Origin of the sequence: Algibacter sp. TI.3.09, assembly GCF_038154905.1 — a bacterium.
Taxonomy (GTDB): Bacteria; Bacteroidota; Bacteroidia; order Flavobacteriales; family Flavobacteriaceae; genus Algibacter.
Genome location: NZ_JBAKAN010000003.1, coordinates 295,858 through 350,000, shown reverse-complemented (window position 1 = coordinate 350,000; position 54,143 = coordinate 295,858). Strand labels below are relative to the sequence as shown.

Sequence of the window (54,143 nt, the reverse complement as noted above, 5' to 3'; positions counted from 1 at the left end):
TTTTAATTATTACTCTTATATATATTGTGTGGGTTTGTTTATACTATTATCTTTGCATACGGATTTTAATTTATTTTATGATACATATTACATTACCTGATGGCAGCGTGAAAACGTTTGATGAGAACGTGACACCTATGGATGTTGCGAAAAGTATTAGCGAAGGATTTGCTAGAAACGTGATTTCGGCAAACTTTAATGGTACAACTATTGAAACCGTTACGCCGTTGACCACGGATGGTTCGTTAGTTTTATATACTTGGAAGGATGATGAGGGGAAAACTGCTTTTTGGCATAGTTCTGCTCACGTTTTGGCTCAGGCTATTGAAGAGCTATATAGTGACGCTAAACTAACCATTGGACCTGCTATTGATAATGGTTTTTATTATGATGTAGATTTTGGTGAGCAAACTGTTTCGGAAAAGGACTTTAAAGCCATTGAAAACAAGATGTTAGAAATTGCTCGTGGTAAACATGAGTTTAAAATGAGATCGGCTAGTAAAGCGGAAGCTTTAGAACTATATAAAGGTAACGAGTTTAAAACTGAACTTATTGAAAACTTAGAGGATGGTACTATTACTTTTTGTGACCACGCTACGTTTACAGATTTATGTCGTGGCGGACATATACCAAACACTGGTATAATAAAAGCTGTTAAAATTTTAAGTGTTGCTGGTGCTTACTGGAGAGGTAATGAAAACAACCCACAATTAACACGTGTTTACGCTACATCGTTCCCTAAGCAAAAGGAACTTACTGAATATTTAGCTTTACTTGAAGAGGCTAAAAAACGTGACCATAGAAAACTTGGTAAAGAATTAGAGTTATTTACGTTTTCTCAAAAAGTTGGACAGGGTTTACCGCTTTGGTTACCTAAAGGAGCTGCTTTACGTGAGCGCTTAGAGAACTTTTTGAAGGCTGCACAAAAGAAAGCTGGTTACGAAATGGTAATTACTCCGCATATTGGACAAAAGGAACTTTATGTTACTTCTGGACATTATGCTAAGTATGGTGCTGATAGTTTTCAGCCTATTACAACACCTAAAGCTGATGAAGAGTTTTTATTAAAACCTATGAATTGCCCACACCATTGTGAAATTTACAACAGTGCGCAATGGAGTTATAAAGATTTACCTAAGCGTTATGCTGAATTTGGTACCGTTTACAGATATGAGCAAAGTGGTGAACTACACGGTTTAACACGTGTTAGAGGTTTTACTCAAGATGATGCGCATTTATTTTGTATGCCAGAACAATTAGATAAAGAGTTTAAGGATGTTATTGATTTGGTTCTTTACGTATTTGGTTCTTTAGGTTTTGAAAACTTTACAGCACAAGTATCTGTAAGAGATCCAAAAAATCCCGACAAATATATTGGAGATGTGGAAAATTGGGAAAAAGCAGAACAAGCAATTATTAATGCTGCTACCGATAAAGGTTTAGATTTTATTATAGAAGAAGGTGAGGCTGCTTTTTACGGTCCGAAACTAGATTTTATGGTGAAAGATGCCTTAGGAAGAAAGTGGCAATTGGGTACTATCCAGGTAGATTATAACTTACCAGAACGTTTTGATTTAACCTACAAAGGCAGTGATAACGAGCTTCACCGCCCTGTTATGATACACCGTGCTCCTTTTGGAAGTATGGAACGTTTTGTGGCATTATTATTGGAACATACAGGTGGTAACTTCCCGCTTTGGCTTATGCCAGTGCAGGTAATTATTTTATCTATTAGCGAGAAATATGAAAAATACTCGGAAAAAGTTTTAAATTTGCTAGAAAATGACGAAATTCGCGCCCTTGTAGACCATAGAAATGAAACTATTGGGAAGAAGATTAGAGAATCTGAAATGCAAAAACACCCGTATATGATTATTATAGGGGAACAAGAAGAGCAAGAAGGCAAAATATCTGTACGCCAACACGGTGGAGAAGATTTAGGAATGATATCCGTTGACGACTTCTCTGAAATAATAAAGAATGAGATTAAAAAAACGTTAAAATCGTTTTAACAACAAAATACAATTAAGTTTAATTTAAAATTTTAAGGCCATAGCAATTAGAAGAAGACATCAACCGAGAAGGGTTTCACAAGAGGATAAACACAAGATAAACTCGAAAATTACAGCACAAAAACTGCGTCTTGTAGGAGACAATGTTGAAATTGGTATTTATACCAAAGGTGACGCTATGCGAATAGCTGACACACAAGGATTAGATCTTGTAGAAATATCACCAAACGCTGAGCCCCCTGTTTGTAAGGTTATGGACTATAAAAAGTTTCTTTACGAACAAAAGAAGCGTGATAAGGCTTTAAAATCTAAAGCTACAAAAGTGACTATCAAAGAGATTCGTTTTGGACCTCAAACTGATGATCATGATTACGCATTTAAAAGGAAGCATGCCGAAAAATTCCTAAAAGAAGGTGCAAAGCTAAAAGCATTTGTGTTTTTTAAAGGACGTTCTATTATATTTAAAGAACAAGGCCAAATCCTGTTACTACGTCTAGCTCAAGATCTAGAAGAACTTGGAAAAGTAGAACAAATGCCAAGATTGGAAGGTAAACGTATGACTATGTTTATTGCTCCTAAAAAGTAAATTACCCTAATTTATTAGGATAAAGATAAGTTGCCAAATACATTTGGCAGGAAAATAATTAAGCGAAATAATTAAAATCTAGGAGAAAAAAATGCCTAAAATGAAAACAAAATCTAGTGCTAAAAAGCGTTTCAAGCTTACTGGTACTGGTAAATTAAAAAGAAAGCACGCTTTTAAAAGTCACATCTTAACAAAGAAGTCTAAAAAGCGTAAGCTAGCACTGCGTCATGATACATTAGTACATAAAGCAGACGAAAATAACATTAAAACAATGTTGCGTTTAAAATAAACACAACCTGTTTTAACGTTGGTTAAATAAATTATAAACCCTGGAGTTAGGCTTAATTATAAAAAGTGTCTATTTATAGACCGCCTACTACAAAAAAACAATTAAAATTATGCCAAGATCAGTAAATTCTGTAGCAAAAAGAGCCCGTAGAAAAAAGGTTCTAAAACAAGCAAAAGGTTACTTTGGACGTCGTAAAAACGTTTGGACAGTAGCAAAAAATGCGGTTGATAAAGCGATGCAATACTCGTACAGAGACCGTAGAAATAAAAAGAGAACATTCCGTGCATTATGGATCACGCGTATTAACGCTGGAGCCCGTTTACATGGTTTATCTTATTCTCAATTTATGGGGAAATTAAAAGCTAATGATATCGAATTAAACCGTAAGGTTTTAGCCGATTTAGCTATGAATAACCCAGAGGCTTTTAAAGCCGTAATCGAGAAAGTAAAATAAGGCGTTCCGCCTATTGTAAAACATATTATTCGCTTAATAAAAAAAAAATCCGATTCTTAATTGAATCGGATTTTTTATGTCTTTTATTCAAAAGGACTAAGAATAGTAGATAGTTTAAAGGTAAATTAACTTCGTGATCTGAAATACCGAAACACAAAGCAACAACACACCAATAACCCTATTTACCCGTGTAGTTACATTGGAGACCTTAACCTTTAATACATCGCTAAATTTACTGTATGCGTATAACACTAACAATTTACCAAAGTACGCTCCAATTAGAAACCACACCAATAGCTTATAATCTACAGGGAGATTTAAATCTATTATATTCCTGTTTAAATAAGTGGTTATAAATATCCAATAGATAAGAACTGTTGGGTTAACTAGACCCAAAAAGAAACCCAACATTTGTTTTGAAATTGGTCTTCTTCTCTTCTTAATTATTATACACTCATCATTTTCATCTTTAACGCACTCTGTTCTACCTGAAAGAAGAATGGCACCAACTACAATAAAAATAGCAACAATAGTATACTGTAACCAAATATTCATGTTAATAAACATTTCTATTTGGCTGTTAAAACTGATAGCAAATACTATTAAAATAAGTTCTGCAAAAGCAGCAGGAAATATTATTTTTAGAGCACTATTTACGTTTTCTTTAATGGTTGTGTTTATCACAGCTATATTTGTAGTCCCCAAAGGAAGTGCACCAAGTACCGCTGCAGAAAAACCAATGAGTAAATAAAGAATTAAATCCATCTCTTCTAACTGCGATTTATTTGTTTCCATTTTACATCTGCCTTTTCCTTTAAGTTATCTGGCGATTCGTCTAACCAAGATTGAAGCGTATTAATTCCCCATGAATTATAGAACAAGTATAATTTATTATCTCGAATTTCGTAGGTTTCTGGATCTATAGAAACCTTTTCTCCTTTTACCGCAACCGCATAAGCACAATATCCGCCATATGCCGGAACGTACTTTTCAGGATTTTCATTAAAAGTGTCTAGATTATCTTGTGATGAAAATTTAAACTTCCCTCCTTTGTAGTTTGCTACATAAGAATCATTTCCTTTTTTAGGTGCATTCTTAAAATATGAAACGACATCAAAACCTTCTATTACAAAACCTTTTTTAGTATTGAAATCGATGTTTTGAGCGAACATAGTTTGACTAAATACGAAAAGAACTAGAGCTATTAAATTTTTCATTTGTTAGGTATTAATATTATTTATTGTGATTAATTTATTTTCCAAGAGCACTTTAAATTCTAATAATATCTCAAGGTTATGCTAAAGTAAGTCGCAATGACGCGTGCGTCCTTTCAAATAAAGAAATTCAAAAGGTTTATCTTTAGTCAAAACAACATCGTAGTTATAGTTTATTCTAAAAATTTTGGCAAAAAAAAGAGCGTCTATCTATTTTAGATAAGCGCTCTTTTTTATTTTATTCAGAATCTATTGCTGCAATTTAGTAATTCGTTCACATACCAAAAGCACTGATAACTATTTGTCTTGCTCCTCCATAATCCCGATGTTCGCATAAATAAATACCTTGCCAAATACCTAAATTTAATTTACCATTAGTAATTGGTATTTGAACTGATGATCCTAATAGGGATGCTTTAATATGAGCAGGCATATCATCAGGTCCCTCATAAGTATGCTTATAATATGGTGCGTTTTCTGGAATCATTTTATTAAAATGACTTTCAAAATCCATTCTCACGGTATCATCTGCATTTTCGTTAATGGTTAAACTTGCTGATGTATGCTTAATAAAAACCTGTAATTGACCCATTTGAATCTCTACAATTTCGGGAATTGCATCCAGAATAGTATCCGTTATTAAATGAAAGCCTCTTTTCTCCGGTTTTAATTTAATTTCCTTTTGAAAAATTTTCATCTAAACAAAAATTTTATCATTATTTGACATCTTTAGCTATTTCAGAAATAGCCTTTTTAAACTCTTTCCAATCAATTTTATCATCACCATCCTTATCATAACCATCAATCAATTTTGATGACACTAATCCTCGAATAAAACCATTAATCTCAGCTTCCTTAAGTAAAGCTACTATTTCACTTTTAGATAATTTACCGTCTCCACTTTTATCAAAAAAGTTAAATGCGTCTTCTGGAGTTTCAAAATGATTGGTAAGAACTATTTGTATTTTGTTGAGTATTGCTTTTTTTGATGCCATGTTTTTAAGTTTTTATTGTTATAAATTAAAAATAAGAGCTACTATGTTTTCTGTTTCTTCTTTTTTGCAGCAGGAAATAACACATTATTAAGAATTAATCTGTAACCCGGTGATGTTGGATGTAAATCCAATTCCGTTTTAGGATCTCCAACACGATGTTGATAATCTTCAGGATCGTGTCCGCCGTAGAACGTAAAGAAGCCTTTTCCCTTTATGCCATGGATATATTTTGCTTCGCCATTGGTTTTATTTTCACCCATAACCAAAACATTCGATTTTATTTCATCTCGAGTAAAAGATGTTGTTTGCCCCATAAAACCTTTAACTAAAGCGGTATGATTTTGACACAACATAGATGGAATAGGATCCCATTTTGCTGAGAATTCCATAAGAGAAAAATAATCGGTTGTTTTACTTACCTTGCGTTTCTGCGTCATATCAATAGAAGAAAACTCGTAAACCGTAGGACTTCTTTCTAATTGATAATTAGTAAATGCAAATGTTTTATTGAAATCTATTTTATTTTGATATCCTGCTTCGCTCCCATCGCCATCAAACATAGGTTCGCAAATATCTACACCTTCTGCCGATAGAGCAATATCAAAACTATCTGTAGCACTACACATAGCAAACATAAAACCGCCACCAACAACATAGTCTCTAATTTTATGAGCTACTGCAGATTTTTCTTCAGATACTTTGTTGTAGCCTAATTTCTGAGCTAAACCTTCGGCTGCTTTTTTCTCGTTTATATACCATGATGCCGCGCGATAAGCTCCATAGAATTTACCGAATTGTCCAGTAAAATCTTCATGATGCAGGTGCAACCAATCGAATAATAATAAACCATCGTTTAAAACTTCTTCATCGTAAACGGTTTCATAAGGAATTTCGGCATAGTTTAGCACCATAGTTACAGCATCATCCCAAGGTAATTTTCCTTCAGGCGTATAAACGGCAATTTTTGGGGCTTTTTCTAATACAACAGCTTCCATATTTTGGCTAGGGCTACTTATATCTTCCAAAATAGCTTCTGCTTTAGCATTAGAAATAACATCGAAAGATACGCCTCGTATTTGGCATTCTCTCTGAATAGCTTCCGTATCGGGAAGTAAAAACGAACCACCTTGATAATTAAGAAGCCATTTTACTTTAAGATCTTTATTAAGAACCCAATAGGTAATTCCGTATGCTTTTAAGTGATTTTTTTGATTATCTACACCCATAGGAATAAAAACATAGGATGCGTAGGTTTTACATGCTAAGCATATAAATAATAATGTGAAGATTATCTTTTTCAATTTGAGATTGCCTAAAAATAATTTCTCAGTTAATTAATAAAAACCAACTGAGAAATTGAATTATATAAGCGAAAGATACTTAATTTTTGTGGGGATAAAAAACAGTATTTATGATTCTATTTGATAAAATCGATACTAATTTTGCACTATTTCTAGGAATAATTTTCCTTTTTTGAGATTGAAAATCTCTATATAAATTCTATAATAAACTAATTAACATTAAAATGGTACTTCGTTATCATCATCATTAAAGGAACTTCCAAAAGCTTGATCTGGACTAGCCTTAAAATTATCAGCTTGGAAGGTATCATCATTTGCAGCCGCATTCATTTTAGAATGGAATTCAAACGGAGAATCAAAATCATCTAAATTATCGAACTTACCTAAGTTACCGATAAATTTCAGTCTAATATTTTCTAAACCACCATTACGATGTTTGGCAATAATAAATTCGGCTTGACCTTCTGTTGGAGAGCGTTCATCATCATCCCATTCATCAATTTTATAGTATTCAGGACGATAAATAAAACTTACAATATCAGCATCCTGCTCAATCGCACCAGATTCACGTAAATCCGATAGTAACGGACGCTTACTTCCTCCACGTGTTTCCACCGCACGAGATAACTGAGATAGTGCAATTACTGGCACCATTAATTCTTTGGCTAATGCTTTTAAGTTTCGAGAAATCATCGAAATCTCCTGTTCACGGTTTCCTCCATGACTCGATCCACCCGTCATTAACTGTAAGTAATCAATCATGATTAATTTTATACCATGCTGAGAAGATAAACGACGGGCTTTTGCACGTAAATCGAAAATAGAAAGAGACGGCGTATCATCAATAAATAAAGGCGCTTTCTCTAAACTTTTTACTTTTACGTTAAGTTGTTCCCATTCGTGCTTTTCAAGCTTTCCTGTTCTTAATTTTTCTGAAGATAAGCCCGTTTCACTAGAAATTAAACGCATAATTAACTGTACAGATGCCATCTCTAATGAGAAAAAGGCAACGGGTACATTTTGATCTACAGCAATATTTCGTGCCATCGATAAAGTTAATGCCGTTTTACCCATACCAGGACGTGCTGCAACAATAATTAAATCGGAAGGTTGCCACCCTGAAGTTAATTTATCTAGTTTGGTAAATCCTGTAGGAATACCACTTAAACCTTCTTTATTAGAAATTTCTTCAATCTTCTTTTTGGCCTGAATTACTAAATCTTGAGCGGTTTCACTAGATTTTTTAATATTTCCCTGTGTAACTTCATATAATTTAGACTCGGCTGTATCTAATAAATCGAATACATCTTTAGTTTCATCGTAAGCATCTTCAATAATTTCATTTGAAATTTTTATTAAACTACGCTGAATAAATTTTTGCAGAATAATACGTGCGTGAAACTCAATATGCGCAGAAGATGATACTTTTTGCGTTAAAGAAATCAGGTAAAAATCACCACCTGCTTGCTCTAACTTTGCATTTTTCTTTAACTGTGTTGAAACGGTTAATAAATCGACTGGTTCACTATTTTCAAATAAAGTAAAAATAGCTTCAAATATATGTTGATGTGCTTCTTTATAAAATGCATCGGGTGCTAAAATATCGATAACTTCATCGACACCTTTTTTATCAATCATCATCGCCCCTAAAACAACTTCCTCTAAATCAATAGCTTGAGGAGGTATTTTACCTTTCTCAAGGCTTATTAGTGTGCTTTTATCGACTTTATATCCCTGAACGGGGTTTGGTTGTTTCATAACTACGAAAGTAATTAAAATTGAAGTAGGTTTATAGATTTTTACGGCTATGAATGTTAACCATTAGTTAACAATCTAACTGTTAATAACTTGTAAATATTGTGAATAAGCATAAAAAAAATCTGAAGTTATACCCTTCAGATTTTTTTCTTAAGTATGTTTTCTATGGTTTAGTCTTTGTAAACCCCCATTTGTAGATATTTATCCATACGTCGGGCAACTAAATCTTTTTCTGATAACTTTTTTAATACCTCGTAATGTTTTGTAATGGCATTACTAACCGATGTAAAAGTTTTTGTTCTATCGCGATGTGCGCCTCCAAGAGGTTCTTTTATAATCTCATCAACAATTTTTAGCTTTTTCATATCAGGAGCCGTTAACTTTAAAGCTGATGCAGCTAATTCTTTATACTCCCAACTACGCCATAAAATAGACGAACATGACTCTGGAGAAATAACAGAATACCATGTGTTTTCTAACATCATAACAACATCTCCAACACCTATACCTAATGCTCCACCAGATGCACCTTCACCAACTACTATAGTTATAATTGGCACTTTAAGGCGTGTCATTTCTAAAATATTTCTAGCAATAGCTTCACCTTGCCCACGCTCTTCAGCTTCTAAACCAGGGTAAGCTCCAGGAGTGTCTAAAAGTGTTACCACAGGAATTCCGAATTTTTCAGCAGATTTCATTAAACGTAACGCTTTTCGGTATCCTTCTGGATTAGCCATACCAAAATTTCTGTATTGTCTTGTTTTAGTATTGTATCCTTTTTGTTGACCAATGAACATAAAACTTTGATCACCAATTTTCCCCAATCCACCAATCATTGCTTTATCATCTTTAAAGCTTCTATCTCCATGTAATTCTAAGAAAGAATTACCGCAAATAGCTTTAATGTAATCTAAAGTATAAGGACGTTCTGGATGACGAGACATTTGTACACGTTGCCAAGCCGTTAGGTTTTTGTAAATATCTTTTTGAGCTTCTTTAAGCTTTTTTTCTATCTGCGTACATGTTTCTGTAACATCCACTTCGCTTTCTTCACCAATAATTTTACATTTCTGTAATTGATCTTCAAGCTCTTTTATTGGGAGTTCAAATTCTAAATATTCCATAGGAAATTTGTTTTGACTTATTATTAGAGTTAGTCTGCAAATATAAAAACTTTAATTTTGTTAATACATTATGAGCGACTTCTTTTTATCTTTCTACGGTTTTTAACTAACACATTTAACATAACAACGGTAATAATAACAAGGGCTCCGTAATAAAATGACGGACTCATTTTTTCTTTCTCCGGAAATAGAATTAATGCTAAAATAATGCCATAAACGGGTTCTAAATTGTAGGTAAGTACTACGGTATAAGGGCTTATGGTTTTCATAATATAAACCGATGCTATAAAAGCATATGTAGTACAAACGGATGCTAAGATGAAAAGGTACCAAAAATCGGAAGTGCTTAAACTGAAAAACTCTACAGAAAACCCCTCTCCAAAGCATAAAATGTAAATAGTAATGAATAACACCCCACTTATAAACTCGTAAAACGAAATAACAGTTGCCGAATGTTGTTTAAGAAAACTACCATTGAGCACTGCAAATAATGCTGAAAAGAAAGCAGCTAAAACACCTAGTATAACTCCTGAGAGATATTCTATTTCACTTTGTGTAATAATACAAACCCCAACTATGGCAAGTAATCCAAACAAAATCTCATACCATAAAACTTTACGTTTATAAACAATGGGTTCGATTATAGATGCAAAAAATGTACCTGTTGAAACGACAGCCAAAGTTGTAGAAACATTAGAGGCGTCGATAGCTCCAAAAAAGGTAATCCAATGTAATGCGATAATAACTCCCGCAAACGATAGCTTTAAAAGCGCCTTAGGGCTCACCTTTAACCTTACTTTAGAAAACAGCACGTAAAACACTAGTAAAATAGATGCCATTAACATACGGAACCAAACTAAAGAAATAGCCTCTATGGTAATTAACTCGCCTAAAATTGCTGTAAATCCAGCAATAAAAATGAGTATATGTAAATGGAAATAATCTTTAAAATTAGCGCTTTGCATTGTACAAGAGATAAGCAGCTAATACTCCAAAAATTATATTTGGAAACCATACAGCTATAAGTGGATTAAAATCTGACTGCTCGGCCATAACTCCAAATATTTTGTCGAAAAACACAAATATCATCGCTATACAAATACCTACAGCAAGGTTAACCCCCATACCACCACGGCGTTTTTTAGAAGAAACTGCCACAGCAATAATAGTTAATATAAATACAGAAACAGGTAAACTCCATTTTCTGTATAGTACCAATTTAAATCGGCCAACATTAGAAGATCCTCTCGATTCTTCTTTAGCTATAAATTGCTTTAAATCACCATACATTTTAGTTTCTGCCGCGTAGATTTCTGGAATTAAATCACCTACGTCAAAGGCAAAAAGTGTGTCTTTTTTCTTTAAGATACCTAATTCATCTTCATTTTGACCAATAATACGCTTGGTATAGTTGGTTAATTCGTAAGTTGAAGACGAATCTTTTTCAACATATTTAATTTTATCGGCAGTAATTTTATAAACAAGCTCATTCTCTTCAAAATGTTCTAAAGTAAAATTTCGCCCTATACTGTTCTTAACATCAAAACTACTAACGTATATAATATCGTTATCATTTATTTGCCTGAAAACATTAGTGTTGTCAACAGCACTCTTACCCTTTTTTAAGTATTTATAACTAAAATCATTAAAACCTTTACTGGCATTAGGAGCAAGATATAAACCTAAAATGATAGACAATGCTCCAACAATTGTAGCTCCTATCATATAAGGACGTAAAAACCTTGTAAACGATACACCCGAACTTAAAAAAGCAATAACTTCTGTATTATTGGCTAGTTTTGACGTAAACCAAATTACAGATAAAAATAAAAATAAAGGAAAAAGTAGATGCGCAAAATAGATAGTAAAATCTAAAAAATAAATAAGCACTTCTCCAAAAGGCACTTCGTTTTCTAAAATTTTACCGATTTTTTCAGCTAAATGCACCGTTATACCAATGGGTATAAACAGAAGTAACATCATTAAAAATGTAAACAAATAGCGTTTTAATATGTACCAATCTAATATTTTCATACTTATACAGCTTCAATAAACAAGCAGTGTTTCAATATTTTATTTCTTCTAAAGTCTATTAGCCATTTGTTTTACCATTTGGTTTTTCCAGTCATTGAAATCTCCTGCTAATATATGTTTTCTTGCTTCGCGAACCAACCACATATAAAAACCTAAATTATGTATGGTTGCTATTTGCTTTCCTAACAACTCGTTAACCGTAAATAAATGACGTAAATATGCTTTACTATATTCGGTATCAACAAAAGTTATTCCCATCTCGTCGATTGGAGAAAAATCTTCTGCCCATTTTAAATTTTTAATATTGATAGAGCCGTGCGCTGTAAATAACATACCATTTCTGGCATTTCTAGTTGGCATAACACAATCAAACATATCTACACCTAACGCAATATTTTCTAAAATATTGATTGGTGTACCTACTCCCATTAAATATCTAGGCTTTTCTTCTGGTAAAATAGAACAAACCACATCTGTCATGGCATACATTTCTTCAGCAGGTTCTCCTACAGATAAACCTCCAATAGCATTTCCTACAGCACCAGAATTCGCAATATATTCCGCCGATTGCTTTCTAAGATCCTTATAGGTACTTCCTTGTACAATAGGAAAAAAAGCCTGATCATAACCGTACTTTAAAGGTGTTTTTTCAAGATGATTAATACAACGGTCTAACCAACGATGCGTCATGTGCATAGATCGTTTCGCGTAATTATAATCGCAAGGATATGGTGTACACTCATCAAAAGCCATAATAATATCAGCTCCAATAGTACGTTGAATTTCCATAACATTCTCTGGCGTAAATGTGTGATAACTACCATCGATATGCGATTTAAACTTCACACCCTCCTCTTTTATCTTTCTATTTGCCGAAAGAGAATACACTTGGTACCCTCCAGAATCGGTTAAAATATTTCTATCCCAATTCATAAATTTATGAAGTCCTCCGGCTTTTTCTAGCACGTGTGTTTGGGGTCTTAGGTATAAATGATAAGTGTTTCCTAAAATAATATCGGGGTTAATATCATTCTTTAACTCCCTTTGATGCACTCCCTTAACCGTTCCAACAGTTCCCACAGGCATAAAAATTGGTGTTTCTATTACACCATGATCTGTAGTTAATTTTCCTGCTCTAGCTTTGCTTTGTGGGTCTTTTGCGTTTAATTCGAATTTCATCTCTATATTTGTATCAGTTGGCAAAGATAATTAACTAAAATCCGAAAGCAATATTTAAAAAAAGGAAATAATTTAACTTTGGCAACGTTTTTGTAATAATAAACGAAATCTTAAAACGAACATTATGAAAAATTTATTTTTAATTTTAGTAGTCGCCATTGTTGTCCCATCAGCAGCTTTCGCGCAAACAGCTAGTGGTATTGGTATTAAAGGAGGTTTAAATTACAATGCTAATGGTAAATATGTTGAGTCTGCAACACAAGCTTCTAAAAATCCAGATAGAAATGTTGGATACCACATTGGTCTATTTGGGAAAATTGGTGACAAATTATATTTGAGACCAGAGATTATTTACACAAAAACAAAAAGTGATTACGATAATGATAGCTTCGAAATGCAAAAACTTGATGCTCCAATTTTGGTTGGATTGAATATTCTAGGCCCGGTTAGTGTTTTCGCTGGTCCATCATTTCAATATATTTTAGACACCGAATATGAAGATATTACAATTGGTGATATTAAAGAAGATTTTTCAGTAGGCCTTAATTTTGGTGTTGGATTAAACTTCAAAAAAGTTGGTATTGATTTAAGATACGAACGTGGATTTAGTAAAAATGAAGGCACCTTAATTGGTAATGATGTAATAAATAGTGGCCGTTTAGATACGCGACCGGATCAACTAATTTTGAGTTTAGCTATTATTTTATAGTCCAAACTTTATAAAAACAAAAAGCCCTAGTAAAAATTACTAGGGCTTTTTTTATGCTTATTTTTAATATTATCTTGTTACTGTACCAGACAAACTTACTACTGGGCCAGCTCCCATATCTATTACGGTGTGGTTCATAGCATCTGCAGGAACTACATGTGCTAAAGGTTTTAGTGTGAAAGGTGCTGCACTATTATCAGGACTTGGTTCTACAGAAATAACAATTGTTCTTTCTTTTAAATCTGTTGGAAAAGTTAATCCTGATGGTGCATTTTGAAGAAAATCTTCTCCTGGATAACCAGGTCCATTACCTGCATCGCCTTTAAAAACTGAAGTTGCAGCATTATTATCTGCAGCATTTGGATCTGTAAACGTACCTGTACTTACTGGAGTACCATCGAATACAACCCAACCTTCATATACCCATCCATCAGATAGTGTTGGTAAATCTAAACCTTGAACAGCTGCTTCGCCAGAGTTATCTAAAAACCAAACTCCACTTTCTTCGTTAGTTTCATCTTCATCTGTAGGTGTTGCAAGAATATATTTTCCTGTAGAAGATGATAAATCTGCAACTATATTATTTGAATTTACACTTGCTGAACTACCAGAAAAATCTCCTGCTAAAATTTTTGTTGCAGCTGGAGCTGGATCAGAATCTACTGCCGGTTCAATAGAAAGTACAAATGTTGATGCACTTGCTAATTGATCTGCATCTACAGAAAAAGATTGAGGAAAATCTACTGAGGAAAATGTTCCGGTTGAAACTGGTGCTCCATCAACAATTACCCATCCTTCGTAAACAAAATCGCTACCAAGTTCTTCTAAACCTGTAAGGTTGATTGTTAAATTTGCTGTTGTTGGTGCGTTATCGTCATCGCTATCGCATGATGTTGTTAAAACCCCTAGGGCTAACATTGCTAAAATTGTGTTCTTAATCATTTTATCTTTTTTTAGTGATTGTTTTATACTCCAAAGGTATTTCACTAAAACATTATAAAATGTTAGCCAACTAACATTAAGCACTTTTTTTATAAATTCTTATCTCTTTTCTTTTAAATTCAAGTACATTTTCATCTCTTAATTCATTTAAAAGCACATTTAAAGTTGGTCTAGAGGTACCAATTAACGAGGCGATATCTTTTTGTGTGTATGGATGGTTTACTACCCGATCTCCTGTTTGGTCACAATCGTAACCATAATCGGTGCATAATTCATGTAGAAATTCTAGAAGACGGGTTTTGGCATCTTTAAAAAGTAATAATTGCAAGCGACGTTCCAATTTTTTCAATTTAAAACCTATTACTTTATAGACTTTAAAACTAAAAGTTTGATTGTCTCGCATTAAATTGTGCATAGTATCTACCCCAACAGGGCAAATGCTTGTTGCGTTATCTACAGATTGAGCAAACTCTTCTCGGGTATCATCGCCTAATATGGCCGTTTCTCCAAACAGTTCTCCTTTGGTTAAAATAGCTTTTACAACTTCTACTCCATCTTCATTATAGTATCCTATTTTAACTTTGCCTTTTTCTATTAAATAGACTTTATTGGCAAAATCTTGCTCGAAATAAATATAATCCTGCTTTTTATAAGCATCGAAAGTATGATCTTTTTTATAATTTTTAAACTTATGCGGACAAAGGACTTTAAAAAGATTTACGTCGTCGAAAAACCAAAGTGAGTTCATATTTAAAAGAAATTAATTTACTCATTAATAGACGCAAAAAGGCTGTAATACTTACATAACTGCAAAAAAAAAGCTCCCATAATATGGAAGCTTTCATGTATATTTTAAATAAACTAGTATTTATTCTTCTTCGTCTGCAGCTTTACTTTCTGCAATTTCAGCTTTTAAATTATCTAGTAAATTATTTTTTACTAATAAATTATACCATTGTAACACCTTTTTAATATCACTAGCATAAACACGATCTTCATCGTAATCTGGTAAAATTTCAAAAAAGTACTCTTCTAATTTATCTTTACCATCTTTAGGCTTAACCGAACTTTCTTGACCGTTTTCTTTGTTTTTAATATTTAAAAACACTTGTTTCAACGGTACTTCTTCTGTTAAAGTATAAATAGCAATTTCGCTTAAAACGCTAACATTTTGACGCACATTTACAGTAATACGTTTTTTATCGATTAACGATTCTGCTATAAAACCACCTCTGGTTTGCGTTACTAAATTATACAAACCTGGTTTTCCAGATATTGATAGAACTTTATCTAAACTCATAAATTATTTTTTGAAAGTCGCAAATATCAAATGTTTATTGATGTCTTGCAAATATTATCTCTTCTTTTTTTGATCAGGAAAGCGCATTCTGTAATCTACTTTTATCTTGCCTTTAGAAATGTTTGAAAGTCGTCCTTTTATTAAACGCTTTTTTAGGCTAGATAGTTTATCTGTAAATAAAACACCTTCGATATGATCGTATTCATGCTGAATTACTCTTGCCACTAAACCATCGAATGTTTCGGTGTGTGCCTTAAAGTTTTCATCTAAATACTCAATAGTAATAACAGGTTTTCTAAATACATCTTCACGAACATCCGGAATACTTAAGCAACCTTCGTTAAAAGCCCACTCTTCTCCTTCTTCTTTAGTGATTTTTGGATTTATAAAAACACGTTTAAAACCTTCTAAACTTTTTTGTTCCTCTTCTGTTAATTCTTCATCGTCAGCAAAAGGTGTAGTATCTACTAAAAACATACGGATTGGCAAACCTATTTGAGGTGCAGCAAGACCAACACCATAGGCATTGTACATGGTTTCGAACATGTTATCCACCAAGGCATCTAGTTTTGGATAATCTTCAGTAATATCGGTCGCTTTTCTTTTTAAAACGGGATCGCCGTATGCTACAATAGGTAAAATCATTCTATGTTTTTTGTTAGTAACTGCAAAAGTACAATTCTATAAATTTACTACGAACTTTTTACTTAGAAAAAACAGATTTTAATCTATTAAGTAAAGTCCGGAAAATAATATTGCAATACTTATTTAGAATACAAGTAACTCTGTAAAATAAGTGTGGCACTAATTTCGTCTACTAAGGCTTTATTTTTTCTTTGATTTTTTTTCAAACCACTATCAATCATGGTTTGGAATGCCATTTTAGATGTAAAACGCTCATCGACACGTTTTACAGGTATATTAGGAAACTGCTTTTCTAGCTTATCCAAAAACTTCGAAATAAAAACCTCACTCTCCGATGCTGTGTTGTCCATTTGTTTAGGCTCGCCTACCAAAAACAATTCTACCTGCTCTTTAGATGTGTAGGTTTTTAAAAAACTAAAAATCTCTTTAGTGTTTACTGTAGTAAGCCCAGAGGCAATAATTTGTAACTCATCGGTAATTGCTATACCAGTGCGCTTGGTGCCATAATCTATTGCTAAAATGCGTGCCATAAATAAGTTTTGTGCAAAAATAGTTTATTAATACTATTGAAACTGTATAAAAACAAAAAAGGCTATCTTTTCAGATAACCTTAATAATATAACTCTTTTATTTTTTTTGATTAAGCTTTTACTCTTTTTTCAATAGTAGGAAACAATAAACCAATGTTGCTAATGTTTCTTTCTCTATTTAAGTAACTTCTAATATCACTTGTAGTACGCGCTAAAATAGCTTCAAATTCTACAGTATCAATTAATGTATTATCTTCTTCAACAGTATTAACTGCATCTTGTTTTGCATTATCTTCAACAGAAACAATTTCACTAGTTTTTACAACTACATTCTCGCTATCCCCGCTTTGCGCGTTTCCAATAGAAACTGTAAGAAGTAAAATTAATAGTATGATAAAATTTGTTTTCATGTTTGTTGTAATACTTTGTTGAGACAAATATACAGAGCAACAACACGTTGAAAACAATATATTAGTTGTAACCACACAGATTTTCGTTTACTAGAAAACCGGAGGGGTTTCAACGTTTAACTGTTAAAACGAATATTTTTAACGATTAAAAACACCCCTGAAAAACACTTTATCGATAAGAAAACTTTTAAACAAGATAAACTACATATTTAAGCACATAAATAGGGTGCATTTTAACCGAAGTTTAACGACTAAAACCTCAATATTATATTTTAATAGTTACCATAATTTAGTTGATACCTATTATATTTGCGAAAAATAAAACACAAAAATGACACAATTACAAGAGATCATAGAAAAAGCTTGGGAGAATAGAGACCTTTTAAATGAAGAAGCAACTACAACAGCCATTAGAAAAGTTGTTGATTTATTAGATGCAGGTGAATTGCGCGTTGCTGAACCTATTGAAGGCGGATGGCAAGTTAACGAATGGGTTAAGAAAGCCGTAGTTTTATATTTCCCGATTCAAAAAATGGAAACCATAGAATGTGGTCCATTAGAATTTCATGACAAAATTCCATTAAAAACAGGCTATGCTGCAAAAGGCATTCGTGTAGTACCTCATGCAGTTGCTAGACATGGTGCTTATATTTCTGCAGGAACTATTTTAATGCCAAGTTATGTAAACATTGGTGCTTATGTAGATGAAGGAACCATGGTAGATACTTGGGCAACCGTTGGTAGTTGTGCTCAAATTGGTAAAAACGTTCACCTTTCTGGTGGTGTTGGTATTGGTGGTGTTTTAGAGCCATTACAAGCTGCTCCGGTAATTATAGAAGATAATGCTTTTATTGGTAGCCGTTGCATTGTTGTTGAAGGTGTACGTGTTGAAACAGAAGCTGTTTTAGGTGCTGGTGTAACACTAACTATGAGTACAAAAATTATTGATGTTACGGGTGATGAACCTGTTGAATATAAAGGTGTTGTTCCTGCACGCTCGGTAGTAATACCTGGTAGTTATGCTAAAGAATTCCCTGCTGGAACTTACAATGTACCATGTGCAATTATTATTGGTAAACGTAAAGAAAGTACAAACAAAAAAACATCGCTTAACGATGCTTTAAGAGAGCATAGTGTAGCGGTTTAAATAAAATATATCTATACCAGACCTAACCTTGTGTCAAAAAATAACATTTAAATATTATTGAATATGAAAATAGGATATGATTCTAAAAGAGCTTTTCACAATAGGTCTGGTTTAGGTAATTTTAGTAGAGATTTAATTAGTATTATTTCTTCTTATTTCCCTAAAAACCAATACGTATTATACAATCCTAAAAAAGCTAAAATCAATTTTAGCTTGAATGAAAATACAACCGAAGTTTTACCAAGTTCTATTTTCTGGAAAATATTCTCATCCATTTGGAGACAAAAAGGAATATTAAATCAAATTAAAAATGATGAAATTGAGATATACCACGGTTTAAGTGGCGAAATACCTCAAGGCATTCATAAAATGAATATCAAAACAATTGTAACTATACATGATTTAATATTTATGAGATTTCCGAAACTATACTCTCCAATAGACAGAAGAATCTACTTCAAAAAATTTAAATATGCTGCTGATAAAGCAGATGTAGTTATTGCTATTTCCGAAGAAACAAAAAAGGATATTGTACATTTTTTAAATATTGCTCCTGCAAAAGTTTCTGTTATATACCAAGGATGCAACAAAGCTTTTAAACAAGTTTATCCTTCTGAAGCATTAGAACAAACAAGAGCTAAGTTTAATATTCCGAAGGCGTTTGTTTTAAACGTAGGTACTATTCAAAAAAGGAAAAACTTACTCAATTTAATAAAAGCTATTGAAACGTTAGACATCGACTTAGTAGTTGTAGGTAATGATAAAAGAAAATACACCAAAACGGTTAAAGAATACATAAATAGCAAGAACCTAAACCATAGAGTTCACTTTCTTAAAAATGTAAGTACTGAAGAACTTGCACACATATACCAATTAGCAAATATTTTTGTTTACCCAAGCATTTTTGAAGGTTTTGGTATCCCAATAATAGAAGCTTTATACTCTAAAACACCTGTAATTACAAGTAAAGGAAGTTGTTTTCCTGAAGCTGGAGGACCAGATAGTATTTATATTGATCCTGAAAATGTTAGTGAATTAAGATCTGAAATAGAAAACTTACTTAATTCGGAACAAAAGCAACAATTTATGGTTTCGAAGGGCTTAGAATATGCCCAGAAATTTGAAGATAAACATATTGCTGAGCAACATGTAGCAATCTACAACGCTCTTCTTTAATTACATTTTGTTTACTTATAATACTGAATTATAAACCTTAATGGTCTCTTCTGCAACTTTATCCCAAGTAAACCCTTTAGCATACTCTTTTGCTAATTTCACTTTATCTTTCTCAATATTTCCTAAATCAACTATGCCTCTAGCTATTTCTTCTGGGTTATGAGGATCTACTAAAAGCGCATACCCATTTGCTACCTCTGGTGCTGCACCAATATTACCTGTTAAAACTGGTAAACCATAAGCCATAGCCTCAATTATAGGAATTCCAAACCCCTCATAATACGTAGGGAATAAAAATGCTTTTGCATTTTTATAAAGCACACTTAAAGTTTCGTCTGAAATATAACTTGTAAAAACAACATCGCTTTCAAGATCATGCTCCTTTAAAAACACCTTTATTATTTCCATTTCACTTTCAACAATTTTCCCTGCAAAAACCAATTTAGTCGTTTTATGCTCTCCAGATAACGCAAACCCTTTTATAAGATTGAAACTGTTTTTTCTTTTTGAAACTCCGCCTACACTTAAAAAGTAATTTTCTTTACCTATGGAGAATGAATTTAATATTTCATTTTCATTATCCAATTTAGTTTCTAAAGGTTTAAACACAGGAGCTAGATGCACTACATGAATTTTTTCTTCTGGGTAATCGAACATTTTTAAATAATCGTCTTTAGTAGCCTGGCTAACAGCGATTATTGCATCTGCATTTTTAGCAAAGTCCTGAAATAATTTATAACGTTTTTCTTGAAAATATTTTGAAGCAAAATTAAACGCTGCAAATTCAGGAAGATGCACAGCTAAATCATGAATTGTTGCTATTTTTTTTGTGCCTCTAAGCTTTAAAAATGGCGTATGCAAACTATGAGAAATTGCTGGTTTAAATGTTCTAGAAAACAATATAGAACCAACATACCAAAAATGTGTTTTCTTTAAAACTTCAGGCTTAAACTTGTTTATTTTTTTTAGGTTGAAAGCTAATTCAACTTCAATATTATGTTTGTTTTTTAAAGCTTTTTGAATACTAATTATATAATGAGGAATCCCTGTAAAACCTTTTGTGCTTAATGTTGAGCCTTCAATAATAATTTTCATAAAACCTTTTTTCAGAATACTTATAATTACAAATATATAATTGCTAAGCTATTTAACGTAAAAAAAAAGTACATTTGTGATATAAGGGGCCAAACTCCTTTTAAGACCTATTCTAAAAACCAATTACACCTTTCAAAACTACATGAAAACAATTTGCTTCTTTAATACAACCAAGGCTTGGGGAGGTGGTGAAAAATGGCATTTAGAAACTTGTAAATACATGCACGATAAAGGGCATAATGTTTTCTTTATTACCAATAAAAACAGTCAACTTTATCACAAATTACAAGAATCTAATATAAAGCATGTAGGCTTATCAATAACAAATCAAAGTTTCCTTAATCCTTTTGCAATAAACGAGGTGAAAAATATTCTTAAGGAAAACAATATTGATGTTATAATTATCAATTTATCTAGAGATTTAAAAATTGCCGCTCTTGCCGCAAAAAAAGCGGGTTTAGACCGCGTAATTTATAGACGAGGTAGCGCAATACCTATAAAAAACAAATTTCTAAATAGATATTATTTTAAAAATTTAGTAACCGATATTTTAGCTAATTCACAAGCTACAAAAGAGACTGTATTAGTAAACAATTCCAATTTATTTCCAAGAGAAAAGATTGAAGTTATTTATAATGGTTTGGATGTAGAGGCGTTTATTCAAAAAGCATATACCCCCATATACAAAAAAGCTGAAGGTGAATTTGTTTTAACCAATTTAGGCCGATTAGAAAATCAGAAAAATCAAAAATTCTTATTACATCTAGCCAAAGAGTTAAAATCTAGAAATCTTAATTTTAAACTTATTATTGGAGGAGAAGGATCTTTAAAAAATGAATTACAAAAACTATCAGACGAACTAAACATCAATGATGTTGTTTTATTTCCTGGTTTTATAGAAAACCCGAAAGACTTAATGTATTCTGGAGACCTATTTTTATTATCCTCTTTTTGGGAAGGTTTCGGGTATGTTTTAGCAGAAGCTTCTTTATGCAGAAAACCAATTATAGCCTTTGATATCAGTAGTAACCCCGAAGTTGTAAAAGATAACGAAACTGGTTTTTTAACACCTTTAAACGATGTGAACTTATTTGCTGATAAAGTTGAATTATTAAGCAACAATCAAGAAAAAACGAAAAGCATGGGAGAGGCAGGTTTTAATTTTGCTTCAACCACTTTTAACAGCAAAATTACTTTAGCTAAAATTGAAGAATACCTACTAAAATAAGATGCTTTAATTTGAAAAAATCAAACAACATATCAGCTTTGATGATTGTCTTTAATGAATCGAAACACATCGAAGACGCTATTAGTAACATTGATTTTGCTGATGAGATTATTGTTATAGATTCTTTTAGCACTGATGGTACTTTTGAAAAACTTCAAAAATTAAAGCACGTTAAAGTCATTCAGCGTGAATTTAAAAATTTTGCAGACCAACGAAATTTTGCTATAAGCCAAGCTACAAAAGATTGGATACTTTTTATTGATGCAGACGAGCGCATAACAGAAAAATTAAAACAAGAAATACAATCCGAAATCACCATCCCAAGTAATATTATCGCTTATATGTTTAAGCGCAAATACTTTTTTAAGCAAAAGAGAATACGTTTTTGTGGTTTTCAAACAGATACAACATATCGCCTATTCAAAAAAGGATTTTTTAAATACGACGAAACAAAAATTGTTCACGAAATGCCCATAATAGATGGAAAAAGTAAAATTTTAAAAAATGATATGTTACACTATTGCTTTGATAGTGCAGCGCATTATAAATCTAAAATGGAACATTACGCAAGCTTGAAAGCGTTAGAACTTTTTAAGAAGGGAAAAAAGCCTAGTGTATTCCATTTTTACATCCGTCCGCTTTATAAATTTCTTGTAAATTATATATTCAGGTTAGGGTTTTTAGATGGCATTGAAGGTTTTCAAATATGCTACCTAAGTGCCTATGGTGTTTATTATAGATATAAAGAATTAGATAAATTAACCTCTTAATTCTTCCAAAACAACCATTTTTTCTTTAGTCGTTTTTTACGATAATATTTATATTGAAAATCTTCCGTTTCTTTCCACATTAAATTAAAGATATCATCATAGTTTTCACCAGAACATTTGGCATATTCGTCACTCATAACTTCAACCATACTCTTATGTATCGTTAACCGAGAAAAGTTTTTTATTCGAGTTTCAAAATCTAAAGTTTTAAAGTTCATTCTATTCAAATCCACTAAATAAAAGTTATAGGTATTACCATTTCTTTTTATTAATGTATTTCCTGGAGAATGATCCAAAAAATGAATCCCCTTTTCATGCAACTTGTAAGTAAATCTAGTAAAAGCTCTTAAAACATTATCGTAATCTGGGTAATCAAAATCTTTGGTAAGTTCTCTGTAAGTTATATCATAATCCTCTTGCTCGCTAATGTAATAACTTTCACCAAAACCAAATGTGTTTTTATATTCGAAAAAAGCAATAGGTTTTGGAGTTCCAATACCCATTTCGGTTAATTTATTGGCGTACTCGAAAGACCGCTGTGCTTTACTTTTTCTAAAGAAATTATAAGCAATTCTATTTATTAAATTTGGAATTTTAAACGCTTTAATATTTAAATCTACACCATCAATATTTATAATTTTGATGATATTTCGATTACCAACACCTCCATCGTAATTACCGAAGTTATGAATCATTTCTGTCAACTTATTTTTATAAGCTTCAGTTAAATCGTTATTAAAAACTTTAATTTCCTTCATTTAAAAAAGATAGAATATATTTTCTATTGTAAATTTGCAACACTGCAAATATAAGGTTCAAAACATGAATGAAGAAATAAATAAAGCTATACAAATTTTAAAAGAAGGCGGACTTATACTCTACCCTACCGATACCGTTTGGGGAATTGGTTGTGATGCTACAAACCCTGAGGCTGTAAAAAAGGTATACCAATTAAAGCAGCGTGAAGACAGCAAGGCATTAATTTGTTTAGTGACCGATGATAGAATGCTTAAAAAGTACGTAAAAAGCATACCCGAAGCAGCGTTAACTATTATTGATGTTGCCGATAAACCTACCACCATTATTTACGACGATGCCCAAAATTTAGCTCCGAATTTAATTGCTGAAGATGGCTCGATTGCTATTAGAATTCCTGACGACGAATTTTGCTACCAACTTAGCAGAAGATTAAATGGAGCCCTAGTATCTACTTCTGCAAATATTAGTGGCTTTCCTACACCTAAATCCTTTAAAGAAATAGCGCCAGAGGTTTTAAAAGGTGTGGACTATGTTGTAAATTTGCAACGCGAAAAAACATGTGCGAATCCGTCGTCTATTATAAAATTGAGTAACAGTGGTGTTGTTAAAATTATTCGTAAATAATTAATACCAATTAGTTCATCACAAATTCTCAATTAAGGTATATTTCATCTAAAAAAAGAATTAATTTTCAAGATAAATAAACCAAAAACAAATGGATAACGCCATGTTTAAACTATTAAACATTTAGTAAAACCAAATAGCCATTTCAGTAAATTTCTAAATAGAATATTTACAAAAACAAAATATTATTTTTTGATAATTTGTTTTTAATGGCCACACATAGTATGAATTATAAAGAAGCATTAACAAACCCGATTTTCAAAATCATCTCACAATCTGCCAAAGAATTAAATTTGGATAGTTACGTGATTGGTGGCTTTGTTCGCGATTATATTCTAGAACGTGGTAACGCCAAAGATATCGATGTGGTTGCCATTGGCGACGGTATAAAATTAGCAAAACAAGTAGCGAAAAACTTGCCGAATAAACCAAAAGTGCAGGTTTTTAAAACCTACGGAACGGCCATGCTCCGTTACCAGGATATTGAAATTGAATTTGTTGGAGCTCGTAAAGAATCATATACCGAAGATAGTCGGAATCCATCTGTAGAAAACGGCACATTGCAAGACGACCAAAACCGTCGAGATTTTACCATAAACGCCTTAGCTTTAAATTTAAGCGAAACCAATTTTGGTGATTTATTAGACCCTTTTGGGGGAATTAATGATTTAAATAAAAAAATAATCCGCACACCATTAAACCCAGATATTACTTATAGTGATGATCCTCTGCGTATGATGCGTGCTATTAGGTTCGCAACACAATTAGAATTTACTATTGAAGAAAAATCGCTTAAAGCTATTTCTGATAATTGTGATAGAATTAAAATTATAACCAAAGAACGTATTGTAACAGAATTGAATAAAATTTTGGAAAGCAAAACGCCTTCTATTGGTTTTTTACTGTTAGAAAAAACAAAATTACTTCAATATATTTTACCTGAAATTACGGCTTTAAAAGGTATAGATGAAGTTGAAGGTCAACGCCATAAAGATAACTTTTATCACACTTTAGAAGTTGTAGATAATATTGCCAAAAACACCGAAAATGTTTGGTTACGTTGGGCAGCACTATTACATGATATTGGCAAAGCCCCAACAAAACGTTTTAGTAAAAAAGTAGGCTGGACCTTTCATGCTCATGAGTTTGAAGGTTCTAAAATGGTGTATCATTTGTTTAAAAGACTAAAAATGCCATTGAATGAAAAAATGAAATTTGTTCAGAAAATGGTGTTTATGAGTTCACGTCCTATTGTTTTGGCTCAAGACGTAACAGACTCTGCTGTTAGACGTTTAGTGTTTGATGCTGGCGAGTATGTAGAAGATTTAATGACGCTTTGCGAAGCCGATATTACTACCAAAAACCCTAAGAAATTTAACAAATACCATAACAATTTCAAAATTGTAAGAGAGAAAATTATTGAAGTTGAAGAGCGAGATCAGGTTAGAAACTTTCAACCTCCTGTTTCTGGTGAAGAAATTATGAAAGCTTTCAACATGAAACCATCTCGAGAAATTGGTATTATTAAAGATTTTATCAAAGAAGCCATTTTAGAAGGAGATATCCCGAACGAATTTAATGCTGCCTTCCAACTCATGTTAGAAAAAGGAAAAGCATTAGGATTAAAAGTTGCTGAATAAAAAATATAATAGCATGAAAAAAGATAACAAAAAAGTGATTTATTGGCTCCTTACAGGGTGCTTGTTAATATTTATTATGGTTGTTGTTGGCGGTATTACTAGGCTTACGCATTCTGGTTTATCAATTTCTAGTTATAAATTAATTTCAGGAACCATTCCGCCTATGAACGATGCTGAATGGACCGAAGCTTTCGATTTATATAAACAATATCCAGAATATCAAAAGCTAAACAATCATTTTAATCTAGAAGATTTTAAAGATATTTATTTTTGGGAATGGCTGCACCGCGTAATTGGTCGTTTTATTGGTTTGGTGTTTTTCTTACCCTTCCTATACTTTCTAATCACAAAGCAACTCACAAAATCTACCATTAAAAAAGCAGTTATCCTATTAATCATGGGTGGCTTTCAAGGTTTTCTTGGTTGGTATATGGTAAAAAGTGGTTTGGTAGACAATCCAGATGTAAGTCATTTTAGACTATCTGCACATTTAACAACCGCCTTTTTAACTTTCGCTTACACATTTTGGGTAGCGCTCGATTTAAAATTTCCATGTAGAAAAACAGTAAATACATCTTTCAGAAATTTTATCAGGTTAGGTTTGGCTGTTTTAATTCTTCAAATTATCTATGGCGCTTTTGTTGCTGGTTTAGATGCTGGTTTTATACATAACCATTGGCCTTTAATGAGCGATGGTAAATTTATGCATGAAACCGTATATATTGAACAAAATCCGCTTTACAAAAACTTTATAGAAGGTAAAAGCGGGGTTCAGTTTGTACACCGCATGCTAGCATATCTTGTTGCTTTTCTGCTCGTATCTATTTGGTATAAAGCTAGAAAAATGGAAACCACCAAACTGCAAAATTATGCCGTAACAGGGCTTTTAATTATGGTAGGTGTTCAGTTTTTATTAGGCGTATTAACCCTTATTTTTCACGTACCTGTTTGGTTAGGTGTAGCTCACCAAGTTGGCGCATTTTTCCTTTTAAGTATAACAACATTTACTTTACACCGTTTCAGTAAATAATTATAAAAAGACTTACCTTTGCACCATATTTTTTTACAATGATTTATAGATTTAGAGTAATACTTGATAACGATACAGACGAAGATGTGTTCCGCGATTTAGAAATTCGTGAAGATGACACACTTGAAGATTTACACAACATTATCACGCAATCTTTTGGGTTTGATGGTAGTGAAATGGCATCTTTTTACCGCAGTGACGACCAATGGAATCAAGGGGAAGAAATCTCTTTATTTGATTTAAGTGATGATGATTCTGCACGTTTAATGAACGAAACTGCAATTAACGATGTTACTTTCGAAATGCAAACGAAACTGATTTACGTTTATGATTTTTTAAGCATGTGGACGTTTTATGTTGAATTAGCTGAAATTGTTGAAGAAGCTGAAGGTTCAGATTATCCTAACCTAATGTTTGTACAAGGGCAAGTGCCTGACGATGCTCCTGACAAAGTGTTTAAAGCTGAAAACGACGATGATTTTAATGAATTTGATGATGAATTAGATCTTGATGATTATGAAGATTTAGACTTCGATGAACATTGGAATTAATACAGTAAGTAAAACTAAAAATCGCGCTGTTACAAACAATTTGGTGCAAGAAAATCATCCGTTTACAAGTTCGATTACGGAATCAACGAACGTACTTCTTAAAGGAGAAGTTAACTTCACTGAGCAACATAATAATTGGACGCTTAAAGTTAAAGGCTCTTGGGGGAAAACATGGTTATCAATCACTATAGCATCTCGTAAAACAGATTTAAAATCTCATTTCTTGGCTTGCCAGTTAAAGCAAACATCCTTTTTAAGTTTTTTAACAAGAAGTAGTGCTTTTAACTTTTATGGAGAAAAAAGTAAATACTCCGAATTACTTTTAAAAGAACATGAAACACGCAGTTTATTAGCGAGTAAAAAGAGTAGCGTTGTTCTTGATGCAAATACTTTAATTTTCAAAGGTTCGGTACGTAAAAAAGACACCACGAGCTTATCTAATATTTTCATTCTAATAGAAAGTTTACAAAACAAAATTGATAATTTAGACCGTGTGCCTTCCGTCTAAACACAAATCCAAGTTTGATTGAACCAAAGCATAGATCAATTAGCATAAATATTCAATCTAATTCCGAATAAAAACTTCATATTAAAAACCATTGTAAACCGCTCAAAAACAACACATATACCTTCATGTTTTTTTATTAAAACAATTAAACTTTTTTATTGTTTTCTTTTATAAAAAAACTAATTTTACAGTGTCTTAAATCAGACACAAAAAAATGAATTTAACCATAGAAAACATATTATTAGTTGGCTCTCTATTACTTTTTATAAGTATTGTAGTAGGTAAAACCTCTTACAAATTTGGAGTACCAACTTTAATCCTCTTTTTAACTATCGGTATGCTCGCAGGCTCCGATGGTATTGGTGGCATACGTTTTAGCGACTCTAAAATGGCGCAGTTTATTGGTATCGTTTCCCTTAACTTCATCCTGTTTTCTGGTGGGCTAGATACCAATTGGAAAGCGGTTAAACCTATTTTAAAAGAAGGCCTTGTTTTATCAACCATTGGAGTGTTACTTACAGCAGTTTCATTAGGGACCTTTGTTTGGTTTGTAACCGATTTTACCATTTTTGAAAGTATGCTACTTGGTTCTATTGTTTCTTCTACAGATGCAGCGGCCGTATTTTCAATTTTACGTTCAAAAAACTTAGCGTTAAAAAATAATTTAAGACCAACATTAGAGTTAGAAAGCGGAAGTAACGACCCGATGGCCTATGTACTTACACTTACCTTTCTAACCTTGGTTACTAGTCAAGACGAAAGTATCTGGAAGATCATTTTAATGTTTCTACAGCAAATGATTTTTGGTGGTGTGGCTGGTTTTGCCTTCGGAAAGTTGAGTAAAATAATTATCAATAAAATTAAATTAGGCTTCGAAGGACTTTATCCTGTTTTGGTTATAGCCTTAATGTTTATAACATTTTCGGCAACAGACCTTTTTGGTGGTAACGGATTTCTTGCCATCTATATTTGTTCTGTATATTTAGGAAACCAAGATTTAATACATAAATCAACTATTTTAAAAATGTTTGATGGTATTGCATGGCTTATGCAAATTGTATTATTCCTAACCTTAGGTTTACTTGTTTTTCCTTCGCAAATTATACCTTACATGGGTATTGGTTTACTAATTTCAGTATTCTTAATTCTCGTTGCACGACCAATAAGTGTCTTTCTAAGTTTAATGTTTTTTAAAATGAAACTTAGAAGACGTTTTTATATTTCGTGGGTTGGTTTACGAGGTGCGGTTCCTATTGTTTTTGCTACTTACCCACTTTTAGCAGGTATTGATAAGGCTAATATTATTTTCAATATTGTATTCTTTATCTCGGTAACATCGATATTAATTCAAGGAACTACACTATCTATTATTGCTAAATGGTTAAACGTTGCATTGCCCGAGGAAGTTAAACCTATTGCTGAAAACGACAGATATATTCTGAATTTACCGAAATCGGAAATGGAAGAAATAACTATAGATCCTGGAAGTTTTGCTGTAGAAAAACGAATTATAGACTTGCATTTTCCAAGATCTGCCTTTATCGTTATGATTAAGCGTAACAAAAAGTTTGTGCGTCCAGGAGGCTCAACAGTTATTGAAGCCAACGATACTTTGGTGCTCTTATTAGATAATGAAGAAAGTTTAAAAGAAGTGCATACTATTCTAGATCAAGCTCCAATTACTTAAATGAAAAATTGGAATAACATATTAGGCGTTTTTCTGCTGGTTTCAGTATACTGTTTCGGCATATATACTCCTGCGCAAACATTATCACACTCTAGTTTACAAAACATAGAGCAAAGTAATAGTAGTACTCCTAAAGAAAACTTAGAAGCTAATTCTAAGTTATTGCAACCGCATACACAGCAATTTGAAAACTTATTTTCGGATGTAGCCGAGCTCTCTTTTCCGGAGTTAAAACTACCTTACAACGGGTTTTGGGCTATTATATGCTCGAACGACATATTGTTTAGCGCTAAGTTTAAGCAGTATCAAAATCATTTAAAAACCATTCTGATTAGACACAGAAAGTCTGATCTTATTTTTCCTTTCCATAATTTTTGGTAGTAACCTTTAATTGAAACACATCGCTTAGGTGATTAAAATTAAAGTATTGATATGTTGCGAATTATCGCTTCATACAGAAATTATATTATCAAAATTTAAAATATTATCAAAATGGAATTAGGAACAACCCTTATCGGAATTATATGCGTTGCAATTTGTGCAATGCCATTTGTATTAACTAACAGAAGCAAAAAAGCGATTGTTAAACGTCAATTAATCGTGTTAAAAGATTTAGCAACCCAACATAACAACACTATTACTCAAAACGAAATAAACAGCTTCTATGCCATCGGTATAGATGAAACTAAAAAATCTGTTTCGTTTATTTTGAAAGGAGAGACTGAAGTTGAACAACAATTTGTAGATCTATCTACAATTAAAAGTTGTGAGATTGTGAGCATTACTAAGTCGAAACACATGGATAGACTGTATTTAAAACTTATGCCTATCGATAAAACTAAAAGTGAAGTAATTTTGGAGTTTTTTAATGCAGACGTAAGCTACCAATTAGGAGAAGAATTACAGTCTATTGAAAAATGGAACAAAATCATCAATAATTTATTGAAAGCTACAGAATAAAACTTTTAATAAACCCTTTAAGCAATAGCGGATTTAAGTTAATGGTTTGGAAATATATCGATATTTAATACAAACTATCAACCTTTAGTATCCGCTATTTCTTTTTTATACGTTTTACTCTACAAAAACACCTCCAAAACAACAAATTTCCTACACAACAATGTTTTAAACTTAACTTTTATGCGATTAAAAACATATTTTAACGTTTATCGTGTAATTTTTAATTAAATAGAAAGGTTATTTCATAAAAAATCAATAAATTTGTTTATCTTATACTACAAAACAGTTTCTATGGGGAAAATCTACACTATAACTCTTATTTTATTTTTCAGTTTCCTCAACTTAAACGCGCAAACAAAAAGCGTTGAGCAGGAAACAGAACATATAACTAGTGCTTTACTCAAGGGCAAAGATGCCGATAAAGAAGATTATACAGCTGCTAAACCTTCAAATTTAAATGAAGTAGCACTTTCTACTGAAAGTATGGTTACAGCTAAACGAGATATTAATATTTCACCAAATCCTTCTAGTCAATTTATTCAAATTTCAGGTTTAAAAAATACCGAACAATATAGAATTTATAATATTTTAGGAAAACAGATCGCTAAAGGCGTTATTTCAAATAATGCCACCATTAACATTCAAAATCTTAAAAATGGGTTGTATTTATTAAAAATCAATAATACTAATTCCAGAAAATTCTTAAAAGAATAACCAAATACAATCTACCTTAACCGCTAAACTGCTACTAAAAAATACTTAGTAGCAGTTTTTTTTAGCCCTTTTTTTAATCCTTAAATATTATGAGGATATCACGTATTAAACCAAAAAACCTCAGATATCTTAAATTACCTGAGATTTTTTATTTTATACTGCTAATCGAAACTATAAATAGTTCTATATAAGGCTCTAGAACTAAACTTCCACTAAAACAGGAATATTTATTAATTTATCGTGCTTAGCAAACACCATATTTTCTTTATAATTATTGAATTCACTTATAGAATTCCCGCCTCTAATCCACTCAATATATATTGCTGCAGTATTGATACCTGCTTCATGTGAAAAAGGATAACCTCCACCAAAACGCGGATTTAACTCTAAGACATATACTCTATCTTCATCAACAAAAACATCACAATCTAAAGTACCTATATGCTTTAATTTTTCTGAAATCACTTTGCCTATATTATTAATCTCTAAGTTTATTACAGATTTGGCTTTATCGGTTTCACCACAACGCATAGAGAGCTTTTCTCTAACAAAAGTCCCGTAGTAATTACCATGAAAATCATTAAGAATATCCATTCCGAATTCTTTTCCTCCTAATTTTTCCTGAATTAAAATAGCGTTATCCATATCAATCAAACTCGCCTTACTAGCATTAGATCTAGAAAGCTTAATTTTTAATAATTGATAAGATAGCATAAGCTCCTCTTTACTTTCAACAATATCCACACCAATAGAAGCACTACCCCATCTTGGCTTTAAAACCAACGGAAAGTTTAATTTATTATCTTCTAAATCAACCAAAGCTTTATTTAAATCGATATAAGTTTGTGGTGTTAATAAGTTATTATCCTTTAAAAACTGATAGGTTTTCCATTTATCAAAAGCCGTATCAATAACCTCCTCATTAGACACTATAATTTTAGTCCCAAAATCTTCAAATTCTTTTCTATGTTTTGATAAAATTGGTAGCTCCAAATCATTTAAAGAAATTACTGCATCTACCTTGTGAGTTTTACAAACATCTTTTAAAAACGAGATATAATTATCGTCAAATATACTAGGTACGGTTAAAAAAATATCGGCATCAATTAAAGCCGAAGCATTAACGTCCATATCTACTGCTATAACAGATCCAGTTCCGTTCAAAGCTTGTTTAAAGTAATTTATAAGGTAATTTCTTCTTCCTGCACAAGTGAATAATATATTGGTTTGGGGCATCTATTATTGTTTGTATAAGTTAACTGATATCTTTCTTTTTCCGGACTTTAGACTCGGAATTTCATCGACATATTGAATGTCTACATGGGCATCTTTACCTATATCATTTTTAAACTTTTCTATTAGTAGAGATTCCCCTTCAAACATTACATTTGTATTCACTTTTATTTGATATTTTTTCTCCTCGTGCTGTATAAATTGTAATTGCTTAATTTCCGGAAAATCATATACATACGCATGCATGGTAAATGGATTTAACATATCTCCATTGGTTTTATACAAGGCATCCATTTTTCTACCTTGAATACTTTCTAGTTTAGGGATATCATCTCTAGAGTTTTTATCATTAACAAAAGCACCAATATCTCCAGTATCATACCGAATCATTGGTGTTGCCAAGTTATACAGATCGGTTATAATGATACGACCAATAGTACCACTTGGAACGGGCACATCACTCTCCAAATCTAAAATTTCAACCACATAACTCGCCCAATTTATTCTAAAAGCATTATCATTTGGCATTTGCTGCGCTATTATTCCGTTTTCAACATTAGAATAGCGAGATACTGTTGGAGCCTTAAAATAGTATTCCATTTTAGATTTCACTTCTGGGCTTAAGCCTTCTGCAATCGCTATTATAGATTTTATATTACAATCTAAAGGCTTTGCACTCAAAGCATCTAGTGATTTACAAATGGATTCAAATCCCGAAGGATAACCAATCCACCCTTTAGGTGATTTATCCTTTTTTAAGCGATCTACCATGGCCTTAACATAATTGTTGTTTAAATCGCTAACATCAAGCTGTTCCGTATTTTGCAACCAAGCAATTATTTTTGGCTTTTTGTAATAAGCCGCCCATAACCTTAGATATAATAATTTTTCTCCAAGTGTGTAACCTGCTAATTTTGCAAAATATAATGTATCGGCTGTATTTCTATTCTTTTTTCTTTTAGTTTGAAAGATTGAAAAAGGAGATCCCGTAGATCCACTTGTTTTTACAGGAAGATGATCTTTGTCGGTATCTTCAAAAGTGATATCATCAAAATGATCTTTAATGATAGATTTATTTACAACTGGAAAATCTGAAAGACTCTGATAGTTTTTACAGCCTGAATAGAACACAGAATTATTAACGGCAGCATTCAACAAATTATCTAAAATCGGTTTTTGATGTTCTTTTAAAGACGCAAAAGATGCATGACTAAATACCTTTTCGATATCCTGAAAATCCTTTTTTACCTCTCCACCTTTTAAGGCATCAATGCTCCAATAAGCAAAATTTCTAAGCGTGTTTAAAATCTCCATAATCTAAGGGCACAAAGTTTTAAAAATAGGTCTTTTTACGGACTCTATTTATCTCGACATCAATATTTACCATATATTTAACAAGGTATCATAGTCGTAAATAATCATTTTTTATTACTGAATAAATTCAATAACTTCGTTTTAATATTTTATAATTAATTTATAAAATTACGCCTGTACAAAAAACACCTACTACAAGTCTAAAATTTAGGCTAATCAACTGTTAATTAATGCTATACATTTCCTTCAACATATCTAATACTTTAAAGTTTGAAGACTTTAAAAAACTATATAAACATATGGTTAATGTACGGCAGACTAAGTATGAGTTTCCTGATCATTCTCCTGAAATTGATTGGGATAGCAAACAGACGCAAGAGGAAGTCGATATAGCTGTAAAGGAACTAAACGACTACTTAGATATAGCACCAGAAGTACACAGGCGTAAAGCTTTTATTCCTGATTATGCCAACACGTATTTAGAGAAATATATAAAAGCTGATAATGATAAATTAGAAGCATTGGGCTTACAAAATGTAGATTCTATATTTAATTATTTAGAATATGGATTTGAAGTTGATATAGATAGTTTGAATAAAACTGATGAACATCATGCCATTATTAAGTTTTCTACTGGCAATTTTCCTTTTGGAGGTATTGAGCGTTTTATAATAACGTTAAAAGCCTTTGGGTTAAAAGCTACAGAATATTTTGATGGTTTTGTTATTTCTAAAATAGAATGGCTTTCTGATATAGAATATAAAACCACCGAACTGCCAGAAAAAACTAAAGCATATTTACAACCACCGCATTCAAAAAACCACACACCGCTTATGGAACTTTTATCTCATTTTTTAGCCAGCGAAAAATCATTATATCTTGCAGCGGGAATTATTGGTGTTTTTTCGGCCGCTATAGGATTACTTTTTATATTATTATCTAATCATAAAAGTTTTGCTATAACTTTGATTTTTATAGGACTCATAGAAATAGCTGCTATGTTTCCTGCTTATTTTAAATACCAACAAAAATTTGCCGACAAGGTTTCCGTTTATGAAACCGACCCGATAGCTTTTGCTCAATCTGAAATTGTAACTTCTGAGAAGGCTTTAAAATCTTTCTTTTGGTTAAAATTAATTTATGGTGGTTTAATTGTGATTCTTATTTTAGCCATGTCTTTTATTAGTCCAGAATCTATACTCTTCGGAATATTTACAGCGCTTATTTTACATCTCGCCTTTGCGATTACTATCGATAATTTTGGAGAAAAATATACTAAAACTTATTTAACTGATTTACAATCGGTGGAGTTTTAAAAGCGTTAATAATTTACACTTCACACATTTCTTGTTAAAAACAAACACCACAAACTAGCCCGCGTTAGGTATTGATGCGGCATCCTTTTTTTTACTTCTAACCAAAACATAATTAAAAAGAAGCAAACCTCAAAGTTGAAGTCTAAATTACTTAAACAAAACCAACCCTAAAAAAAGATATAGCGGAAAGCCCGACCCTTTTCGGGTAACGCCCAAAATAATACGCATAAAAAAAGTCCAACCTTTCAGTTGAACTTTAATTTTATAATTCTGTTTGTATTACCTTGAATAGTTTGGTGATTCTTTAGTAATGGTAACATCGTGCGGATGACTTTCGTTAATTCCACTTGCAGTAATTTTAACAAACTGTCCTGTTTCTTTTAGCGTCTCAATATCTTTAGCTCCACAGTAGCCCATACCTGCGCGTAAACCACCGATAAATTGGTGAATACTCTCGTATAAATCGCCTTTGTAAGGCACACGCCCAACAATACCTTCTGGTACTAATTTTTTAATATCGTCTTCTACATCTTGGAAATAACGGTCTTTACTACCTTCTTTCATAGCCTCTACAGACCCCATACCACGGTAAGATTTAAACTTACGCCCTTCGTATATAATGGTTTCTCCTGGAGATTCTTTTGTTCCTGCTAAAAGCGACCCTAACATAACAGTATCTGCTCCTGCTGCAATAGCTTTAGGGATATCGCCTGTGTAACGAATACCTCCATCGGCAATTACCGGTACTCCACTGCCTTTAATAGCTGCTGCTACTTCTAGAACTGCAGAAAACTGAGGAAAACCTACACCTGCTACAACACGTGTTGTACAAATAGATCCTGGACCAATACCAACTTTTACAGCATCGGCTCCGGCCTCTACTAAATATTTAGCAGCTGCACCAGTTGCAATATTACCTACAATAACATCTAGGTTTGGAAATTTTTCTTTTATAGTTTTTAAAACAGCAACCACGCCTTTTGTGTGCCCATGCGCAGTATCGATAACTACGGCATCTACTCCGGCGTTAACTAATGCTTCGGCACGTTCTACAGCATCTGCAGTAACACCTAAGGCAGCAGCAACACGCAAACGACCATATTGATCTTTGTTTGCATTTGGTTTCTGACTTAATTTTGTAATATCTCTAAAGGTTATTAATCCTGATAATTTAAAATTATCGTCTACAATTAATAACTTTTCAATTTTATGTTCTTGAAGTATAAGTTCGGCATCTTTTAAAGAAGTTCCTACAGAGGCAGTAACAAGTTTTTCGCTCGTCATAACTTCGCTAATGGCACGTTTACCATTATGCTCGAAACGTAAATCGCGATTGGTTACTATACCTTTTAATGTGCCATCTTCTGCAACAATTGGTATACCACCAATACTATATTCTGCCATGTATTTTTTAGCATCGCTAACTTTAGCAGTTAATGGTAAGGTTACCGGATCGATAATCATACCGCTTTCTGCACGTTTTACACGACGCACCTTTAAGGCTTGTGCCTCTATAGACATGTTTTTGTGTAGCACACCAATACCACCTTCTTGCGCCATGGCAATTGCCATTTTACTTTCGGTAACGGTATCCATTGCAGCCGAAATAATAGGGACGTTAATGGTGATGTTACGTGTAAATTTTGTTTGAATACTAACTTCTCTAGGGAGTACTTCGGAGAAAGCTGGAACTAAAAGGACATCGTCGTAAGTTAGCCCTTCTCCTACTATTTTATTTTCGTGTGCAGTCATGTTGCAATTACTGTTATAATTGCGTGCAAATCTAAGCATTTTTTTCGGTTTAAATTAGCTTTATTAAGATGAAATCCTTAATAAAGCCAATTCTTAACATTTAGCTCATAGACTGCACGGCATATTAAAAAAAACAGAGATATTATCTACCGCGTCTTCCTCCACCATAACCACCTCTTCCACTTGGACTATCTGGTCTCACATTCATGTTTTGACCTGCAATTCTACCAAATTTATAAGAGAACGTTAGCATAAAATATTGCTCTAAAATTTTGTTTTCTATATCTTGAATATAGGTTTCGGTAACCGAACGTCTGTATCCATTATTCTTACCTAAAATATCGTATCCTACAAGCGTTAATGTCCCTTTATTGTTCCAAAGTTGCACGCCCAAACCGGCATTCCAAAATACAGCATCGCCATCAAAAGCATCTCCAACTCTACTATTATACTGGTAAGCTATTTTGTTAGAGAAAAAAGCGTTTTTAAAGAAAAAGATAGAGGTATCTAATTTTAAATTCTGAACAAAATATTCGTTATCGTTAAAAGCATCCGTATCATATAAAGTTTCATTTACAGAATAGCTATAGTTAATTCCGAAATCGAATTTATTATTATAAGAATACTTAAAACCTACAGATGGCTTATAAACTGTATTTTTTCCAGAAAATTTCACTCCATTTTGAATAGAAATATTGTTATCGTATGATGCTGCAAACTTAGCACTCATATTAATATTTGTATTTTGACTGAAATACGATTTAGAAATAGAAGCATTACCGCTAAGTGAATAATCGCCGTTAATATTATCATAAGTGGTGTACTTAATTAAATCGGCATCTGTAATGGTCGAGTTAATAATTTTATCTTCCACAAACTCTGCTTTTGTTTCCGCATTAATAGTAATATTATTAAAAGCAATATTGTTTTGATAACGGAATCTTAAATTATGACTTAAACCAGGTTCTAAATCTGGATTTCCTGTATAAATATGCGTTTGGTTACTTACATCGGCAACAGGTTGTAGTTGTGATGATGATGGCAAATCTACATTTTGATTATAATCTAAAGAGATATTTTTATAGCCTTTATCATCACGATAACGAATTCTACTTGAATAAGTTATGTAATCGAATTCTGCATTAAAATTTCTTTCAGCAATTAGCTCATCGGTATATTTTCTAAAGGTATTGGTATAAGCTCCTTCTACTTCAAATCTAAAATCTTTATACTCGTATCTAAATCTTAATGCCGGCTTTAAAGTTGTAGTTACGTATTTACTATCAAAACTTTGTTGCTCATTAAAATCTGTATAATCATTATCGGTTTCATTAAAATCGAAAACGTTTTTTTCATTTTTATTATGGTAAATGGTAGCGCTATACTTTGGTATAATTCTGAAATTGGTAAACAACTCCTTAAACCAATACCCATTAAAATTAATATTTGAAGTTGAATTATCTGTGCTTCTAACTTGGTCTTGAATTTGAGTTGTATTTTTCTGATATAATATATTCTCTGAATAGTTTTGAGAATCACTCTCTGAATTCTCAAAATTGGTACTTAATTTAAGGTTGAAAAAATCGCGTCCTTTTCCTGTTCTTACAATAGCACCTATGGTATTATCAATGCTATTACTAATAGAAGTCGATTCGCTATTGGCATTATAATCGCTAATATCTTCACCATCATTAGATTTTGATTCTGTAGTAGAATCGGAAAAAGAATCGCTAGTATCTCTATTAAAATTAAGCTCGTTAGATAGCTGTATTTTATTGTTAGACGATTTATTTTTTGAAGGAATTATAAATTTTAAATCCAAATCACCACTATGGTTGTCACTATCTGTAGTGCTGTTACTTACCGTTTCTGTGGTGTAATTTAAGTTTGGCAAAAAGTAATCTCGAAAACTAAAACTGCTATTATCTACATTGCTTGCACTGTATTTGTAATTTGCATTAACACGTGTTTCGTCCCATTTTCCTTTTGAATAATTAGCTCCAACAAAATCGGATTCTACATAACCAGTGCTCGATTTAGCATCGGGTAAGGCTGTAAAACCACGACGCATGTTTATATTATTGGTTCCGGAGATAAACCCAATTTGTTTACCATCTATCATTTGAAACAGATTGGCATTGGCCTGATATTTATCATCGGTGCCTAATCCTCCATTTAAATCACCAAAAAAAGCTGTATTCTTACCTTTTTTAATTTTAATGTTAATCTCTTTTGTTCCTGAATCGGACTCTTCACCTGTAAACTTTTGTAAATTGGTTTTATAATCGGTAACCTGAACTTTACTAATTACGTTACTTGGTAAATTTTTAAGAGCGATATCTCCCATTTTTTCACCAAAAAACTCCATTCCATCTACATTAATAGCTTCTACAGCCACACCGTTTACAGTAATATTTCCGTCTATATCAAACTCTACGCCTGGTAGTTTCTTAAGTAAATCTTCAGCACGATCATTAGCCAACGTTTTAAAACTATCGGCATTATATTCAATAGTATCTTTTTTAATAACAATTGGCGGAGCTTTACCTATAATAGAAATAACATCTAACTGCTCGGCTTGGTCGGCTAGTGTTACCGTGCCCATATCAAACTTATTTCCGGTTGGCACATCAATATCTTTAGAATACGGTTGGTAGCCTAAATAAGCAACATTGAATAAAAGCTTTGTTTCTTCTTCAGCATTAATATTTATTGAGAATTGCCCGGTTTTATTAGTAATACCATAAGCCATGGTAATACTGTCTTTAAGGCTTTGTACATAAACTGTAGCACCTTCTAAGGTGATGGCGTCTGGATCTTTTACTTGGCCTTCTAAAGTAAAACGTTGAGCAAAGAGCGTAGTGCTACATGCTAATAAAAGAAATAAAAATAATTGTTTCAAACTGATTGGTTTTTGCTTGGTTTAGTTTTAGACTAAAGCTTTTACCAAAGGTTTAAATCAAAATGATAAAAATTTTTAAAATTTAATTTGAAGTGTGGTATACCAATTTCTTGGCGATGAAGGAATAATTCCAGGTCCCGGATAACCAGTAGCTCTGCGCGTAAAATATGCGTTATCTAAAACATTATTTATTCCTGTTTCTAGTTTGAAATTTTTATAACTGTAAGAAAGCGATACATCTAAAATATCATATTCAGGAATTTCACCTACAACACCGCTTTCACTAGCTTCTATAGAGTTTGTAGCATCGGTAAACTGGCTTCCTAAATAACTATATTGAATATTAGCCAATAGGTTTTTATATCCACCGTTAAGTCCCATTTTTAAATTTAAATCAGGAACAAACTCTACTTTATTGCCTTTAACACCTGCTTTTTCAGAATTGGTATATTCCGAATTAATAACCGATGTATTTATAAAATAATTAAGTTTAACATTATTATTTAAGTTGAAAATTTTCTTCAAATTAAAATCGAATAAAGATTCTACGCCATACATTACAGCATCTCCAATATTACCACGTTCATTTTTAATACTTCCATCGGTATCTACAATGGTTACAAAACCAATTCTTTTTTTATAAAACAGTCCAAAAACACCCAAATCGTAAGACACCATATTATTGAAATTCCCACGAATACCTAAATCGGTTGTAAAACCTTCTTCATCGGTAATATCCGGACTAATTAAAAACGCAGGATTGTCAATATTTATATCAGAAAACGTCACCGAACGGTAATTTTGAGATACATTCCCATAAGCTTCAAAATTGGTATTAGGCTTATAACTTAGCCCTAAACCTAATAAAATAAACGAACGCTCAAAGTTTTGATTATCTTCAATCGTTTCATTTAAAATAACATTGCCAGCAGCATCGGTATTTATGTTTTTATAAAATCCTTCACTTTGGGTTTTTATATATTCAAACCTAAAACCTGGTGTTACTGAAAACTTATCGGAAACATAAAAAATATTTTCACCAAAAACAGAAACGTTTAAGTTAGGTAAATCGAATTGCGACTGACTTCCATAATTAGGATACTCATCGTTGGTAAAATCAAAATTTGGTCCAATCCCATCACTTGCCGGACCTTGTTCTTGATAATTATCGGCTTTATAAAATTTAGATCCAATTAAAAACGTGGCATCCTTATTAAAAACTTTGTATTTGGTAAGCAAACGCGACTCAAAACCAAAGTTTTTAAAATCACCTTTAATTAAATCACGCTCTTCGTTGGAGTCTACTTGACTTACTCGGTTGGTTCTAAAACCTAAAGCATCACGAGAGGCATTCAATCCAAAAAAGTTAAATGTAAAATTTGTTTTATCAGAAAATTTATGATCTAATTTTAGATTATAAAGTAACCAATCTACCTGAAACCAGTTTCTAGCACGGTTACTTTGGTACGGATCTTCGTTAAACATAGCGTCGGTTAATCCGCCAGCTTGTTGGGCTAAATAGCGCATGTAGGTTATCTCGCCTGTTAACTTTGTTTTTTCGTTAAATTTATACCCTAAATGTGCGAAAACATTTTTAGATTCAAACTCAGAGTTTGGACGAAACCCATCTCCTTTTTTATAGTTGAAATAACTATAATAACTCCATTTGTTTTTAGTACCACTAACACTTGTAAAATTGGTATACAACCCATAACTCCCCAAAGTGAATCTACTAATCACTTCTAGAGGTTTATTCGGGTTTGGTTCTTTCATTTTAAAATTAATTAAACCTCCAAACTGCGTTCCGTATTGTAATGAAGCCGCACCTCGAATCACCTGGATTTCTGATAAACCCTCCGAAGCTGGTGTGTAATAACTTTCTGGATATCCTAAAACATCGGCACTAATATCGTAACCATTTTGTCTGGTATTAAAGTTGGCTGTACGGTTTGGATCTAAACCACGACCACCAATGTTTAACTGCAATCCGGCATCGTCATTTTGGTAAATATTTAAACCTGCTACTTGACTATAAATTTGCCTAGCATTATTAGATGCTAAATTCGCCATAGACTGCTCTACCAATACCACTTCCGTTTTTTTACCGGCATAAATAGCAGTGCCCTCAACATCATTTAAACGTTTTAATTCGAAAATGCGTTGCTTACGTGCTGTAATTTCAACTTCAGATAAATTCTGAGTTAAATCTTTTAAAGTAATATTTAAGGTTGAAGCGTTTTCGGTTTCAATAGTAACTTCTTCCACAGCATATTCAAAAGAGAAAAACACCAAGGTTAATTCTTTTTTAGACGTTTCAAATTTAAAAAATCCTGAATTATCTGTAGTTGCAAGAACTCCCGATGTTTTATCGTAAACTTTTACATCGGCCACTGGTGTATTTGTTTTCGAAAAAGTCACCGTTCCAGAAACGTTGTGCTGTGCAAAACCTAATGCACTAATTAAAAGTGCTAGTATTATTTTAAAGTCCTTTAATGTCATCCTTAAATGGTAAAATCCAGTGTTTTGGTTTAAATGATTCTTTTTCCGCGTACAAATCTACGGTTTTATTGATATATGGAGCGCTTAATCTACCATTTAATGCCACATAGCTCTCCACAAAAACCTGAACATTTTTGTGTCCTTGTTCCGTAAAGTGATCGCCTAAATAATGTGCGTATTCCAAAATAAAATCAGGTTGAAAACTCATTTGTTTTTCCTGAAAAGGGGTTAGAAAATCTTTATTATTCACGTAAAAAAAGCTTCCTGTATCGGCATCGACAATCTTAAACGTTGCAATACCCATTTTTTCCATAAGCATAACGCGCCATGAAAAGCGATAGCCTTCTTCGGTCCAAAACAGTTCGTTTGGGTATACTAAATAACGAAACGGAAATACCAATTGAATACTGAAAAACAGAACAAATAATGGAATAATAAGCGATTTACTTTTAAGTTGAAACTGGGAATAAACATTTAATTTGCTTGCTTGCAATGACGGCTTCCGCAGAGATAACGCATTTAATAGGCGTTTTAAAAGCCTTATAATATTCTGATGAAAACTAGCATCGAAAAATATTAAAGTTGAAACAATCATAATAAACGGGAACATACCAATAGGGAATAAAACCCGAGTAAACACATGAAAAACAACTACCAAAATAAAGGCAAACCAGCGTGTTTTTTTGTACCATAATAAAAACGGAATAAACAAATCGTATAGCATACCGCTCCAACTCATCGCGAAATGAAACCAGTTTTGTTGCATGAGGTTTTCGCCAATAAAAGGTAAATCGTATTTTGAAGGCAACCAAATTTTTAAAGGCATGGCTTTAAATAACCAATCACTATTAAGCTTCGCCAAACCTGCATAAAAATAAACAATACCTAATAGAAGTTTTATGCTATCAATAGTCCACTTAGGGATGTTTTGATATGTTTTTCTTCGGAATATATTATCTACAGAAAAATGCGCATTGGCTGGAAGAAAAATCATTATAAAACTCAGTAAAGTAATAAAGTAGTAATGATTTAAATAAGTGGTTTTATCCATTAATTCAATGTAAGTAAAACTTAAAAAGAATGTAATAATGGCTATTCTATATTTAAAACCCAAAGCCACAAAAAGGGCTGCGATACCGCAAATTGCAAACAATACATAGGTATAAACACCTAGTGGTTTTATAAATTCAAATCCGAAATACGTAAAATGAAATTTAGGTTGTATATACAGTAAATCGATCCAATCGTTATACCAAAACCGAACTATACTTAAGCACATCATGATACCAAAGAAAACACGAAACACAGCCAATGGGGCTGCGCTTGTTGTTTTATTTAGATATGTACTTATATTCAATCTCATTAAAAGTATGCCATTTGAATTTAGTGATACGCAAAAAAGGTTGTCTTTTTTAATAGACAACCTTTTTAGTAATATTTATATATTTTTAATCGCCATCGGCATCAACATAGTCGACGCTCACATTGAAAGCTTGCAGCATATCTACTTTTAATGATACTACTACTAATTGTAAAGCATCATAAGCTTCTGTCATTTTAACATTATCGTTATTTACTTGTAAGTAAAAATTATCATCTAAAAGATTAATTTTTGCTCTTGCGGCATCTATTCTTGTATTTAATAAAGTACTTAAATCGGTGCGTTCCAATTCAGTCAAATAGGTTTTAAAACTTTCACCAGTAGCACTAGAACTATAATAACTACCGTTTAATGTATTTTGAAAAGCTGCTAAAGCCTCTAAAGCTAATGTTTTTGAAACTTCTTTATTATAAAAAGCTTCTACCTTTTCTGGTAACGGATCTGTTGAAAAAACACCTCCTGGAATTCCAAACTTATTCGCTCTTAAACTTTTTTCGAAGTAAAAGATATAATCGTTTACAAACTTATTTAAAGAACTCGTTACTGTATTGGAAGTCGAGCTAACAAAAGTTGCACGGTAGCTAGAAGTCCAATCTGTTAAAACTGTTTCTGTTAAGCTTTCCATTTGGTTTACTAAATCTGATAAATAAGCTTTATACTTAACATCTTCATACTTAGTTAAAATAGTAGCATCATTATCTGCAACACCGTAAAGCATATAATCTACAGCAGGGAAACCAACGGCATCATTATTATTAACGTGTGTTAAATCGGCATTTCCAGCAGAAATATTAGCTTCAACATCTGCTGTAGAAACCGGATAGATATTCATTTGAAAACTATAGGTTAACTCTTCAGCTTTACCAATATTGAACATTTCAACATGTTGCCAAACTTTATAAGCTTCTAACCAAGATGCTCTTAAATCATCTAAATTAGATTGATTTGCATCCGCTATAAAAGCATCTTTATCTGCCGTTAACGTTATTAGTTTAGCAGATAAATCTTGATATGCAGGAATAATAATATTATCTGCCAAATTGGTTAATAAGGCGCCTCTATCAAAATTATCGGGACTTACCGATGGACTATCATCTGATGATGATGAACTACATGCCACTATAAATGTTAAGGCTATTACTGCTAAAAAAATCTTTTTAATCATACTACATGTTGTTTTAATTCTAAAAACTAAAGTTTCTAGTTAGAGGCTTCTTCTGTTGTGAAACCAAATTTAGCAGAAATCTCATCTGAAATTTCATCTAAAGTATTAGTCGTAACATCCCAGAAACCATTACCTTCCATAAGCTCTGCTAAATAAGCATCTACTTCTGTTTTTGTTAAATAAGGTAAACTTGAATTTGGTTGTCTTGTAAATTGAAGGCTATAAATAAATCCGTAAGCTTCAGATAAACCATGAAATGCAGATGCATTATCTACACCTAAATTATTTTTTCCTGATTGTAAATAGTATACCGCTCTAACTGCTGGTATTACTGAAATATTTTCTTTAATAATCTCTGCTTGAGCATCACGAACTGTATAGTTGTTAGCAACAATTGCAGCACGACCTAATATAAAAGCATTGTATATTTTAGAAGCGATACCTGCAAAATCTTCGTCTGCTTCAACGCGATCTAAATATTCACTTAAAAACTGATCTACATCTAAAACAGGATTAGCAGCATCTGCTTCGCTACCGTATAAATATCCGAATGCTTCATCCCATTTATGCTCCATAGAAGTGTATGTTTTACCTTCTTCTAAAACCTCACTATCATTATCTGCAATATTTGTACCTGCATCTAAAACTGCTGGGCTTAAGTAGTTGTTAAGGATTTGATCGATCATTAATCCACCAATTAAACCTTTAGCAAAAGCTTGGTTGTATTCTAATCCTTTTTCGTTTAAGTAACGGGTTGTACCACCACCAGCTTGTTGTAAAGCGCCTGCCTCTCCTGCTGCTGCTGTAAAGCTCCAGTTTGGAAAAACATCATTTACTTGCGATGCAATCCATCCGTCAAAATCAGCTTTAATTTCGTTAGCTTCTGTAGTGTTAGCAGAGAAAAAATCTGTTGAAGCAGCTACTTTACTACGTACACTTTTATCCGATGCGTTTAAATCTGCATCACTAAAATCACTTGCTCCTTCTACGTGAGCAAACATAGCGTCTAAAGTCGCTTCTGTATTCGTTTCTACTTTTAATCCAGAAACTAATTCTTCTGCCATTAAAATTCTTGTGGTTTGTCCGCTATAACTTACCGACGAATTTCCATCTCTTAAAAAGGTATAAGTTGTTGGTGCTAATACTTGAGAAGTTTCACCTCCATCGTCATCACTTGAACAAGATTGAAATAATGCTGATGCTACAAAAAGACTGAATACTATTTTTTTCATTATAAGTTATTATTTTATTTAGACTTATTACAAATAATTTTTAATTTGAAGTTGCAAATATAAAACACATAATAACTTCAACAAAGTTTATTTAGAACAAATTAAAATAAAGAAATAAACGATTTTGAATAAACCCTCATTAACTCATATAAATAAAGACTTAACAAAGATTAGAGTAAATGAAATAAAAACCAATTAATTTTAATATGAATGATATTAGACCATAATAACAGCCTATTTTAAAATACTATTATTAAGATTTAACTCACTATTTACAATAGTTAAAACTAGAATTAATGATAAACTTTGAAGATTTTTGAAGCTTCATTATAAGCACTTTCAAAACTAAGCGCGTTTAAATCATTATTCTTTTGTGAAGTAAAATATGATAATAATTTTTCGGTTGGCATATTTCCTGTTAATTCATCTTTTGCCATTGGGCAACCACCAAAACCTTGTATAGCACCATCAAATCGGTAACATCCTGCTTTGTAAGCCGCATCTACCTTTTCAAACCAACTCGTTGGCGTGGTATGTAAATGTGCACCAAACTCAATCTCTGGGTATTTAGGAATTAAATTTGAAAATAAGTAATTAATACTTTCCGGATCTGATGTGCCGACAGTATCGCTTAAAGATAGTATTTTAACACCCATATTGGCTAATTTTTCTGTCCACTCACCTACTATATCTACATTCCAAGGATCACCATACGGATTTCCGAACCCCATAGAAATATAGACTACAACTTCCTTACTAGATTTATCTGCATGCTCTAAAATTTCAGAAAGTGTCACCACAGATTCTGCTATGGTTTTATGAGTATTACGCATTTGGAAATTCTCTGAAATCGAAAATGGATATCCTAAATAATCTATAACGTTTTCCTGACACGCATCTATAGCACCGCGGGTATTAGCAATAATGGCTAATAATTTACTAGTAGTTTTACTTAAATCTAACTGCTCTAAAACCTGTGATGTATCGACCATTTGCGGAATAGCTTTGGGAGACACAAAACTCCCCACATCAATAGTATCGAAGCCTACACGCAAAAGCGACTGAATGTATTGCACTTTTTTTTCCGTTGGAATAAAAGCCTTAATACCTTGCATAGCATCACGAGGGCACTCAATAATTTTTACGGGTTTTTGCATAAACAGTTAAAAATATAGTTGTTAAAAATACTATTATTTTTCTGAAAAAAGAATAGATAGAAGTCTTGTTTTAGGTTCTCTAAAAATGTAAATGATAAAACGACTTCTTAAAGAAACCTCAAAAACACATAACATTCTAAAAACCCATTATTTATATAAAAACTAAACCCATTTTCAAGCTTTTAGCTTAAAAAGCATAAACAAATCTGCGAGACTACAAAACCTATACCCTTCATTTATAAAAGATTACACCAATAAATAATGTTAAAATTTAACACCTTTCAACCTAAAAATTAACCTTTTGGTACGCTGAACGAGTATATTAATGTGTATAACGTTTTTATTCTTACTAATCCAAATTATGAAATACATTTGATTAGAAATTACCCCAAACCTAAATACCATTCGTGAATAAAGCATCATTACTTTTTACATTCATCTTTACATTGTTCGTTAGCGTATTTAGCTATGGACAAAATGAAGTTGTACAAGAATGCCAAACAGTGACTTCTCCCGAAACTTTAAATTATTTCAAAACTCATAAAGCCGAGCTCCAAGCTGCTAAACAATCGATGCTTCAACAACGATCGGCTAATAGTAAAGGAGATGTACCAAGTACTCAAGATGTTTACATAAAAGTTCACGCCATTCGTTATTCTAATGGTTCTGGTGGTTTACGTGCTTACGATTTGGAAAAAGCATTTCAAAACTTAAATAACATGTTTGACGGTGCCCTTGTAAACTTTATACTTTATGAAGGTGTTGATTATATTGATGATAGTGAATTAATGCAGTTTGAAAAAGGTGACGAAAAAACCCTATTAGAGAACCACTATATCCCTGGTATTTTAAACGTTTATTTTGCTGAATATTTAACAAACACCTCAAAATCTTCTATTTGTGGTTATAGTGATAATGCGGATAATAGAGATATTATAGTTGTGAAAAACAGTTGTTCTATAAACGATTCTACATTAGCGCACGAAATTGGACATATTCTATCTTTAGTACATACACATGGTGTTAGTAACACGCAATTAACCACAGAATTGGTTGATGGTAGCAACTGCGACACCGATGGTGATGGCATATGCGATACTCCTGCAGACCCGGGGTTATCTAGCGATAACGTTGATAATTTTTGCAACTATACAGGCACAGCTACCGATGCAAATGGCGATACTTTTAAGCCTGATACTAGCAATATGATGTCATATTCGTTAAAAGCTTGTAGAACTTATTTTTCTACGGAACAAATAATACGCATGTATACCTATTTCAATTTAGAAAAAAATAGATTTACACAGCCTGGAGTTGTTCCAGAAATAGTTATAGAGGAAGAGGATTACGAGAAAGATAGTTTAACTGCAGTTAAGCTATTCCCTAACCCTGTACAAAATGGTAATATTTACCTATCGTCTACCAAAATAGAAACCGCAATAAACTTCAGAATCGTTAACCTACAAGGTCAAGCCTTGGCAAATGGTTCTGTTGAAAATAATGAAATTAATGTGAACCGCTTACCCGCTGGAAGTTATATTCTACAACTGCAAAACGGAAACTCTACTGTAATTAGAAGGTTTGTTAAATAACTAACCTCTATTCAAAATTGCTTTATTAATTTGCTTCACCAAACTAGGACCTTCATAAATAAATCCGGTATAAATTTGAACTAAATCGGCGCCTGCGTCAATTTTCTCTAAAGCATCTTTAGCAGAATGTACACCACCAACTCCAATAATAGGAAAGGCTTTATTACTCTTTTCAGATAAATATTTAATAACGGCTGTACTTTTATCCTTTACAGGTTGTCCGCTTAAACCACCATTACCAATACTTTCTAAACGCTCAGGAGAAGCTTTTAAACCACTTCTATCCATAGACGTGTTACTTGCAATTACACCATCTAAATTCGTGTCTTTTACCAATTCGATAATCTCGTCTAACTGCGCATTATTTAAGTCTGGTGCAATTTTTAAAACAATAGATTTTTGAGTTGCAAACGCGCCATTAGCTTTTTGTACCGCTCCAATTAACTCTTCTAAATAATCTTTATCATTCAACTTAGCATGCGATCCCACATTAGGGCAACTCACATTAAGCACAAAATAATCTACATAAGGGTGCAAGGCGTTAAAACACTCTAAATAATCTTTAGTATAATCTTCAGGTTTTGTTTGCGTGTTTTTACCAATATTCCCTCCAATAATAAGTTTTCCCTTATTCTTTTTAAGTTGAACAATAGCAGCTTGTAAGCCTTCATTATTGAACCCCATTCGGTTAATAATACCTTGATCATCTTTTAAACGAAACAAACGCTTTTTAGGGTTTCCCTCTTGCGCTTTTGGAGTTACTGTACCTATTTCAATAAAACCAAATCCAAAGTTTGCCAATTCATTATAAAGCACGGCATTTTTATCAAAACCTGCAGCTAATCCTACTGGGTTTTTAAAAGTTAACCCCAATACATTTCGCTCTAATTTAGGGTTTTCAATAACATATAAACTCCTGTATATAGATTTAAAACCAGGGATTTTAGAAGTGAATTTAACTAATGAAAATGTAAAATGGTGAATTTTTTCAGGATCGAAAGAAAAAAATATCGGGCGCAGTAATTGTTTGTACATCAGGATTATTTGTGCAAAAATAGGTTTAATTAAAAAATTGAACAATTCTAACGCCTGAAAATTTAAATATTTGAATCTTGTCTCCTAATTATTTGAATGAAAACATTCGTGAATTCATGGCTAAAAATCGTATTTTTGAAGTATTAAAATCAAGAACATTTTTCCCTCAAATACATTAAAATTTTTCTAAAATGATTTCAAAAGAACATATCATAAAACGTTTTGTAGGTTACGTAACTGTCGATACCGAGTCTGATCCAGAATCTCAAACTACACCAAGTACTGAAAAACAATGGGATTTGGCTAACAAACTTGCCAAAGAACTTAAACAAATTGGTTTAGAAGATGTTAGCATCGACGAAAACGCATACATTATGGCTACATTGCCTAGCAACGTAGATCATAATGTACCAACTATTGGGTTTATTTCTCATTTTGATACATCGCCAGATTTTACAGGAAAAAACGTAAAACCTCAAATTATCGAAAATTACGATGGAAAAGATATTGTTTTAAATGAAGCTGAAAACATTATTCTATCTCCAGATTATTTTGAAGATTTATTACAATACAAAGGACAAACGATAATTACCACAGATGGCACAACACTTTTAGGTGCAGATGATAAAGCTGGAATTTGCGAAATTGTTTCTGCCATGGAGTACTTAGTGCAACACCCAGAAATTAAACATGGAAAAATTCGTGTTGGATTTACTCCAGATGAAGAAATTGGAAGAGGTGCTCATAAATTTGATGTTGAAAAATTTGGAGCAGAATGGGCGTACACCATGGACGGTAGTCAAATTGGTGAACTAGAATACGAAAACTTTAATGCCGCCGGAGCCGTTGTAAAAATTAAAGGAAAAATTGTGCATCCCGGTTATGCTAAAGGAAAAATGATAAACTCCATGTATATTGCTACCGAGTTTATTAATTCTCTACCACGTATGGAAACACCTGAGCATACTACAGATTATCAAGGTTTTTTCCATTTACATAATATGGAAGGTGATGTTGAAGAAACCACTTTAAAATATATTATTCGCGATCATGATAGTGGCCATTTTGAAGCTAGAAAAGAAGTGATGCTAAAACTTACTGCTGAACTTAATTCGCAATACGGAAACGAAGTGATTACTACAGAAATTACGGATCAGTATTTTAACATGCGTGAAAAAATTGAACCTGTAATGCATATTGTTGATGTTGCAGAAAAAGCGATGAAAGCATTAGATATTGAACCGTTAATTAAAGCCATTAGAGGTGGTACAGACGGATCGCAATTAAGCTACATGGGCTTACCTTGTCCTAATATTTTTGCTGGCGGACATAACTTTCATGGGCGTTACGAATATGTGCCTGTAGAAAGCATTATAAAAGCTACTGAAGTCATTTGTAAAATTGCAGAGTTAACAGCCGAAGAAGCTCAAAACTAAGAACTTCAACACATATACTTATTTATAAAAATAGCGCTAAGACCTGAAGGTTTTAGCGCTATTTTAGTTTATATCCAAAAGATAATATATAGTCTAGAGTAAGCCTCGTGCTTTAATTTCTAAGTATTTATTTATAGTATCGATGGTTAAATTTTCTGGAGTTGTTAAAATGGAATAAATACCATATTTCTTCAGTTCATTAACGATAAGGCGTTTTTCGAAAGCAAATTTTTCTGCTATTACTTTATCATAAGCTTGCTGAACAGTTTCGGCCTTTTCATCTATTATACTATCTAACTCTGTATTTTTAAAGAATATAACGACTAATAAATGACTTTTAGCAATTCCTTTTAAATAAGGTAATTGGCGGTGTAAACCATCTAAGGTTTCAAAATTAGTATATAGCAAAACAAGACTTCGTTGTGTAATATTACGCTTTACATCGGCATACAAACGTCCAAAATCACTTTCGTAATAATCGGTGTTCACATTATAAAGCGCCTCTAAAATCAAATTCATTTGAGATGTTCTGCGCTCCGCAACTACTCTATTTTCTACTTTTTTGGAGAAGGAAAAAATACCAGCTTTATCCTGTTTCTTTAAAGCCACATTAGATATTACCAAAGCAGCATTTATAGCATAATCTAGTAAAGTTAAGCCATCAAAAGGCATTTTCATAACACGTCCTTTATCGATTACAGAATATATAGGCTGAGATTTTTCATCCTGAAACTGATTTACCATCAATTGGTTTTTCTTGGCAGTAGCCTTCCAATTTATGGTTCGTAAATCATCACCTAAAACATAATCTTTAATCTGTTCAAATTCCATGGTGTGCCCTAACTTCCTTACTTTTTTAACTCCATACTGCAATAAATTATTACTTATGGCAAGTAAATTATATTTACGCAATTGAATAAAACTTGGGTACGTAGCAATCATTTGGTCATCATCAAACCAAAAGCGTCTTGCAATTAATCCAAAAACCGATGTGGCATAAATATTAAGTTTCCCGAATTGATACTCTCCACGCTCCGTTGGACGTAGCTCATATTCTAATTCTGTTAAGCTAGAGGCATCTAACTTTCTATCTATTTTGAAATCACGCACCTGGAACTGTACAGGAATTTCATCTATAATTCTAATAAAAACAGGGAATGTGTAGAAGTTTTCAATAGAAATACCAATAGCATTTTGATCACCATTAGAGAATTTTTCTGGTAAATTTCGTTTTCCTTTTATACCTTTTTTTGCAACGAATAATAAAATAGCATCTAAAAACGTAAGTGCAAATAAACATAGCAATAACAACTTCACCAAATTAAACAACCTAGGAAGCACAAAGCTTAACACAAACAAAACCATAACAATCAGGCATGCGTAGAAAAATCTGTTTTGTATGTAAAAAGGTTTAATACGTTTCAATTTTTTGATTATTGGTTGATGGTTATTAGTTACGTGTTGTGCTTGTTACTTATTTTTTACTAAATATTGTAAACTGAGTAATTCACTCCTTACCTCGGGATCTCTACAGCTTCTATAATTTGTTTAATAATTTGTTTAGAAGTCACCCCTTCCATTTCGCGCTCTGGAGTAACAATAACGCGGTGCTGCAATACCGGAATAGCGGCTTGTTTAATATCTTCGGGTGTTACAAAATCGCGTCCGTTCATGGCTGCAAAGGCTTTACTTGCTTTTAATATTGCAATAGATGCACGTGGCGAAGCGCCTAAATATAAAAACGGATTACTTCGTGTGTTAACAATAATATCAGCTATATATTTTACTAAATGTGATTCGATAATTATTTGACTCACCAAAACCTGAAATTTAGAAATATCTTCTTTACTTAAATGTGCCGTGATTTTTTCAGTTTTTGTACCACCTTGCAAGGCTTGTTCTCTATTTATAATTTCAATCTCTTCTTCTAAATTCGGATAATCTACATCTATTTTAAACAAAAAACGATCTAATTGTGCTTCCGGTAAACGGTAAGTTCCTTCTTGTTCTACGGGGTTTTGTGTTGCCAAAACAATAAATGGTAAATCCATAATAAATTTATTACCATCGATAGTAATTTGGCGCTCTTCCATAACTTCAAACAAAGCCGCTTGCGTTTTTGCAGGCGCACGATTTATTTCATCAATAAGAATCATATTCGAAAAAATAGGTCCTTTTTTGAATTGAAATTCAGATGATTTCATATCGAAAACCGAGGTTCCTAAAATATCACTTGGCATTAAATCGGGTGTAAACTGTATACGACTAAAACCAACATCTAATGATTTTGCCAATAACTTAGCCGAAATGGTTTTGGCAACACCCGGAACACCTTCTATTAAAGAATGCCCGTTAGCCAAAATAGAAGCAATTAGCATATCGATCATCCCTTTCTGCCCAACAATAACTTTTCCTATTTCATTTTTTATAAGTGCTATACCTTCTTGTAGCTCACTTAAATCAATACGACTCTTAAAATCTAAATTAGAATCTTGTCCGGCTTCTTTCCCCTCAAGAGTATTTTCAAAACTTTGTTGTTCTGCTCCTAAATCTAAATTATCGTTGTTTGGCGTGTTGTTTTCGTCCATAATTATTTATTATAAAAAGCCTCAATAGCTTTGTTTAACCTTAACAAATCGGCCTCTTCTAGATGTCGTTTGGCTTTCAATTGTAAAATTAAATTAATTAATCGTTTTATAGTATCTTCTTTTTTATTTGATTTAAGACTTAAATTTTTAACGAATTTTTCATCTAAAAT

The 54,143-nt window shown here is 32.4% G+C and carries 52 protein-coding genes (1 of these 52 running past the window's edge); 21 read left to right on the top strand and 31 right to left on the bottom strand.

The features are described from left to right. Positions 1-77: 77 nt before the first annotated feature. From thrS to rplT, 4 genes are all read left to right on the top strand, one after another. Positions 78-2,012, top strand: a complete 1,935-nt coding sequence (thrS, locus tag V6246_RS13355; protein WP_341560949.1) for a threonine--tRNA ligase — start codon at positions 78-80, stop codon at positions 2,010-2,012. Between the two features lie 46 nt (positions 2,013-2,058). Next, positions 2,059-2,598 (top strand): translation initiation factor IF-3, encoded by a 540-nt coding sequence (gene infC, locus V6246_RS13350; RefSeq protein ID WP_074937583.1) that lies wholly within the window; start codon positions 2,059-2,061, stop codon positions 2,596-2,598. Positions 2,599-2,689: 91 nt separating this feature from the next. Further along, positions 2,690-2,887, top strand: coding sequence for a 50S ribosomal protein L35 (rpmI, locus tag V6246_RS13345; RefSeq protein ID WP_042495462.1), 198 nt, complete (start codon positions 2,690-2,692; stop codon positions 2,885-2,887). A 109-nt stretch (positions 2,888-2,996) separates the two neighbouring features. Next, entirely contained in the window at positions 2,997-3,341 is a 345-nt protein-coding gene (gene rplT / locus V6246_RS13340) for a 50S ribosomal protein L20 (protein ID WP_042495466.1), read from the top strand. Between the two features lie 114 nt (positions 3,342-3,455). Here the strand turns inward: rplT and V6246_RS13335 are convergent, their stop codons facing one another. The 10 genes from V6246_RS13335 to tgt form a co-directional block, all read right to left on the bottom strand. Beyond that, positions 3,456-4,136, bottom strand: a complete 681-nt coding sequence (locus tag V6246_RS13335; RefSeq protein WP_341560948.1) for a hypothetical protein — start codon at positions 4,134-4,136, stop codon at positions 3,456-3,458. Then, positions 4,112-4,558, bottom strand: a complete 447-nt coding sequence (locus V6246_RS13330; protein ID WP_341560947.1) for a YHS domain-containing (seleno)protein — start codon at positions 4,556-4,558, stop codon at positions 4,112-4,114. Before V6246_RS13330 ends, V6246_RS13335 begins: the two co-directional genes overlap by 25 nt. A 271-nt stretch (positions 4,559-4,829) precedes the next feature. Continuing rightward, positions 4,830-5,252: a secondary thiamine-phosphate synthase enzyme YjbQ gene (locus V6246_RS13325; RefSeq protein ID WP_341560946.1), complete on the bottom strand. Its 423-nt coding sequence runs from the start codon at positions 5,250-5,252 to the stop codon at positions 4,830-4,832. 19 nt (positions 5,253-5,271) lie between these two features. Then, a complete protein-coding gene (locus tag V6246_RS13320; RefSeq protein WP_074937593.1) occupies positions 5,272-5,550 on the bottom strand; it encodes an EF-hand domain-containing protein in 279 nt (92 codons plus the stop codon). 41 nt (positions 5,551-5,591) lie between these two features. Continuing rightward, positions 5,592-6,776, bottom strand: coding sequence for an asparagine synthetase B (locus V6246_RS13315; protein ID WP_341560952.1), 1,185 nt, complete (start codon positions 6,774-6,776; stop codon positions 5,592-5,594). A 294-nt stretch (positions 6,777-7,070) separates the two neighbouring features. Further along, positions 7,071-8,609 (bottom strand): replicative DNA helicase, encoded by a 1,539-nt coding sequence (gene dnaB / locus V6246_RS13310; protein WP_159019743.1) that lies wholly within the window; start codon positions 8,607-8,609, stop codon positions 7,071-7,073. 170 nt (positions 8,610-8,779) lie between these two features. Next, positions 8,780-9,733 carry an acetyl-CoA carboxylase carboxyltransferase subunit alpha gene (locus V6246_RS13305; protein WP_341560945.1) on the bottom strand — a complete coding sequence of 318 codons (954 nt, stop codon included), beginning with the start codon at positions 9,731-9,733 and terminating at the stop codon, positions 8,780-8,782. Positions 9,734-9,801: 68 nt separating this feature from the next. After that, positions 9,802-10,698, bottom strand: a complete 897-nt coding sequence (locus tag V6246_RS13300) for a DMT family transporter (protein WP_341560944.1) — start codon at positions 10,696-10,698, stop codon at positions 9,802-9,804. Further along, on the bottom strand, positions 10,685-11,767 hold the full coding sequence (locus V6246_RS13295) for an LptF/LptG family permease (RefSeq protein ID WP_341560943.1): 1,083 nt from the start codon (positions 11,765-11,767) through the stop codon (positions 10,685-10,687). The genes V6246_RS13300 and V6246_RS13295 overlap by 14 nt, the downstream gene beginning before the upstream one ends. Before the next feature lie 48 nt (positions 11,768-11,815). After that, positions 11,816-12,946 carry a tRNA guanosine(34) transglycosylase Tgt gene (gene tgt, locus V6246_RS13290; RefSeq protein ID WP_341560942.1) on the bottom strand — a complete coding sequence of 377 codons (1,131 nt, stop codon included), beginning with the start codon at positions 12,944-12,946 and terminating at the stop codon, positions 11,816-11,818. A 124-nt stretch (positions 12,947-13,070) separates the two neighbouring features. Between tgt and V6246_RS13285 the strand changes: the two genes are divergently transcribed. Further along, positions 13,071-13,655: an outer membrane beta-barrel protein gene (locus V6246_RS13285; RefSeq protein ID WP_341560941.1), complete on the top strand. Its 585-nt coding sequence runs from the start codon at positions 13,071-13,073 to the stop codon at positions 13,653-13,655. 69 nt (positions 13,656-13,724) lie between these two features. Here the strand turns inward: V6246_RS13285 and V6246_RS13280 are convergent, their stop codons facing one another. The 6 genes from V6246_RS13280 to V6246_RS13255 all read right to left on the bottom strand — a co-directional run bounded on the left by V6246_RS13280 (position 13,725) and on the right by V6246_RS13255 (position 17,482). Further along, positions 13,725-14,597 (bottom strand): anti-sigma factor, encoded by an 873-nt coding sequence (locus V6246_RS13280; protein ID WP_042504892.1) that lies wholly within the window; start codon positions 14,595-14,597, stop codon positions 13,725-13,727. A 76-nt stretch (positions 14,598-14,673) separates the two neighbouring features. Then, complete coding sequence (locus V6246_RS13275) at positions 14,674-15,345, bottom strand: Crp/Fnr family transcriptional regulator (RefSeq protein WP_042504760.1); 672 nt, start codon at positions 15,343-15,345, stop codon at positions 14,674-14,676. Positions 15,346-15,465: 120 nt separating this feature from the next. Beyond that, on the bottom strand, positions 15,466-15,897 hold the full coding sequence (locus V6246_RS13270; protein WP_341560940.1) for a DUF5606 family protein: 432 nt from the start codon (positions 15,895-15,897) through the stop codon (positions 15,466-15,468). Positions 15,898-15,951: 54 nt separating this feature from the next. Further along, complete coding sequence (def, locus tag V6246_RS13265) at positions 15,952-16,542, bottom strand: peptide deformylase (RefSeq protein WP_042504762.1); 591 nt, start codon at positions 16,540-16,542, stop codon at positions 15,952-15,954. 119 nt (positions 16,543-16,661) lie between these two features. Next, positions 16,662-17,072, bottom strand: a complete 411-nt coding sequence (gene ruvX / locus V6246_RS13260; RefSeq protein ID WP_341560939.1) for a Holliday junction resolvase RuvX — start codon at positions 17,070-17,072, stop codon at positions 16,662-16,664. Positions 17,073-17,182: 110 nt separating this feature from the next. Continuing rightward, complete coding sequence (locus V6246_RS13255; RefSeq protein ID WP_159019735.1) at positions 17,183-17,482, bottom strand: hypothetical protein; 300 nt, start codon at positions 17,480-17,482, stop codon at positions 17,183-17,185. A gap of 331 nt (positions 17,483-17,813) precedes the next feature. Here V6246_RS13255 and V6246_RS13250 point away from each other — a divergent pair, with 331 nt between their 5' ends. Together V6246_RS13250 and V6246_RS13245 are read left to right on the top strand one after the other, a co-directional pair. After that, the gene (locus V6246_RS13250; RefSeq protein ID WP_042495492.1) at positions 17,814-18,629 is read left to right on the top strand and encodes a 2,3,4,5-tetrahydropyridine-2,6-dicarboxylate N-succinyltransferase; all 816 of its coding nucleotides are present in this window, start codon (positions 17,814-17,816) and stop codon (positions 18,627-18,629) included. A gap of 63 nt (positions 18,630-18,692) precedes the next feature. Continuing rightward, complete coding sequence (locus tag V6246_RS13245; RefSeq protein WP_341560938.1) at positions 18,693-19,805, top strand: glycosyltransferase family 4 protein; 1,113 nt, start codon at positions 18,693-18,695, stop codon at positions 19,803-19,805. Between the two features lie 15 nt (positions 19,806-19,820). Here V6246_RS13245 and V6246_RS13240 read toward each other — a convergent pair whose 3' ends face one another. Beyond that, positions 19,821-20,900: a glycosyltransferase family 4 protein gene (locus V6246_RS13240; protein ID WP_341560937.1), complete on the bottom strand. Its 1,080-nt coding sequence runs from the start codon at positions 20,898-20,900 to the stop codon at positions 19,821-19,823. 142 nt (positions 20,901-21,042) lie between these two features. Here V6246_RS13240 and V6246_RS13235 point away from each other — a divergent pair, with 142 nt between their 5' ends. Next, positions 21,043-22,128 carry a glycosyltransferase gene (locus V6246_RS13235; RefSeq protein WP_341560936.1) on the top strand — a complete coding sequence of 362 codons (1,086 nt, stop codon included), beginning with the start codon at positions 21,043-21,045 and terminating at the stop codon, positions 22,126-22,128. A gap of 11 nt (positions 22,129-22,139) precedes the next feature. Beyond that, positions 22,140-22,898, top strand: a complete 759-nt coding sequence (locus tag V6246_RS13230; RefSeq protein WP_341560935.1) for a glycosyltransferase family 2 protein — start codon at positions 22,140-22,142, stop codon at positions 22,896-22,898. On the opposite strand, the gene V6246_RS13225 is transcribed toward V6246_RS13230, so the two are convergent. Next, positions 22,895-23,656: a lipopolysaccharide kinase InaA family protein gene (locus V6246_RS13225; protein ID WP_341560934.1), complete on the bottom strand. Its 762-nt coding sequence runs from the start codon at positions 23,654-23,656 to the stop codon at positions 22,895-22,897. The two genes, V6246_RS13230 and V6246_RS13225, sit on opposite strands and share 4 nt — an antisense overlap. A 64-nt stretch (positions 23,657-23,720) precedes the next feature. Between V6246_RS13225 and V6246_RS13220 the strand changes: the two genes are divergently transcribed. From V6246_RS13220 to V6246_RS13180, 9 genes are all read left to right on the top strand, one after another. Continuing rightward, positions 23,721-24,281, top strand: coding sequence for an L-threonylcarbamoyladenylate synthase (locus tag V6246_RS13220; protein ID WP_341560933.1), 561 nt, complete (start codon positions 23,721-23,723; stop codon positions 24,279-24,281). 224 nt (positions 24,282-24,505) lie between these two features. Next, positions 24,506-25,921 (top strand): CCA tRNA nucleotidyltransferase, encoded by a 1,416-nt coding sequence (locus tag V6246_RS13215; protein WP_341560951.1) that lies wholly within the window; start codon positions 24,506-24,508, stop codon positions 25,919-25,921. Between the two features lie 13 nt (positions 25,922-25,934). Then, positions 25,935-26,951: a COX15/CtaA family protein gene (locus tag V6246_RS13210; protein WP_341560932.1), complete on the top strand. Its 1,017-nt coding sequence runs from the start codon at positions 25,935-25,937 to the stop codon at positions 26,949-26,951. Between the two features lie 38 nt (positions 26,952-26,989). After that, positions 26,990-27,502: an IS1096 element passenger TnpR family protein gene (locus V6246_RS13205; RefSeq protein ID WP_341560931.1), complete on the top strand. Its 513-nt coding sequence runs from the start codon at positions 26,990-26,992 to the stop codon at positions 27,500-27,502. Then, positions 27,486-28,010 carry a hypothetical protein gene (locus tag V6246_RS13200; protein ID WP_341560930.1) on the top strand — a complete coding sequence of 175 codons (525 nt, stop codon included), beginning with the start codon at positions 27,486-27,488 and terminating at the stop codon, positions 28,008-28,010. Before V6246_RS13205 ends, V6246_RS13200 begins: the two co-directional genes overlap by 17 nt. A 214-nt stretch (positions 28,011-28,224) precedes the next feature. Further along, positions 28,225-29,697, top strand: a complete 1,473-nt coding sequence (locus V6246_RS13195) for a potassium/proton antiporter (protein ID WP_341560929.1) — start codon at positions 28,225-28,227, stop codon at positions 29,695-29,697. Continuing rightward, the gene (locus V6246_RS13190; protein ID WP_341560928.1) at positions 29,698-30,078 is read left to right on the top strand and encodes a hypothetical protein; all 381 of its coding nucleotides are present in this window, start codon (positions 29,698-29,700) and stop codon (positions 30,076-30,078) included. Positions 30,079-30,189: 111 nt separating this feature from the next. After that, positions 30,190-30,657, top strand: coding sequence for a hypothetical protein (locus V6246_RS13185; RefSeq protein ID WP_304406901.1), 468 nt, complete (start codon positions 30,190-30,192; stop codon positions 30,655-30,657). A 291-nt stretch (positions 30,658-30,948) separates the two neighbouring features. After that, entirely contained in the window at positions 30,949-31,371 is a 423-nt protein-coding gene (locus V6246_RS13180) for a T9SS type A sorting domain-containing protein (RefSeq protein ID WP_341560927.1), read from the top strand. A gap of 201 nt (positions 31,372-31,572) precedes the next feature. Here V6246_RS13180 and V6246_RS13175 read toward each other — a convergent pair whose 3' ends face one another. Beyond that, positions 31,573-32,607: an ATP-grasp domain-containing protein gene (locus V6246_RS13175; protein ID WP_341560926.1), complete on the bottom strand. Its 1,035-nt coding sequence runs from the start codon at positions 32,605-32,607 to the stop codon at positions 31,573-31,575. A 3-nt stretch (positions 32,608-32,610) separates the two neighbouring features. Further along, positions 32,611-33,918, bottom strand: a complete 1,308-nt coding sequence (locus tag V6246_RS13170; protein ID WP_341560925.1) for a CoF synthetase — start codon at positions 33,916-33,918, stop codon at positions 32,611-32,613. Positions 33,919-34,148: 230 nt separating this feature from the next. Here V6246_RS13170 and V6246_RS13165 point away from each other — a divergent pair, with 230 nt between their 5' ends. Further along, positions 34,149-35,234, top strand: a complete 1,086-nt coding sequence (locus V6246_RS13165; protein WP_341560924.1) for a hypothetical protein — start codon at positions 34,149-34,151, stop codon at positions 35,232-35,234. 279 nt (positions 35,235-35,513) lie between these two features. On the opposite strand, the gene guaB is transcribed toward V6246_RS13165, so the two are convergent. The 7 genes from guaB to V6246_RS13130 all read right to left on the bottom strand — a co-directional run bounded on the left by guaB (position 35,514) and on the right by V6246_RS13130 (position 47,322). Then, complete coding sequence (guaB, locus tag V6246_RS13160; protein WP_341560923.1) at positions 35,514-36,986, bottom strand: IMP dehydrogenase; 1,473 nt, start codon at positions 36,984-36,986, stop codon at positions 35,514-35,516. A gap of 142 nt (positions 36,987-37,128) precedes the next feature. Beyond that, complete coding sequence (locus tag V6246_RS13155) at positions 37,129-39,888, bottom strand: outer membrane beta-barrel protein (protein ID WP_341560922.1); 2,760 nt, start codon at positions 39,886-39,888, stop codon at positions 37,129-37,131. Between the two features lie 75 nt (positions 39,889-39,963). After that, positions 39,964-42,387 (bottom strand): TonB-dependent receptor domain-containing protein, encoded by a 2,424-nt coding sequence (locus V6246_RS13150; RefSeq protein WP_341560921.1) that lies wholly within the window; start codon positions 42,385-42,387, stop codon positions 39,964-39,966. Beyond that, positions 42,368-43,750, bottom strand: coding sequence for an HTTM domain-containing protein (locus V6246_RS13145; RefSeq protein ID WP_341560920.1), 1,383 nt, complete (start codon positions 43,748-43,750; stop codon positions 42,368-42,370). The genes V6246_RS13150 and V6246_RS13145 overlap by 20 nt, the downstream gene beginning before the upstream one ends. A gap of 85 nt (positions 43,751-43,835) precedes the next feature. Continuing rightward, positions 43,836-44,933, bottom strand: a complete 1,098-nt coding sequence (locus tag V6246_RS13140) for an imelysin family protein (protein WP_341560919.1) — start codon at positions 44,931-44,933, stop codon at positions 43,836-43,838. Positions 44,934-44,968: 35 nt separating this feature from the next. Next, on the bottom strand, positions 44,969-46,165 hold the full coding sequence (locus tag V6246_RS13135; RefSeq protein WP_341560918.1) for a DUF4856 domain-containing protein: 1,197 nt from the start codon (positions 46,163-46,165) through the stop codon (positions 44,969-44,971). Between the two features lie 293 nt (positions 46,166-46,458). After that, positions 46,459-47,322 carry a hydroxymethylglutaryl-CoA lyase gene (locus V6246_RS13130; protein ID WP_074937654.1) on the bottom strand — a complete coding sequence of 288 codons (864 nt, stop codon included), beginning with the start codon at positions 47,320-47,322 and terminating at the stop codon, positions 46,459-46,461. Positions 47,323-47,729: 407 nt separating this feature from the next. On the opposite strand from V6246_RS13130, the gene V6246_RS13125 reads away from it, so the two are divergent. Further along, positions 47,730-48,914, top strand: a complete 1,185-nt coding sequence (locus tag V6246_RS13125; RefSeq protein ID WP_341560917.1) for a zinc-dependent metalloprotease — start codon at positions 47,730-47,732, stop codon at positions 48,912-48,914. Here V6246_RS13125 and V6246_RS13120 read toward each other — a convergent pair whose 3' ends face one another. After that, the gene (locus tag V6246_RS13120; protein ID WP_341560916.1) at positions 48,915-49,949 is read right to left on the bottom strand and encodes a quinone-dependent dihydroorotate dehydrogenase; all 1,035 of its coding nucleotides are present in this window, start codon (positions 49,947-49,949) and stop codon (positions 48,915-48,917) included. It lies immediately after the preceding gene. 191 nt (positions 49,950-50,140) lie between these two features. Between V6246_RS13120 and pepT the strand changes: the two genes are divergently transcribed. After that, complete coding sequence (gene pepT, locus V6246_RS13115) at positions 50,141-51,385, top strand: peptidase T (RefSeq protein ID WP_341560915.1); 1,245 nt, start codon at positions 50,141-50,143, stop codon at positions 51,383-51,385. A gap of 93 nt (positions 51,386-51,478) precedes the next feature. On the opposite strand, the gene V6246_RS13110 is transcribed toward pepT, so the two are convergent. The 3 genes from V6246_RS13110 to V6246_RS13100 all read right to left on the bottom strand — a co-directional run. Beyond that, a complete protein-coding gene (locus tag V6246_RS13110) occupies positions 51,479-52,810 on the bottom strand; it encodes a DUF58 domain-containing protein (RefSeq protein ID WP_341560914.1) in 1,332 nt (443 codons plus the stop codon). An 89-nt stretch (positions 52,811-52,899) separates the two neighbouring features. Beyond that, complete coding sequence (locus V6246_RS13105; RefSeq protein ID WP_341560913.1) at positions 52,900-53,973, bottom strand: AAA family ATPase; 1,074 nt, start codon at positions 53,971-53,973, stop codon at positions 52,900-52,902. Positions 53,974-53,975: 2 nt separating this feature from the next. Further along, positions 53,976-54,143: the 3' end of a DUF4350 domain-containing protein gene (locus tag V6246_RS13100; protein ID WP_341560912.1), read on the bottom strand. Its footprint extends 1,029 nt past the window's final position; the window shows 168 of its 1,197 coding nt (coding positions 1,030-1,197); its start codon lies beyond the right edge, outside the window; its stop codon occupies positions 53,976-53,978.

What these genes read in the sequence shown, in the direction of transcription:
- V6246_RS13105 (WP_341560913.1), bottom strand. Translation starts at nt 53,973, where the DNA reads ATGGACGAAAACAACACGCCAAACAACGATAATTTAGATTTAGGAGCA.
- V6246_RS13180 (WP_341560927.1), top strand. Translation starts at nt 30,949, where the DNA reads ATGGGGAAAATCTACACTATAACTCTTATTTTATTTTTCAGTTTCCTC.
- V6246_RS13205 (WP_341560931.1), top strand. Translation starts at nt 26,990, where the DNA reads ATGATTTATAGATTTAGAGTAATACTTGATAACGATACAGACGAAGAT.
- V6246_RS13200 (WP_341560930.1), top strand. Translation starts at nt 27,486, where the DNA reads ATGAACATTGGAATTAATACAGTAAGTAAAACTAAAAATCGCGCTGTT.
- V6246_RS13220 (WP_341560933.1), top strand. Translation starts at nt 23,721, where the DNA reads ATGAATGAAGAAATAAATAAAGCTATACAAATTTTAAAAGAAGGCGGA.
- V6246_RS13210 (WP_341560932.1), top strand. Translation starts at nt 25,935, where the DNA reads ATGAAAAAAGATAACAAAAAAGTGATTTATTGGCTCCTTACAGGGTGC.
- V6246_RS13150 (WP_341560921.1), bottom strand. Translation starts at nt 42,387, where the DNA reads ATGACATTAAAGGACTTTAAAATAATACTAGCACTTTTAATTAGTGCA.
- V6246_RS13120 (WP_341560916.1), bottom strand. Translation starts at nt 49,949, where the DNA reads ATGTACAAACAATTACTGCGCCCGATATTTTTTTCTTTCGATCCTGAA.
- pepT (WP_341560915.1), top strand. Translation starts at nt 50,141, where the DNA reads ATGATTTCAAAAGAACATATCATAAAACGTTTTGTAGGTTACGTAACT.
- V6246_RS13240 (WP_341560937.1), bottom strand. Translation starts at nt 20,900, where the DNA reads ATGAAAATTATTATTGAAGGCTCAACATTAAGCACAAAAGGTTTTACA.
- V6246_RS13275 (WP_042504760.1), bottom strand. Translation starts at nt 15,345, where the DNA reads ATGAACTCACTTTGGTTTTTCGACGACGTAAATCTTTTTAAAGTCCTT.
- V6246_RS13170 (WP_341560925.1), bottom strand. Translation starts at nt 33,918, where the DNA reads ATGGAGATTTTAAACACGCTTAGAAATTTTGCTTATTGGAGCATTGAT.
- V6246_RS13140 (WP_341560919.1), bottom strand. Translation starts at nt 44,933, where the DNA reads ATGATTAAAAAGATTTTTTTAGCAGTAATAGCCTTAACATTTATAGTG.
- V6246_RS13315 (WP_341560952.1), bottom strand. Translation starts at nt 6,776, where the DNA reads ATGGGTGTAGATAATCAAAAAAATCACTTAAAAGCATACGGAATTACC.
- V6246_RS13165 (WP_341560924.1), top strand. Translation starts at nt 34,149, where the DNA reads ATGCTATACATTTCCTTCAACATATCTAATACTTTAAAGTTTGAAGAC.
- ruvX (WP_341560939.1), bottom strand. Translation starts at nt 17,072, where the DNA reads ATGGCACGCATTTTAGCAATAGATTATGGCACCAAGCGCACTGGTATA.
- V6246_RS13280 (WP_042504892.1), bottom strand. Translation starts at nt 14,597, where the DNA reads ATGATTAAGAACACAATTTTAGCAATGTTAGCCCTAGGGGTTTTAACA.
- thrS (WP_341560949.1), top strand. Translation starts at nt 78, where the DNA reads ATGATACATATTACATTACCTGATGGCAGCGTGAAAACGTTTGATGAG.
- V6246_RS13330 (WP_341560947.1), bottom strand. Translation starts at nt 4,558, where the DNA reads ATGAAAAATTTAATAGCTCTAGTTCTTTTCGTATTTAGTCAAACTATG.
- tgt (WP_341560942.1), bottom strand. Translation starts at nt 12,946, where the DNA reads ATGAAATTCGAATTAAACGCAAAAGACCCACAAAGCAAAGCTAGAGCA.
- V6246_RS13215 (WP_341560951.1), top strand. Translation starts at nt 24,506, where the DNA reads ATGAATTATAAAGAAGCATTAACAAACCCGATTTTCAAAATCATCTCA.
- rplT (WP_042495466.1), top strand. Translation starts at nt 2,997, where the DNA reads ATGCCAAGATCAGTAAATTCTGTAGCAAAAAGAGCCCGTAGAAAAAAG.
- V6246_RS13255 (WP_159019735.1), bottom strand. Translation starts at nt 17,482, where the DNA reads ATGAAAACAAATTTTATCATACTATTAATTTTACTTCTTACAGTTTCT.
- V6246_RS13195 (WP_341560929.1), top strand. Translation starts at nt 28,225, where the DNA reads ATGAATTTAACCATAGAAAACATATTATTAGTTGGCTCTCTATTACTT.
- V6246_RS13185 (WP_304406901.1), top strand. Translation starts at nt 30,190, where the DNA reads ATGGAATTAGGAACAACCCTTATCGGAATTATATGCGTTGCAATTTGT.
- V6246_RS13250 (WP_042495492.1), top strand. Translation starts at nt 17,814, where the DNA reads ATGACACAATTACAAGAGATCATAGAAAAAGCTTGGGAGAATAGAGAC.
- V6246_RS13305 (WP_341560945.1), bottom strand. Translation starts at nt 9,733, where the DNA reads ATGGAATATTTAGAATTTGAACTCCCAATAAAAGAGCTTGAAGATCAA.
- V6246_RS13130 (WP_074937654.1), bottom strand. Translation starts at nt 47,322, where the DNA reads ATGCAAAAACCCGTAAAAATTATTGAGTGCCCTCGTGATGCTATGCAA.
- V6246_RS13295 (WP_341560943.1), bottom strand. Translation starts at nt 11,767, where the DNA reads ATGAAAATATTAGATTGGTACATATTAAAACGCTATTTGTTTACATTT.
- def (WP_042504762.1), bottom strand. Translation starts at nt 16,542, where the DNA reads ATGATTTTACCTATTGTAGCATACGGCGATCCCGTTTTAAAAAGAAAA.
- rpmI (WP_042495462.1), top strand. Translation starts at nt 2,690, where the DNA reads ATGCCTAAAATGAAAACAAAATCTAGTGCTAAAAAGCGTTTCAAGCTT.
- guaB (WP_341560923.1), bottom strand. Translation starts at nt 36,986, where the DNA reads ATGACTGCACACGAAAATAAAATAGTAGGAGAAGGGCTAACTTACGAC.
- V6246_RS13145 (WP_341560920.1), bottom strand. Translation starts at nt 43,750, where the DNA reads ATGAGATTGAATATAAGTACATATCTAAATAAAACAACAAGCGCAGCC.
- V6246_RS13325 (WP_341560946.1), bottom strand. Translation starts at nt 5,252, where the DNA reads ATGAAAATTTTTCAAAAGGAAATTAAATTAAAACCGGAGAAAAGAGGC.
- V6246_RS13175 (WP_341560926.1), bottom strand. Translation starts at nt 32,607, where the DNA reads ATGCCCCAAACCAATATATTATTCACTTGTGCAGGAAGAAGAAATTAC.
- dnaB (WP_159019743.1), bottom strand. Translation starts at nt 8,609, where the DNA reads ATGAAACAACCAAACCCCGTTCAGGGATATAAAGTCGATAAAAGCACA.
- V6246_RS13320 (WP_074937593.1), bottom strand. Translation starts at nt 5,550, where the DNA reads ATGGCATCAAAAAAAGCAATACTCAACAAAATACAAATAGTTCTTACC.
- V6246_RS13190 (WP_341560928.1), top strand. Translation starts at nt 29,698, where the DNA reads ATGAAAAATTGGAATAACATATTAGGCGTTTTTCTGCTGGTTTCAGTA.
- V6246_RS13225 (WP_341560934.1), bottom strand. Translation starts at nt 23,656, where the DNA reads ATGAAGGAAATTAAAGTTTTTAATAACGATTTAACTGAAGCTTATAAA.
- V6246_RS13270 (WP_341560940.1), bottom strand. Translation starts at nt 15,897, where the DNA reads ATGAGTTTAGATAAAGTTCTATCAATATCTGGAAAACCAGGTTTGTAT.
- V6246_RS13245 (WP_341560938.1), top strand. Translation starts at nt 18,693, where the DNA reads ATGAAAATAGGATATGATTCTAAAAGAGCTTTTCACAATAGGTCTGGT.
- V6246_RS13135 (WP_341560918.1), bottom strand. Translation starts at nt 46,165, where the DNA reads ATGAAAAAAATAGTATTCAGTCTTTTTGTAGCATCAGCATTATTTCAA.
- V6246_RS13235 (WP_341560936.1), top strand. Translation starts at nt 21,043, where the DNA reads ATGAAAACAATTTGCTTCTTTAATACAACCAAGGCTTGGGGAGGTGGT.
- V6246_RS13285 (WP_341560941.1), top strand. Translation starts at nt 13,071, where the DNA reads ATGAAAAATTTATTTTTAATTTTAGTAGTCGCCATTGTTGTCCCATCA.
- V6246_RS13335 (WP_341560948.1), bottom strand. Translation starts at nt 4,136, where the DNA reads ATGGAAACAAATAAATCGCAGTTAGAAGAGATGGATTTAATTCTTTAT.
- V6246_RS13300 (WP_341560944.1), bottom strand. Translation starts at nt 10,698, where the DNA reads ATGCAAAGCGCTAATTTTAAAGATTATTTCCATTTACATATACTCATT.